General features: G+C 62.7%; 49 protein-coding genes and 1 tRNA gene (2 of these 50 running past the window's edge). 13 read left to right on the top strand and 37 right to left on the bottom strand.

All coding sequences use genetic code 11. The features are described from left to right. Window positions 1-260: the 3' portion of an adenylosuccinate lyase gene (gene purB / locus GKIL_RS11525; RefSeq protein ID WP_023173789.1), read on the top strand. The gene continues 1,036 nt to the left of window position 1, outside the view; only the last 260 of its 1,296 coding nucleotides appear in the window; its start codon lies beyond the left edge, outside the window; its stop codon occupies window positions 258-260. A 71-nt stretch (window positions 261-331) separates the two neighbouring features. Continuing rightward, the gene (locus GKIL_RS11530) at window positions 332-1,120 is read left to right on the top strand and encodes an ABC transporter permease (RefSeq protein WP_051382797.1); all 789 of its coding nucleotides are present in this window, start codon (window positions 332-334) and stop codon (window positions 1,118-1,120) included. A 55-nt stretch (window positions 1,121-1,175) separates the two neighbouring features. On the opposite strand, the gene GKIL_RS11535 is transcribed toward GKIL_RS11530, so the two are convergent. The 5 genes from GKIL_RS11535 to GKIL_RS11555 all read right to left on the bottom strand — a co-directional run bounded on the left by GKIL_RS11535 (window position 1,176) and on the right by GKIL_RS11555 (window position 4,396). Beyond that, window positions 1,176-1,376, bottom strand: a complete 201-nt coding sequence (locus tag GKIL_RS11535) for a hypothetical protein (RefSeq protein ID WP_023173791.1) — start codon at window positions 1,374-1,376, stop codon at window positions 1,176-1,178. 133 nt (window positions 1,377-1,509) lie between these two features. After that, window positions 1,510-1,962: a single-stranded DNA-binding protein gene (locus tag GKIL_RS11540; protein ID WP_023173792.1), complete on the bottom strand. Its 453-nt coding sequence runs from the start codon at window positions 1,960-1,962 to the stop codon at window positions 1,510-1,512. 17 nt (window positions 1,963-1,979) lie between these two features. Beyond that, on the bottom strand, window positions 1,980-2,339 hold the full coding sequence (locus GKIL_RS11545; protein WP_023173793.1) for a single-stranded DNA-binding protein: 360 nt from the start codon (window positions 2,337-2,339) through the stop codon (window positions 1,980-1,982). Between the two features lie 122 nt (window positions 2,340-2,461). After that, window positions 2,462-3,526 (bottom strand): sulfate ABC transporter substrate-binding protein, encoded by a 1,065-nt coding sequence (locus GKIL_RS11550; RefSeq protein ID WP_023173794.1) that lies wholly within the window; start codon window positions 3,524-3,526, stop codon window positions 2,462-2,464. A 180-nt stretch (window positions 3,527-3,706) separates the two neighbouring features. Next, window positions 3,707-4,396, bottom strand: a complete 690-nt coding sequence (locus GKIL_RS11555) for an MBL fold metallo-hydrolase (RefSeq protein ID WP_041243910.1) — start codon at window positions 4,394-4,396, stop codon at window positions 3,707-3,709. A 576-nt stretch (window positions 4,397-4,972) separates the two neighbouring features. Between GKIL_RS11555 and GKIL_RS11560 the strand changes: the two genes are divergently transcribed. Continuing rightward, complete coding sequence (locus GKIL_RS11560) at window positions 4,973-7,297, top strand: phosphoketolase family protein (protein WP_051382947.1); 2,325 nt, start codon at window positions 4,973-4,975, stop codon at window positions 7,295-7,297. 51 nt (window positions 7,298-7,348) lie between these two features. After that, entirely contained in the window at window positions 7,349-8,224 is an 876-nt protein-coding gene (menA, locus tag GKIL_RS11565) for a 2-carboxy-1,4-naphthoquinone phytyltransferase (RefSeq protein WP_023173797.1), read from the top strand. On the opposite strand, the gene GKIL_RS11570 is transcribed toward menA, so the two are convergent. Then, complete coding sequence (locus GKIL_RS11570) at window positions 8,221-9,051, bottom strand: DUF3598 family protein (RefSeq protein WP_023173798.1); 831 nt, start codon at window positions 9,049-9,051, stop codon at window positions 8,221-8,223. The two genes, menA and GKIL_RS11570, sit on opposite strands and share 4 nt — an antisense overlap. A gap of 114 nt (window positions 9,052-9,165) precedes the next feature. Between GKIL_RS11570 and GKIL_RS11575 the strand changes: the two genes are divergently transcribed. Further along, entirely contained in the window at window positions 9,166-9,966 is an 801-nt protein-coding gene (locus GKIL_RS11575) for a Uma2 family endonuclease (protein ID WP_023173799.1), read from the top strand. A gap of 240 nt (window positions 9,967-10,206) precedes the next feature. Here the strand turns inward: GKIL_RS11575 and GKIL_RS11580 are convergent, their stop codons facing one another. The 25 genes from GKIL_RS11580 to GKIL_RS11700 form a co-directional block, all read right to left on the bottom strand. After that, entirely contained in the window at window positions 10,207-11,235 is a 1,029-nt protein-coding gene (locus tag GKIL_RS11580) for an IS110 family RNA-guided transposase (protein WP_023171280.1), read from the bottom strand. Window positions 11,236-11,564: 329 nt separating this feature from the next. Further along, window positions 11,565-12,818, bottom strand: coding sequence for a tetratricopeptide repeat protein (locus GKIL_RS11585; RefSeq protein WP_187293804.1), 1,254 nt, complete (start codon window positions 12,816-12,818; stop codon window positions 11,565-11,567). A gap of 81 nt (window positions 12,819-12,899) precedes the next feature. Next, window positions 12,900-14,111, bottom strand: a complete 1,212-nt coding sequence (locus GKIL_RS11590) for a glycosyltransferase family 4 protein (protein WP_023173803.1) — start codon at window positions 14,109-14,111, stop codon at window positions 12,900-12,902. Window positions 14,112-14,146: 35 nt separating this feature from the next. After that, entirely contained in the window at window positions 14,147-15,361 is a 1,215-nt protein-coding gene (locus GKIL_RS11595; RefSeq protein ID WP_023173804.1) for a glycosyltransferase, read from the bottom strand. Window positions 15,362-15,795: 434 nt separating this feature from the next. Continuing rightward, a complete protein-coding gene (locus tag GKIL_RS22665) occupies window positions 15,796-17,244 on the bottom strand; it encodes a glycosyltransferase family 39 protein (RefSeq protein ID WP_023173805.1) in 1,449 nt (482 codons plus the stop codon). A gap of 47 nt (window positions 17,245-17,291) precedes the next feature. Further along, entirely contained in the window at window positions 17,292-18,488 is a 1,197-nt protein-coding gene (locus GKIL_RS11605) for a glycosyltransferase (RefSeq protein WP_023173806.1), read from the bottom strand. Between the two features lie 15 nt (window positions 18,489-18,503). Next, a complete protein-coding gene (locus tag GKIL_RS24770; protein ID WP_023173807.1) occupies window positions 18,504-19,805 on the bottom strand; it encodes a hypothetical protein in 1,302 nt (433 codons plus the stop codon). After that, window positions 19,802-20,743 carry a nucleotidyltransferase family protein gene (locus GKIL_RS11615; protein WP_023173808.1) on the bottom strand — a complete coding sequence of 314 codons (942 nt, stop codon included), beginning with the start codon at window positions 20,741-20,743 and terminating at the stop codon, window positions 19,802-19,804. The genes GKIL_RS24770 and GKIL_RS11615 overlap by 4 nt, the downstream gene beginning before the upstream one ends. A gap of 26 nt (window positions 20,744-20,769) precedes the next feature. After that, complete coding sequence (locus GKIL_RS25735; protein ID WP_023173809.1) at window positions 20,770-22,308, bottom strand: GMC oxidoreductase; 1,539 nt, start codon at window positions 22,306-22,308, stop codon at window positions 20,770-20,772. Window positions 22,309-22,332: 24 nt separating this feature from the next. Further along, entirely contained in the window at window positions 22,333-23,337 is a 1,005-nt protein-coding gene (locus tag GKIL_RS11625; protein ID WP_023173810.1) for a glycosyltransferase family 2 protein, read from the bottom strand. Between the two features lie 7 nt (window positions 23,338-23,344). After that, window positions 23,345-24,310 (bottom strand): glycosyltransferase, encoded by a 966-nt coding sequence (locus GKIL_RS11630; protein WP_023173811.1) that lies wholly within the window; start codon window positions 24,308-24,310, stop codon window positions 23,345-23,347. Beyond that, entirely contained in the window at window positions 24,307-25,944 is a 1,638-nt protein-coding gene (locus GKIL_RS11635; protein WP_023173812.1) for an alkaline phosphatase family protein, read from the bottom strand. The genes GKIL_RS11630 and GKIL_RS11635 overlap by 4 nt, the downstream gene beginning before the upstream one ends. A gap of 26 nt (window positions 25,945-25,970) precedes the next feature. Next, entirely contained in the window at window positions 25,971-27,812 is a 1,842-nt protein-coding gene (locus GKIL_RS11640) for an ABC transporter ATP-binding protein (protein WP_023173813.1), read from the bottom strand. Then, a complete protein-coding gene (locus GKIL_RS11645) occupies window positions 27,809-28,753 on the bottom strand; it encodes a glycosyltransferase family 2 protein (protein ID WP_023173814.1) in 945 nt (314 codons plus the stop codon). The genes GKIL_RS11640 and GKIL_RS11645 overlap by 4 nt, the downstream gene beginning before the upstream one ends. Further along, window positions 28,738-29,697: a glycosyltransferase family 2 protein gene (locus GKIL_RS22670; RefSeq protein ID WP_023173815.1), complete on the bottom strand. Its 960-nt coding sequence runs from the start codon at window positions 29,695-29,697 to the stop codon at window positions 28,738-28,740. The genes GKIL_RS11645 and GKIL_RS22670 overlap by 16 nt, the downstream gene beginning before the upstream one ends. Before the next feature lie 12 nt (window positions 29,698-29,709). Then, window positions 29,710-30,651: a glycosyltransferase family 2 protein gene (locus GKIL_RS11655; protein ID WP_023173816.1), complete on the bottom strand. Its 942-nt coding sequence runs from the start codon at window positions 30,649-30,651 to the stop codon at window positions 29,710-29,712. Between the two features lie 19 nt (window positions 30,652-30,670). Beyond that, complete coding sequence (locus GKIL_RS11660; RefSeq protein WP_023173817.1) at window positions 30,671-31,549, bottom strand: glycosyltransferase family 2 protein; 879 nt, start codon at window positions 31,547-31,549, stop codon at window positions 30,671-30,673. Next, the gene (locus tag GKIL_RS25740) at window positions 31,546-32,094 is read right to left on the bottom strand and encodes an acyltransferase (RefSeq protein WP_023173818.1); all 549 of its coding nucleotides are present in this window, start codon (window positions 32,092-32,094) and stop codon (window positions 31,546-31,548) included. Before GKIL_RS25740 ends, GKIL_RS11660 begins: the two co-directional genes overlap by 4 nt. A 7-nt stretch (window positions 32,095-32,101) precedes the next feature. Beyond that, on the bottom strand, window positions 32,102-32,959 hold the full coding sequence (locus GKIL_RS11670) for a glycosyltransferase family 2 protein (protein WP_023173819.1): 858 nt from the start codon (window positions 32,957-32,959) through the stop codon (window positions 32,102-32,104). 4 nt (window positions 32,960-32,963) lie between these two features. Further along, on the bottom strand, window positions 32,964-34,379 hold the full coding sequence (locus GKIL_RS11675; protein ID WP_023173821.1) for an O-antigen ligase family protein: 1,416 nt from the start codon (window positions 34,377-34,379) through the stop codon (window positions 32,964-32,966). 6 nt (window positions 34,380-34,385) lie between these two features. Further along, window positions 34,386-35,465 (bottom strand): exostosin domain-containing protein, encoded by a 1,080-nt coding sequence (locus GKIL_RS11680; protein ID WP_023173822.1) that lies wholly within the window; start codon window positions 35,463-35,465, stop codon window positions 34,386-34,388. A 5-nt stretch (window positions 35,466-35,470) separates the two neighbouring features. Then, window positions 35,471-36,484: a nucleotidyltransferase family protein gene (locus GKIL_RS11685; RefSeq protein ID WP_023173823.1), complete on the bottom strand. Its 1,014-nt coding sequence runs from the start codon at window positions 36,482-36,484 to the stop codon at window positions 35,471-35,473. A gap of 29 nt (window positions 36,485-36,513) precedes the next feature. Further along, a complete protein-coding gene (locus GKIL_RS11690) occupies window positions 36,514-37,590 on the bottom strand; it encodes an SLBB domain-containing protein (protein WP_023173824.1) in 1,077 nt (358 codons plus the stop codon). 16 nt (window positions 37,591-37,606) lie between these two features. Beyond that, window positions 37,607-39,739, bottom strand: coding sequence for a GumC family protein (locus GKIL_RS11695; protein WP_023173826.1), 2,133 nt, complete (start codon window positions 39,737-39,739; stop codon window positions 37,607-37,609). 33 nt (window positions 39,740-39,772) lie between these two features. Then, window positions 39,773-40,183: a hypothetical protein gene (locus tag GKIL_RS11700; RefSeq protein WP_023173828.1), complete on the bottom strand. Its 411-nt coding sequence runs from the start codon at window positions 40,181-40,183 to the stop codon at window positions 39,773-39,775. Window positions 40,184-41,030: 847 nt separating this feature from the next. Between GKIL_RS11700 and GKIL_RS11705 the strand changes: the two genes are divergently transcribed. After that, on the top strand, window positions 41,031-43,547 hold the full coding sequence (locus tag GKIL_RS11705; protein WP_023173829.1) for an efflux RND transporter permease subunit: 2,517 nt from the start codon (window positions 41,031-41,033) through the stop codon (window positions 43,545-43,547). A gap of 265 nt (window positions 43,548-43,812) precedes the next feature. Continuing rightward, the gene (locus GKIL_RS11710) at window positions 43,813-44,034 is read left to right on the top strand and encodes a hypothetical protein (protein ID WP_187293805.1); all 222 of its coding nucleotides are present in this window, start codon (window positions 43,813-43,815) and stop codon (window positions 44,032-44,034) included. On the opposite strand, the gene GKIL_RS11715 is transcribed toward GKIL_RS11710, so the two are convergent. Together GKIL_RS11715 and GKIL_RS11720 are read right to left on the bottom strand one after the other, a co-directional pair. Beyond that, the gene (locus tag GKIL_RS11715; protein WP_023173831.1) at window positions 44,031-45,779 is read right to left on the bottom strand and encodes an ATP-binding cassette domain-containing protein; all 1,749 of its coding nucleotides are present in this window, start codon (window positions 45,777-45,779) and stop codon (window positions 44,031-44,033) included. The genes GKIL_RS11710 and GKIL_RS11715 overlap by 4 nt on opposite strands. Continuing rightward, window positions 45,776-47,524, bottom strand: coding sequence for an ABC transporter ATP-binding protein (locus tag GKIL_RS11720; RefSeq protein ID WP_023173832.1), 1,749 nt, complete (start codon window positions 47,522-47,524; stop codon window positions 45,776-45,778). The genes GKIL_RS11715 and GKIL_RS11720 overlap by 4 nt, the downstream gene beginning before the upstream one ends. A 336-nt stretch (window positions 47,525-47,860) precedes the next feature. On the opposite strand from GKIL_RS11720, the gene GKIL_RS11725 reads away from it, so the two are divergent. After that, window positions 47,861-48,430: a DUF2808 domain-containing protein gene (locus tag GKIL_RS11725; protein ID WP_023173833.1), complete on the top strand. Its 570-nt coding sequence runs from the start codon at window positions 47,861-47,863 to the stop codon at window positions 48,428-48,430. Between the two features lie 10 nt (window positions 48,431-48,440). Here the strand turns inward: GKIL_RS11725 and GKIL_RS22675 are convergent, their stop codons facing one another. Then, window positions 48,441-50,111, bottom strand: a complete 1,671-nt coding sequence (locus GKIL_RS22675) for a serine/threonine-protein kinase (protein ID WP_023173834.1) — start codon at window positions 50,109-50,111, stop codon at window positions 48,441-48,443. A gap of 195 nt (window positions 50,112-50,306) precedes the next feature. Between GKIL_RS22675 and GKIL_RS11740 the strand changes: the two genes are divergently transcribed. Beyond that, on the top strand, window positions 50,307-50,993 hold the full coding sequence (locus tag GKIL_RS11740) for a tetratricopeptide repeat protein (protein WP_023173835.1): 687 nt from the start codon (window positions 50,307-50,309) through the stop codon (window positions 50,991-50,993). Here the strand turns inward: GKIL_RS11740 and GKIL_RS11745 are convergent. Then, window positions 50,990-52,072: a phytoene/squalene synthase family protein gene (locus tag GKIL_RS11745; RefSeq protein ID WP_023173836.1), complete on the bottom strand. Its 1,083-nt coding sequence runs from the start codon at window positions 52,070-52,072 to the stop codon at window positions 50,990-50,992. The two genes, GKIL_RS11740 and GKIL_RS11745, sit on opposite strands and share 4 nt — an antisense overlap. Window positions 52,073-52,474: 402 nt before the next feature. After that, window positions 52,475-54,388, bottom strand: coding sequence for a squalene--hopene cyclase (gene shc / locus GKIL_RS11750; protein WP_023173837.1), 1,914 nt, complete (start codon window positions 54,386-54,388; stop codon window positions 52,475-52,477). 97 nt (window positions 54,389-54,485) lie between these two features. Between shc and GKIL_RS11755 the strand changes: the two genes are divergently transcribed. From GKIL_RS11755 to GKIL_RS11770, 4 genes are all read left to right on the top strand, one after another. After that, window positions 54,486-55,661 carry a glycosyltransferase gene (locus tag GKIL_RS11755; RefSeq protein WP_023173839.1) on the top strand — a complete coding sequence of 392 codons (1,176 nt, stop codon included), beginning with the start codon at window positions 54,486-54,488 and terminating at the stop codon, window positions 55,659-55,661. A 50-nt stretch (window positions 55,662-55,711) separates the two neighbouring features. Next, a tRNA-Leu gene (locus GKIL_RS11760) sits at window positions 55,712-55,794 on the top strand. A gap of 20 nt (window positions 55,795-55,814) precedes the next feature. Beyond that, a complete protein-coding gene (locus tag GKIL_RS11765) occupies window positions 55,815-56,180 on the top strand; it encodes a DUF1823 family protein (protein ID WP_023173840.1) in 366 nt (121 codons plus the stop codon). Window positions 56,181-56,254: 74 nt separating this feature from the next. After that, window positions 56,255-56,845: a YceI family protein gene (locus GKIL_RS11770; RefSeq protein WP_023173841.1), complete on the top strand. Its 591-nt coding sequence runs from the start codon at window positions 56,255-56,257 to the stop codon at window positions 56,843-56,845. A gap of 7 nt (window positions 56,846-56,852) precedes the next feature. On the opposite strand, the gene purU is transcribed toward GKIL_RS11770, so the two are convergent. Next, window positions 56,853-57,080, bottom strand: partial view of a formyltetrahydrofolate deformylase gene (purU, locus tag GKIL_RS11775; RefSeq protein ID WP_023173842.1) — the 3' portion only. The gene runs 636 nt beyond the window's last position; 228 of the gene's 864 nt are visible here — the last part of the coding sequence; its start codon lies beyond the right edge, outside the window; it ends in the stop codon at window positions 56,853-56,855.

Here is a 57,080-nt window from a genome sequence, read left to right on the forward strand (position 1 = left end):
ACCGCTACGGCGGCGTCGTCTTCAGCCAGCGGGTACTGCTCGCTCTGGTGGGCAAGGGCCTCAGCCGCGAGCACGCCTATCGGATTGTGCAGTCGAACGCCCATCGCGCCTGGAACCAGATGGACGGCGACTTCCGAGCGCTGATCGCAGCCGATTCCGAAGTGGGCCAGTACCTGAGCGAAGCCGAGCTGGCCCAATGTTTCGAGCCTGCCCATCACCTCAAGCACCTGCCCGTTGTCTTCGAGCGGCTGTCGGTGTAGGGGTCGCCCTCCATACACCAGTCTCGATCGGTTAGCGTAGACAGGTGTTTGCGTAAAACAGCGGGGTCGCCGTGGCCAAGTTCGCAGCAGGGGCGATCTCGCCCTGGGGCGTATATTCTGTCTGGCGGCGTCATGCCGGGGTGTACCGGGTGACCTGGCTATCGAATTTGCTGCCGCCCATGACCGAGCCGATGCTATATCTTTTTGCCTTCGGAGCCGGTCTGGGGCCGATGATCGGCAGCTTCGTGTACCTCGAAAAAACGGTCACCTATCCCCAGTTTCTAGGACCGGGGATGATCGCCGTCGCTGTGCTTTTTCAGTCATTTTTTGAAGGAGCCTACAGCAGCTTTGTGCGCCTGAGCTTTCAAAAAACCTGGCAGGCGCTGCTTACAGCTCCTTTGAGCTTCACCGATGTCTTTTTAGGGGACTGGCTGTGGGCGGCGACCAAGGGCGTGATTGGCGGCCTGGTGACTGGCCTGGTGGTGATTGCCTTTGGCCTCTATCCGCCGTCTGCTCTGCTTTTCTCGCTGCCGATCCTGGTCCTCGCTGCGCTTTTATTTGGTGCCTGTGGTCTGGTGACGGCGGGCATCGTCAGGACCATCGATCAGGTCAATTTGCCCACCTTTTTGTTCATCCTGCCGATGTTTACCCTCTGCGGCACCTACTTTCCACGCACCAATCTGCCGCAGGCGGCCCGCTGGCTGGCGGAGGCGCTGCCCCTCTCGGCGATCGTCGATTTTTTGCGCTGGCCCATCGGCCTGCAGAACTACTGGCCCTGGCAGCTTGGCTGGCTTCTGGTACTGGGGGCGCTGGCCGTCAGCTGGGCCTGGCGGGCGATTTATCGCCGGATCTATCTGTGAACACAAAATACCCCCGGTAGCTTATCTGGCTACCGGGGGTGAGGGCGCTAAGGCTTTAGCGCCGGTGGGTTGGCCGGACGATTACCTCCGGCAGATCAAAGACGGGCGTTTGATCGACGCTGTAACGACTGGTGTTGAGCGGCAGCGACTGGACCTGCCGGGCAGCGAGAAGCCCGGTCAGCAGAAGGCCACCGGTAATCAGCAGGTGCAAAAGAAATTCGAGCCGAAAAGGACTCACACTCGGATAGCTGTTCATAAGACCCACGTCCCAAAGCGGTCCTCTATTACTAGGGATAAACTCTATCAAATTTATAAAGGTTGGCTCAATTTATCTAAAAAAGCGGGCTAAGTTTTTAGCCCGCCTCCGGCGCAAAAATTTTAGATCGCGCTCAAAACGGGATATCGTCGTCGGCCACAGCGACGGCGGGCCGGGCCGGAGCGTTGCCCGGACGGCGGGCAGCGGTGGGCCGAGAAGCAGAAGGGGCAGCGGTCTTTTGCGCGGGAGCAGGGACAGGGGCAGCAGTGGCAGGACGGGTGCTGGCGGGAGTGAGAGCGTGACAGCGCCGGGCAATCAGTTCGATTACCCGCTCCTTGGTGCCGTCGGGCCTGGGGCGCGCCTCAGACTGCAGCCGGCCCTCGACGATGAGAGCGTCGCCCTGGTGAAAGTTTGCACAGAATTCTTCGGCGGCGTTGCCGAAGAGAACGAGGCGCAGGGTGTAGTCGGCTTCGTCGGTTTTGAGCGCTGCGAAGCTCAACAAAGCGGAAGCCTGGGCGAGGCCGTCCTGGGTGTGGCGCAACTCTGGGGCGGAGTGCAGTTTGCCCTGTAGAGCAATGGTGTTCATCGCCTCTCCTGTTTAGGTTATGAAAAAGATTCGGAATCGCCGCTGCGGCGCTCGCGGCTGCCGAGCAGTTCGAGCTGATCGACTTTGATCACCGGACGCTCGCGGCGCTCCTGGGTGGTCTTGTCGGTCCAGCGGCTGAAGGTCAGAGCACCTGTGATCCCCAGAAGCGAACCCTTGCGGACGTACTCGCCCGCAATCTCGGCGGTCTTGCCCCAGATTTCGAGATCGAACCAGTCGGGTTGCTCGTCCGTTCCTTTGCGCCGCAGGCGATCGACCGCCAGGGTGAGCGTGCAGAGCACCGTGCCGGTCTCGAAGTAGCGGATCTCGGGGTCGCGGCCCGCCCGACCGACCAGATTGACCTGATTGAGTAGCGCCATGATCGTGTCTCTCGCTGGGACAAAAAGGAGCGTGAGCGCAAATGCTCACAACCCCTCTTTATCCTACACAATTCATGGCCGTCTGTCCATGTTTGCCGGGCCTGCCGTGGTCCGGAGGCGGACTACTTTGCCGTCGGCGTGTAGATCTGATCGAAGATGCCGCCGTCGTTGAAGTGGGTCTTCTGGGCCTTCTGCCAGCCGCCAAAGACTTTATCGACGGAGACGAGGCTGACTTTGCCGAACTGGTTTGCGTACTTTTTGGCCGCCGCCGCCGAACGGGGACGGTAGTAGTGCTTGCCGACCAGATCCTGGCCGACGGGGCTGTAGAGATATTCGAGGTAGGCTTTGGCGATCGCCGTGGTCTTGTGCTTTTCGGTGTTCTTGTCTACCCAGCTCACCGGTGGCTCGGCCAGCATACTGAGGGAGGGGGTGATGATCTCGAACTTGTCTTTGCCCAGTTCGTTGATCGACAGGTACGCCTCGTTCTCCCAGGCGAGCAGAACATCGCCCAGATTGCGCTGTACAAAGGTATTGGTCGCCCCCCGCGCCCCAGAATCGAGCACCGGAACGTTTTTGTAGAGGCGGGTCATGTAGTCTTTGACCTTGGCCTCGTCGCCGTTGTATTTTTTGAGCGCCCAGGCCCAGGCCGCCAGGTAATTCCAGCGCGCTCCGCCGGAGGTTTTGGGACTCGGGGTGATCACCGATACGTCGGGGCGGATCAGATCGTTCCAGTCGTAGATTTTTTTGGGGTTGCCCTTGCGCACCAGAAAGACGATCGTCGAGGTGTAGGGCGTGCTGTTGTCGGGCAGGCGCTTCTGCCAGGTGGTGGGCAACAACTTTGCCTTTTCGCTGATCGCGTCGATGTCGTAGGCGAGGGCGAGGGTGACCACGTCCGCTTCCAATCCATCGATGACCGAGCGGGCCTGCTTGCCCGAGCCGCCGTTGGACGTGTTGATCTTGATGGTCTGGCCCGTTTTTTTCTTCCAGTAATCGGCGAAGACCTTGTTGTAATCTTCGTACAGTTCGCGTGTCGGGTCGTAGGAGACGTTGAGCAAGCTTATCTCCTGGGCGCGAAGCGGTGCCCCCAGACCCAGGCCCGAGGCCAGGACGACAGCAGCGGCAACAGCGAAGCGGCGGCCAACGCGGCTACCGAGGAGGGAATGCAGCGATAGATTGGACTCGGACATGGATCGTTTCTCCAGGTTTCAAGGTCAAGGTTGACAGGTTTTGCAAAAAGCGGGACTGTAGAGACTTTGTGGACTTCTACGGTTCACCGTAGAATAAACCGTAGAAAGCGTACCACGCTACGGTCAAGATTTCAGCTATCGGCCTCGCATTCTGGCAGGACTGTATAGGCCATGCACAATTCAGGCGGCAGCCCCGCAGCGCTCGTTGGCGGGCACCGCTTCGAGAATCTTTTTGGGCCTGGGGAGGCTGAGGCTGTCCATCAGGGCGATAAATTCGGCGCGCTCGCGACCGTGGAAGCGGGGATTGCAGCTTTTTTCTTCGCCGATCGTCGAGACGGTCTGTCCCCGGTAGTCGTGGCCGGGGTAGACGAGCGTCGCATCGGGTAGAGCAAAAAGTCGCGAGGTCACCGAATCGAAGAGGGCACCGGCATCGCCCCCTTGAAAATCGGTGCGTCCACAACCGCGAATAAAAAGTGCATCGCCGGTCAAGACCCGATCGCCGTTGACCACAAAAGCAATGTGGCTGTCGGTGTGACCAGGAGTAGCAATCGCCCGGATCCTGACAGTACCTAACTGCAATACTTCGCCGTCGGCAACGAAGTGATCCGCGCACTGAGCGGGAGCGCGCTGGGGCACCCAGACGGCGCAACCGGTGGCAGCGCGCAGGCGGGCCGCTCCGGTAATGTGATCGGCGTGAATATGGGTCTCAAGGCAGGCGCGCAGCCGAAGCTCCAGTTCGGCGATAAGCCGCAGGTCGCGCTCGACCTGTTCGAGGACTGAATCGATGAGCACCGCCTCGCGGCTGGCCTCGTCGGCAATCAAGTAGGTGTAGGTGCTCGATTCGCTATCAAAAAGCTGTCTGAATAACATGGTTGATACTGACATAACTGCAGGGCTCTCGGGGCATTTTTATCACCCCTGATGTCAATAAATAGTATCCGTTCTAGCGATTGAAGACACGTTTTATGTCGTTTCCGCAGCCACTTTGTCAGGGTTTTCTGGAATTAAAATCTACAGTTAATCTCTCGGAATTATGCCTAAAAGCTGGCAGGAAATCGAGCAAATATTAGCGGGCAAGCACACAATAACATTCCCCGGTCAAAGCCGCAAATTCTCTGCTTTTGTGAAGCAGTTTATAAAACCGCGCAGAAAGCAGGATGCGCTACTCTTTCTGAGAGGATTTGCATGACCTATCTCGGAGTGCGGTCCGGATCGCCTCCGCCGATCGGACCTTGACAATCCAGATTTGCAGGGCTATCACGTCCGGTAAGTCTTGTTGCCAAATGGGCAGCACATTTAGCCGTCCTATCAGGTCAAACCGTCGCCTGCCTCGTGTTGGTAAGTTGGTAGGCGGTGGCACCAATTTAAGGGGAGAGATTCATCGTGACTCAAACCATCCGTCCTGCCGTGCAGCAGGGGCCCCTCAGCCCGGACGAGCTGCACAAGATGAACGCTTACTGGCGTGCGGCCAACTATCTATCGGTGGGCCAGATCTATTTGCTGGACAATCCGCTGTTAAAAGAACCGCTCAAGCTGGAGCACATCAAGCCTCGCCTGCTCGGCCACTGGGGGACGACGCCGGGGCTCAACTTTATTTATGTACATCTCAACCGCATCATCAAAGCCCACGATCTCAACATGATCTATATTGCCGGGCCGGGCCACGGTGGGCCGGGCCTGGTCGCCAACACCTATCTTGAAGGCACCTACAGCGAGTACTACCACAATATTTCTCAGGACACTGAGGGGATGAAGCGGCTTTTTAAGCAGTTTTCGTTCCCCGGCGGTATCCCGAGCCACGTTGCGCCGGAGACGCCCGGTTCGATCCACGAGGGGGGCGAGTTGGGCTATTCGATCGCCCACGCCTACGGGGCGGCCTTCGACAATCCGGATTTGATCGTCGCCTGCGTGGTGGGCGACGGTGAAGCAGAAAGTGGTCCCCTCGCTGCTGCCTGGCATTCCAACAAGTTTCTCAACCCCGTCCACGACGGGGCGGTACTGCCGATTTTGCACCTCAACGGCTACAAGATCGCCAATCCGACCCTCTTTGCCCGCATTCCCAAACCAGAGCTGGAGGCGCTGCTGGTGGGCTACGGCTACGAGCCTTACTTTGTCGAAGGTTCCGACCCGGAGCAGATGCACCAGTTGATGGCCCAGACCCTCGATGCGGTGCTCGCCCAGATCAAGGCGATCCAGCACCGAGCGCGCACGGGCGGCGACACCCAGAGGCCGCGCTGGCCCGTGATCGTCTTGAATTCGCCGAAGGGCTGGACTGGACCCAAAGAAGTGGATGGCCAGAAGACCGAGGGCTACTGGCGCTCCCATCAGGTGCCCTTTGGGGAACTGGCGAGCAAGCCCGAACACATCCAGTTACTTGAAGCCTGGATGAAAAGCTACAGGCCCGAGGAGCTATTCGACGAGAATGGCACGCTGCTGCCGGATCTGGCAGCCCTCGCTCCGGTGGGCGAGCGCCGCATGGGCGACAACCCCCACGCCAACGGCGGCGTATTGCTCAAGGATCTGCGGCTGCCGGATTTTACCGACTACGCGATCGAGGTCGATAAGCCCGGCACCGGAACCGCAGAGGCCACCAAGATCCTGGGCAAGTTCCTGCGCGATGTGATCAAGGCCAACCGGCGCGAGCGCAACTTTCGGATCGTCGGGCCGGACGAGACCAAGTCCAACCGCCTCGACGCGGTCTTTGAGGCGAGCGACCGGGTCTGGGAGGCGGAGATCGTCTCCTACGACGATCACCTGGCCACCGATGGCCGGGTCATGGAAATCCTCAGCGAGCACACCTGCCAGGGCTGGCTGGAGGGCTACTTGCTCACGGGCCGCCACGGTTTTTTCTCGTGCTACGAGGCGTTCATCCACATCGTCGATTCGATGTTCAACCAGCACGCCAAGTGGCTCAAGACCACCCGCCACATTCCCTGGCGGGCCCGGATCGCTTCGCTCAACTATCTGCTCACCTCCCACGTCTGGCGGCAGGACCACAACGGCTTTTCCCATCAAGACCCCGGCTTCATCGACCACGTTCTCAACAAAAAAGCCGACATCATCCGCGTCTACCTGCCGCCGGATGCCAACACCCTGCTCTCGGTGGCCGACCATTGCCTGAGAAGCCGCCACTACGTCAACGTGATCGTCGCGGGCAAGCAACCGGCCCTGCAGTACCTCGACATGGATAGCGCCATCAAGCACTGCACAAAGGGCGTCGGCATCTGGGACTGGGCGAGCAACGACCAGGGCCACGAGCCGGATGTCGTGATCGCCTGCGCCGGGGATGTACCGACCCTTGAGGCGCTGGCGGCGGTCGATATCCTGCGCCAGAACTTCAGCACTCTCAAGATCCGCTTCGTCAACGTCGTCGATCTGATGACCCTGCAGCCCACGAGCGAACATCCCCACGGCCTCTCCGACTGGGACTTCGATGCGATCTTTACCACCGACAAACCGGTGATCTTTGCCTTCCACGGCTATCCCTGGCTCATCCACCGCCTCACCTACCGCCGCACCAACCATCCCAACATCCACGTGCGCGGCTACAAGGAGGAGGGCACGACGACGACGCCCTTTGACATGGTGGTGCTCAACGAACTCGACCGCTTCAACCTGGCGGACGACGCCATCGACCGCATCCCTGGCCTGAGAAACACCGCCGCCCACGTCAAGCAGATGCTCAAAGACAAGCTCATCGAGCACAGGCTCTACGTGCGCAAGTACGGCGAGGACATGCCCGAGGTGCGCGACTGGCAGTGGCCCTACTGAGTCGAGGCGGGCTTGATGTCACAATGACAGCGAACCTCAAGAAGATTGCCCGTGGCCTCCAGCCCGCTTAAACCGTGGCTTAACAGTTTCAACCCGCTCATCTACACCGCCTCGGTCGTGCCGGTGCTGGTGGGCACTGCCTTTGCCTGGTGGCACAGTGGCGAGTTCAATCCGGGCCGCTTTGCCCTCTGCCTGGCGGGACTGGTGTGCGTCCACGGCTGGATTAACCTGAGCAACGATGTCTTCGACTGGGACACCGGCGTCGATCGCAACAAGCTCAACTCGCTGGTCCGAACCACCGGCAGCCGCTCCCAGGTGCTCTGGGTGGGCAACGCCCTTTTAAGCCTTGGCTACCTGTGCTTCTGGCTGCTGCAGGACTGGTGGCTGTTGCTGTTTGGCAGCTTTGGCATCTTTTTGGGCTACGCCTACCAGGGGCCGCCCTTCCGGCTCGCCTATAAAGGCTGGGGCGAATGGATCAGCTCCAGCTGCTTTGGGCCAATCGCCGTGCTCACCGCCTGCCGCGCCCAGACTGGCAGTTGGGAGGTGGGGGCGCTGCTGGCCGGGGTTGCTGTCGGCTCCTGGACGGCGACGATTCTCTATGCCCATCACTTTCCCCAGTGCGCCGACGACCGCGAATTTGACAAGCGCACCCCGATCGTGCGCTGGGGGCCGCAGTTGGCTGCCCGCCGCTTCTGGTGGGTGATCGCTCCTGCTTACGCCGTTCTTGGGCTGGGGGTTGTTACCCGCTATCTGCCCTGGACGGTGCTCGCCTGCCTTCTCACCCTGCCTCTGGCTCTCTCGCTCCTGCGCTTCGTGCGCGCCAACGCCACGGACCCGCCGGTTGTCGGGGCCGCCCTACCGATGGCTGCCCGCTTTCATCTGGTGAACGGTCTGCTGCTCGCCCTCGCCCTCGCCCTCGCTCCCTAGCCGACGCGCCGCTCGCTTACCAGGGTCAGCGCCGTCCATTCACCTTTGGCGTTGAAGCTGCGGATCATCCGCTGGCGCAGGTTGGGTTCGATGAGCCAGCCCGCTTCTAAAAACACCGGCTTTGCCCACTCGTGGACGAGCGGGCCGGTGCAGGAAGCGCCCCCCGGCAACAGCAGCACCTGTACCGGCTGTGTGCCCGTATCGAAGCGCAGGCGGTTGCCTTCGATCTGACCACTGGAGCGCAGGTCCACCCCTTCCGACTGCAGGTGCTGAACGATCTGCTCGCCGTGGCGCTCGACCGTGAGTCGGGTAGAAACGGTGCGCTCGCTAAAATCCGGGTAGATCGTCGTCGCCTCCCCCTGCCAGACGCCCGTGAGTGACTCTAAATCTAGAGGCGGCGATTCGGCGGCTGGTTGGTCCTCGAGGGCTTCGCGAATCAGGGTCACCTGATCGAGGTGGTGGTCGCTGTTGTACATTTGCACCAGCCGCAGGCGGCGGTTGGCGGCGATAAAGCCGAACTCAGAAGCAAAATCGGCGAACGGCGAGAGCTGCAGCGAACCCCAGCAAAAAGCACCGCCATCAAAAAAAAGAACCGAGCGGCTCAAGGAGCTGTAGACTAACTCGCGCTCGCGCTGGAGGCTGCCATCGGTAGATGAGAAAAAACGCAGCACCTGGCGAACAGTCTGATTGTTATCTATCCCCTCAAGGCTCACGATGCTGGGCGTATCTTCGATGAATGCTCCGGAGGGAGAAAAGCGCGTAAAAGAACCCTTCCAGGTTCCCAGATTTTTGATGAGGCGGTCCCACTGCGAAACGAACTCGGTCACAACCCACCTATTTATCTACCGCCTCGATTGTCCCACTGTGCGGCACCGTCCGGCGCTGCAACATCCGTCCACAAGGGGTCTTTATACTGACAGTAGCGTTTGGGGTACCCGACGATGACTATACTGCCATCCGCACTTTTCTTGCCCGACCACCTGCAGCTACCAGAGTCGGACGGAACCTTCGTGAAAAATTTTCAAGAACACCCCCAGAGTCTGCTGCTCACCGACTCGATTGCGCCGCACCTGCAGCGACTTCATCCGGACGGACAGTACTGCATTGGCCAGGATAGCGGCATCTACTGGCGTCTTCCCACCCCGCCGGAGCCGCTGTACCGGGGAGCCGAATCGCCTGACTGGTTCTTTGTGCCGGGGGTGCCGCCCAACTTAAAAGGCCAGTTCCGCCGCTCCTACGTCCTCTGGCAGGAGATCGTCTCGCCGCTTATCGTGCTCGAATTTGTCTCGGGCAGTGGCGAGGAGGAGCGGGACCGCACCCCCTTTCGGGGCAAGTTCTGGGTCTACGAGCAGGCGATCCGGGTACCTTTTTACAGCATCTACGAGGTCGAAAAAGCGAGCGTCGAAGTCTATCACCTGGTCGAGGGGCAGTATGCGCTGCTGGCACCGAACGAGCGCAGCCACTTCCCGATCGGTCCTATGGCAGTCGAGCTGGGCCTCTGGCAAGGAACCTATCAAAATGTCGAGCTGCCTTGGCTGCGCTGGTGGGATCTGGAGGGCAACCTGCTGCTCACAGGCGACGAGCGCGCCGCCCAAAAAGAAGCCTTACTCGTCCAGGAGCGGGAACGAGCCGAGCGAGAACAAGCACGGGCAGAGCAGGAGCGGGAGCGCGCAGAGCGGGAGCGGGAGCGTGCAGAGCAATTGGCCGCCCGGCTTCGGGAACTGGGCATCGACCCCTCCTGAGGAGACGAAGCTAGAAAAGCATCCGCTTTTGGGCTGGATGGGGGAAGCGGGCTCTCTGGGAGTTGGTTGTTCTTTTGCGCTTTTGAGTATTTCTAAAACCGTCCCCCACCCCTCCACACCCCCCCTGCCCCCCCTCTCCTCCTCCTGCCCCCCGAATGGGGGGCTGCCCCCGCTGGGCAGAGGAGAAGAGATACGGTATTGAGAGTCAAGCAGCCTCCTCCTTTCTTCTCTTCCTCCGCCCTACTGCAAGCAAACCAACCTGCCGTGCTCTGCATCGAAAGGCGTGTCTGTTTTCACAACCGCCCAGGCAATGTGTAAGAGTTTGCGAGCCGCAGCGCAAAGCGCTACCTTTGCCGGTTTACCGGCTGCTCGTAGCCGCTGGTAAAAGCTTTTAATCTGCTGATTGCAGCGGATCGCACTCAAGCTCGCCATATACAGCGCCGTGCGTAAGCGGGCATTGCCTGCATGGCCGATGCGCTCTGGTCTATGAAGGCTGGTGCCGCTACGGTGGGAGCGGGGAGCGAGACCCGCGTAGGCCACCGCCGCTTCCACCGTTGCACAGCAGCCGAAGTTGAGGGTACTCACCAACACCCACCCAGCGGTGACAGACCCAATGCCTTTGATAGTGCGCAGCTTGGTTGCAGCTTGATGCCAAAGCGAGTCTTGGGCGAGCAGCGCTTCTAGCTGAGCTTCCATCTGCGCAATCTGCTCATCGAAGGTGTGGCTCAACTGCTCCAGACTCGCTTGTACCGCCGCCACCACCAACGGAAATTGCCGCAGAGCGTGCAACTGGTTGTGCAGTTGTTGGCGTTGCTGCAGCAAGGCATCGCGATGCTGCAGGCGCTGTTGGAGTTGGTAATAAATCTCAGGCGGCGGCTGCCAAAGACCAGGTTGCAGGGCGGCAGCGAGTTGGGCAAGCGTCTGGGCATCAAGCGCATCGCTTTTGGAACGCTTGAGCAGTGCCCTGGCAAAGTAATGAGACTGAGCGGGGTTGACCACACTGACGGCAAAACCTTTGAGCGCCAGAAATGTGGCCAGTCGCATCCAGTAGGAGCCTGTGGCTTCGATGACCACTAACACCTCAGCGGCGGTGGGACAGACGGCGAGTAAGCGTTCGGCCAATTGGCAGTGTCCTTCGGGGGTTTGGGGCAGTGTGATGGCAGCGGTAGGCTTTGCGTGGGTGAGCAGCCAGGCGGCAGTGACAGTGAGTGCCGCCACATCAATACCGACAAATAGCTGATAGTCGTTTTGTGAACCGTCTCGCTGCATGAGTGTCTCCAGTTGAAGCTTCAGAGGAGGTAGGCAAGTTCCGCAGGACGGCAAAAGTCTAGCCTCGTGATACGTGGTCAGTGCCACTCGATACGGTTCAGCTTTGCCGGTCCTTGATAGCGGGGGACAATCTCTTCCACGCGGTCAAAGCCGCAAGGGGGGGCACAGTCCTCACCGCTACCTTGGAACCAATAGCAATATACGAGGGGGGGTTCACTGTAACTGGGCTGCAGGCGGGATGGGTGAGGGCAAGCAGGGCATGTGCCCAAGCAAGAAGGGTTACTTTGTACAGAAAAATATAGATTTGTATCAAACAAAAACCGGGCTGTTCACTTAGAGAGTAGCTGCAAGTATTTGTTGATTGAACGCAGCAAGGGGATATCCTGCTTAGAATCTGCCTCTGCTTTTGCAAGCAAAAGGGTCTGGCGAGCCGTTTCTCTCTCGCCTAAGGTGGCGTAGGCGAGTGCGAGGCGCAGGCGAGGTCTACCTTTGTTCTCGTCACCGTAACGGGCAAGGTCTGCTTTGTAGAGTGCGAGGGCGTACAGATAGTCTTGGCGAGCTTTCGTCTCGTCTCCGAGCAACTGCCAGGTCAATCCACGACCGATGTAGTGGTCGCCTTCAGCGTGTTGCAGATCGCTATCCCAGCGGATCGCCAGATCGAAGTCGCGCAACGCCTCCTGCAGGCGATTGAGCTTCACATAACACAAGCCCCGGTCGTAGAAAGCTATTTCAGGTTGAGACTGGCTCATCGCACTGAAATCTTCGCTCGCCTGTTGATATTTGCCCAGTGCATAGTAAGCACACCCACGGCTAAATCGGACAGTATAGGCTGGCCCTTCCTGTGCTCCAGGAAAGTTCAAAGCAGCAGTGTAGTCGATAATGGCTTGCTCTTCCTGGCCTAGAGCGTGTTGGGCTTCTCCCCGAGCGGCCAGCACAAGTGGCAGAAGCATTGCATCGGACGGGTCGGTAGGTGGATGTTCCAGTACCCAGCCACAGTCAGTGGTTGCCCCTGCCGGGTCACCGCTTTGTAAACGGCCAAGAATGCGCATCGCCCGGAGTGTGAAGTTGTCCCCTGGAGAATCGAGAACGATGTCGCAATCTATGAGGGCTTCGTCGATTTGTTGCAATTGCCAGTAGACAAGCGCACGCTCAGTTCGTGCCTGGATAGCAGTTGGGTCGAGTTGCAGCCCAGTAGTGTATTCGTCGAGAGCTGCTCGAAGAATACGGTCAGTCTCCTTCTTCTCCTCTTGCCAGGAGGTTTTCTTCACGGCTGACCTTTTGCTGGACTGGCTACCCAGTAAGGTCAGTCGGTTGGCGGCGCGCCGAAAAGAGCGATCGGCATCAGGTGTCTGCGAAAAGAGGATCTTGCCCTGGTCAAGCTGCCGGGAGAGCAGTTTGCTCCAGGCGGTCATTGGGGCTATTCCCAGTGCTTCCGAGTTCAACAAAAACGTGGGGACAAGCACAGCCTCTGCAAATCTGGCACCGGTCTTGCCTTTGGCCTCGGTTGCAACCAGCCCCCAGGCAGATACAGAGGTAAAAAGAACTGAGGTGGCACCAGAACGCAGGAAAGCTCGGCGAAACATCCTGCTCACCATTTCTCGACTCGTGAAGTACACCTCTATACTGTACAGCTGTCGATTGTCGCCAGGTCCGGTGCCCAGTGCTTATTCGACTGGCTGCTGCAGTGAACTGGTATTGTCGAGCGGTTCGGCAAACGCCCCCGATAGTACGGCCCCGGCTGGAAAACGGCGGGAAGCTGCCGGTTGCGCGTAGGCTTCCAGCGTCTGCTGGGTGATCCGCTCCCAGTCGTGATGGATGCGCACGTAGCGCTGGGCACTGCGGGCCATCGCTGAGAGTTCGCGCGAGTGCTGAATCGCCCAATCCAGTTCTGTGCGGCACGAATCGAGATTATCGACCTCGAAGAGTCGGCCCCGCCCACCGGCGGTGAGCTGGCGATGGGCCGGGATGTCGCTTGCCAGAATCGGCACACACTCCCGCATCGCTTCGAGCATGGCGAGGGGCAGCCCTTCGACTTTGGAGGGCAGGACAAAAAGCCCGGCACCGCGCAGGACTTCTGCCAGGCGAGTACCGACAAGCTCGCCCGTAAAGACGATGTTGCCGTCGCCTTCGGCCAGGTGGAGCAGCGTTTGGGTGTACTGGTCGGTATCGCTGGAGCTGCCCACCAGCACCAGTTTCCAGCCCGAGGGCCGCAGTTGCTGAAAGGCGCGGACGAGCAGATCCGGACACTTTTCGGGCACCAGGCGGCCCAGGAAGACCACGTAGCGCCCCTCCTCCAGGGCGAGAGAATCGGTGAAGGCGCTGCCGGGGGCGGTCTCGTCGAGGGCTCCTGGCCCGTTGGAGATATAGATCGTCTCGCGCCCGTAAAATTCTCGAAAATAAATATGCAGTTCTTCGGAGACGACGATCAGGCTGTCGGCGTGACGGACGGCCACCTGCTCGCCCAGGCGCAACAGGCGGCTGGAGAGCCGGCCCCACTTGGCGCGCTGCCAGTCCAGCCCGTGGCAGGTGACGACGATGCGGGCGCGGTTGAACCAGGCAGGAATCCAGCTAAAAAGTGCCGGACCCAGGGCGTGAAAGTGAATGACATCGTAGGCGACGCCGCTGGCGGCCACGGCGGCCAGAGCGCTGCAGAAGAGTGCCCCCAGACCTTTTCCGGTCGGGCAGGGCAGCGGAACGACCCGCACGCCGCGCACGCGATAGGAACCGCGATCGCAGCACTGGGCGTAGCTGGCGCGGGCATAGAGATCGACGCTGTGGCCAGCTTGAACCATGCGCGGGTAGATTTCTTCGCAGTGGCGCTCGATGCCGCCCTGTCTGGCGGGCAAGCCTTTGGCTCCAATTACGGCAATTTTCATCGGGGAATTCTCCAGGGGGGAAACAGCAGCAAGGACTAACAGGACGCGGGCCGGACGGTCGCCCTGCCGGAGCTTCGCCTCTGCCAGCGATCAAACATCCGGCCATAGACCTCGCCAACGACGCTCCGGGCGCTGTAGGGAGCGGCAGCGCGCAGACAGTCGCCCGCAGCAAAAGCCTGCGGACAGCGCAGCAGGTGGCCCAGGGCCGCCGCCAGTGCCTCCGGCGTGCGCTCCCGGCAGACGCTGCCACTACCAGGCACCAGCAGGCGGGGCGTCTCGCCGCAGTCGGTCGTAATCACCGGCGTACCGCTCGCGAGCGCTTCGAGGGCGACCATCGGCAGACCCTCGTAAGCGCTCGCGAGCACGAAGGCGCTGCTCAGCCGATGCAGGACCGCCAGCCGCTCCTGGCTCACCGGCCCGAGCAGAGAGACCTGCTTTTGCAGGCCAAGACGGCCCACCTCCTCCCGAACCGCCGTCAGCAGATCGCCGGTTCCGGCAACAAGTAGATGCACATCCGTCTGCTCCAGCCGGGCAAAGGCGCGCACGAGCAGGAGGGGATCTTTTTGGGCCTGCAGGCGACCGGCAAAGAGCAAAAAGCGCGTCTCCTCCCCAAGGCCCATCTGTGCTGCCAGGGCCCGGCGCTGCCGCAGGCGCTCCTCCCCTCCCAGCGGATAGAACACTTCCTCGTCCACCGTGTTGCGCAGGTCATGCACCCGCTTCGCCAGATGGGCATACTGCCGCCGATAAAACGCTGTCGAAGCGCTGTTGCAGGAGAGCACCTCGCTGAACTGCGGCAGCACCCACCTTTCGATCGCCCCATACACACCTGCCAGCTGCCGCCAGGGCTGCGCCTGCCGCTGCTGCTCCAGATCGTTATGCACGAAAAGCGTCTTATCCCCTGGCCAGCGGCGCGTCACCAGTGTCGGCTCCAGGCGGTGAAAGTGAAAAAAGTCTCCCTCGAACCGCCACCTGGCCAGCGCCGCCGTATAGCTCGCCGTCACCGGCACCCGGCTTTTGAAATTGTCATTTGGCAGGCGAAACAGCGGCAAAAAGTCAACCTCTCTACCGGCCAACTGTTCCTGCTGCCAGGCTCCGACCACGTGGTGAGAACTATCGCTCGTGCCGACCATCCGCACCCGAAACGCCTCGGGCGCGTACTTGATGTACGAGCGAATCGTCGTCTGGATACCGCCCAGACTGCTGTTCCAGGGATCGAACTGATAGAAAATCGTTACGACAGGCTTCGCCATAGCACAGGTCCGCATTCAAAAGTTAAATCTGCCCCTCACCCCCCGGCCCCCTCTCCCACAGGGATCTGTTCCCCTCACCCCCCGGCCCCCTCTCCCACAGGGGGCGAGGGGGAGAAGTAGTTGTCTTGAGGAAAGCCCGCGTCCCTGCGGACAAAATCCTCGCCGCCCCACCGAGCCGCCACAGACTCGGCGTCGGGGGGGAGGGTGAGGGGGCCACGGGTGTCCCCCTCACGCGGGGCGGGGGGTTTGGGGGGAGGGCGCGAAGGGCCCCTCCCCCCGATGGTTTTGTTTCCTCAAAGCAGCCCAACCAAAAGAACCCCCCAATGGTTTTGTTTCCTCAAAACAGCTCAACCCAAAGAGCCCCTCCCCCGAGGACTTCTATCTCCTCAAGCCAACTCACCCCCAGAGAACCCCTCCCCCGATGGCTCTGGTTTCTAATCAAAAGAAAATTCGTAGACGACCGCACCGATAAACTGCTTTTGCGACCGCTGCCGGGCATGGGCCTGCAAAAACTCGCGGCCATCGGCGACCAGTTCCCGGCCAGCAGACGCGAGAATCAAAAGTCGTCCGTGCTCCGCCTCAAGCTGGCGGTAGAGTTGCTTGAGGCTGCCGATATTGTTCTGAACAGATTGGGGAGGCAATCGGCCAAAGCGGGCGAAGTAGTAGTTAAAAAACTCCGGTTCGTTGAGTACTCGAACAGCGGTACGGCTATCGGTGTTCTCGACAGCGTAGTGGACCGCCTCGCGCCACTGCTCCTTCTGGGGCCGGTAATAGCCCGGTGCCATGACCAGAAAACCAGCGACGCAGAGCCCGAGCATCAGAGCATTCTGCCTGTAGCCTTTGAGCCAGTGAAAGCGCTCCAGCCACAGTGCCACGAGCAGGTAAACCGCCGGTGCCAGAACAATCAAGTTGCGGTGAATGAGAATCGGCACGCGCTGCGAGACCAGAAATACCACTAGATAAATGCCGACAACCAGTGCCGCCAGCGCCAGATGCGGCGTGTCAAGCCGTTCAGGCCAACTCCAACGGCTCCCCTGAACGAGCAGGGGCACAACCACCAGCAACACAACTACCAGAGCGCTCAGAAACAAATTCTTAAAAAACAGAAAATCCAGGAAAGTAAATATTCCCAATAGACTCGGCGGATGCACCCACTGAATGCGACCGAGCCCACTTGCAGCGCGGGTTCCACCATGAAGCCAGACAGCAACGATCCAGGGCGCGTAAGCGACTGCAAACGCCAGCGAAATCGCCCCCAGCTTCCACCAGCTTCCCCAGTTTTCACCCCGGCGGGCACGGTACCAGACGAGCCAGAACAGATAAAGAATCTGAAAAAGGACGAGGATGAACCCGAAGTAGTGCAGGTAGGCGGTAAAGATCGCGCAAAGTGTATAGAGCACGTACGCGCCATTTCGCTTCCCGTCGCCGCAGATAAGCCCGAGCCAGGCCAGCGTCGCAAGGGTTGCTCCCAAAAAGAGCAGACTGTAGGAGCGGGCTTCCTGGGCATAAAAGAGCGTCGGGTAGGCGCAGGCGGTGAGGATTGCCGCCGAAGTTGCCACGAAGGGACCAAACAGGGGCCGGGCAAATCGGTAGATGGCAAAAATGGCGAGCACCCCGGCGATTGCGCTCAGCGAACGGGCAGACACCTCCGAATCGCCAAAAAGCTTGAACCAGAAGTACAGCAGCACCTGATAGCCGGGCGGATGGGTGTCCGGAAACAACCAGCGCTCGAAGACTTCGCCCAGACTGGCAGAGGAAGAAGCGACGACAGAATAAAGTTCGTCCAGCCACAGACTCTGCAGGTCCAGACCCAAAAACCGGCTGGCCGCGCCGATCAAGATGGCCACGAGCAAGTAGGGCCAGTGCGTTCGCAGCGCTTGCATGGGCGTTCTAGTTGATGAGCGGTAAATGAGGGGAGGAAGCGGAGAAGTTACTGCCGACCGCTGGAGAAGGCGGCGCGAATTGCACTCCAGGCCCGGCGGGTGAGCGAACGGGTGCGGGCCGGTGGCTCGCTCTGCCAGTTGAGAACGGCGTTGAGCGTGTAGTTCCAGAGCGTACTCAGGCCCACCGCCACCAGCTGCGACAGCAGATAGTACAGGCCGAGCAGGTTGGTGAGCAGGAGCAGGCAGGCAATGTTGAGGACGGCCCCGACGCCGCAGATGGCATTGAAGCGCAGCAGACGGACGAACCAGGCCACCAGGCCCGGCTCGCGCTCCGCTTCGGCCCGGAAGGTCCAGTTGTCGTTGAGTAAAAAGTTACTGAAAATCGCGATCTCGACTGCGGCGGCCCCTGCTTCCCAGAGGGGCCAGCCCAGGATGCCCTTGAACCACCAGAGGGCCGCCAGGTTGACTACCACCCCCGACGCGCCCACCAGGCCAAATTTTAAGAAGCGGTACAGCTCGCCCGTCTGCTGGCCGAGGCGAATGAGGTGCAGCAGGTACTGCCAGTAGAGCCGGGCGCTGACTTTGCTGTCGCCCGCCTCCCGCTCCAGAAAGACGTAACCCACTTCTTTGAGCGTCCGGTAGTCTCCCCGGCCCAGCACCTCCAGCAAGATCTTGTAACCCACCGGATCGAGGACAGCCCCAGCAATTACCGAGCGGCGCAGGGCAAAAAAGCCTGACATCGGATCGCTCACCTGGCGGGCAATCGAGGGCACCAGCACCAGGGCGAGCAGTTGGGCACCCCGCGAGAGAAAGCGCCGCACAGCACTCCAGTCGCTCACCCCACCCCCGCTGACGTGCCGGGAACCGACGGCGACATCCGCTCCGGCATCGATGGCGTCGAGCAATTCCAGCAGCGTCAGGTGCGGATGCTGGCCATCGGCGTCCATCACCGCCAGAATCTCACCTCTGGCTGCCTCCCAGCCGCGCAGGACAGCGGTCGCCAGTCCCCGCTCCTCGGTGCGGTGGATCACCCGCAGCTGGGGGAAGCGCTCGCTCGCGAGCCGTTCAGCGAGTGCCCAGGTGCGGTCGGGACTGTCGTCATCGACGACGATTATTTCGTAGGAGCGGCCACTGCCTGTGAGCAAACCATCGATGCGGCTGAGCACCGCCTCAAGGTTGGCCGCTTCGTTATAAGTCGGCAGGACCAGCGAGACCTGGACGGGCGAAGGTACACGGTTGAGCATGAAAATCCTCGGGTGTCAGGAAGGAGATTTTTTGACCAGCGGCGGCACGACGTAGACTTTTTGAACCCGCAGCACCCTTAGAATTTCGGCATCGACCGCGCTGACGCCGCCGTAGGGTGCAAACTCGGCGGCGCTGAAGTTGCCTTTGATATTAAAGTCGCGAGGACCAGTGTCATCCATGTACCAGCCATAGGTTTGAATCGCTTCAAGAATTCTACGGGCAGGTAGCGAAAGAGACAACCGCGAGAGGTCCAACCGGGGATCGAGCTGGAGCAAAAAGCCGTAGCCTAACAGGCCCCGGTTGTTGCGGTCGATCGTGTTGTCGGTGTTGCTTGCTGGATAGACGATGGCTTTCCAGGCTTTTTCGGTCGGCCCGGAGAGGGCGTGGGCGATCGGGCGGCTGGGATCGATCGCTTCGCCCGGACGGATGAGTGTCACCAGATCCGACTTGTTGGCGGCGTTGATGCCGCCGCTGTCGCCGAGGCTGGGCAACTGCTCGCGCTTCTGGATGTACATCGCCGACCAGTCACCGGCGCGGGTCGCCTCCCAGCGCCTGCCGTCCGCCTCGACGCGCGCGGGCCTGTCGCAGTCCTCGATCGTGCCCCAGGTGCTCACGCTCGTGTGGTTCGCCCCATCGATCCAGACCACGGTGCGGTCGGAGCGGTTGACCGGGACTCCTGCCCCTGTGCCGCCCAGCTTGACGTTGGCGGCGTCCTGGATGTGCAGGGTCTGGTTACTCGCTTTCCAGGGATTGTGATCCGGGCAGCTACCGATCTTGGCGTACTGGTCGGCCCGCTCAAGGTGGATCGTGCGCAGCGGATCGGCGGGGCCGGAGACGACCACGCCGATGCCGAAGCCGTCGGAGCCGTCCCCGGCGGGGCCTATGGTCGAGATGTGGCCGCTGGTGAGATACCCTGGCGGTAATTCGACGCGGGGAGTACCGGCAGGAATCTTCTGGTAAAAGGGCGCGTCGATCGAGTAGGGCAGCGGGTAGGTGCCGCCCAGGGGCCGGGGCGTGCGCGGTGACCAGTGCTTTGGCTTGAGCGCCAGCAGGGAGTTTTGATCGAGGGAGATGTCGAAACCTGCCTGCTGGTACATACGGATGATCGCCCGGCGTTTGGCGGCAATCTCGGGGCTGAGCACTGTGCCGGGTGTGGCGGTGCGCTCGTAGATCTCGTCCACCGAACGGCTGCGGGCGCTCGGGTGATCCGGGTAGAGGTCCAATTCGGGACTAAAAGCGAGACTCGGACTCTTGCCGCTCGCTCCAGTCGCCAGCACCAGCAGGGCGGGCAGGACAAACCATCTGGCCGCTGTCATACGGGTACCTCCGCTTGGGGCTGGCCCAGGCTACCGGTGAGGCAGGCTCCCGGCGGCAGATAGGCAAGCTCCGGCACGACCGCCCCGGCGCTTATCTGGGCCGCCCGAGCGATCACCGCCTCGCGCGCGACGACGCAATCGCTCAGCTGCGCCTGGACGCCCACTTTTGCCCCTTCCCAGAGTACGGCGTCGTGCAGGTAGGCGTCGGCGCTCACGACGCAGCCCGCCGCCAGACAGCTCGCCCCGGCGATCACCGCCCCCGGTCCGATCCGGCAGCCAGGGCCAATTCTGGCCAGAGGCGAGAGGCTGGCGCTGGGGGCGATCAAGCAGCCCTTGCCCACAGGGGCATGGGCCACCGCCCGCTCCCGGTGCGCCTGCAGGTACGCTTCGACTGTGGGGATCTCGGTGAAACTGCCCGCCAGGTGCTGGGTGCGGGCGATCGTCCTGGCTTGCAACAGCTCTGAGAGCAGTTGGTGGGGACGGGCAAAGGCGGTGGCGGCAAAGGGACGCAGGATACCGGCGCTCGCTGCCCAGACTCCTATCTGGCTCGATTCGCCTTCGGCCACCGACACCGGCAAACCCCAGGCCCAGTGCTCGGCGAGCAATGTTTCCAGCGGGTAATCGGTGAGGGCGTCGCTTGCCAGCACGAGAATCGGCGTCTCGGCGGCCAGGTCCGAGAGCAGCGCCGCCAGATCCGCTATGTTCTGCAGGCAGTGCAGCGGCAGGGGGCTACTTGCCTGGGCGGACTGACGGACCCAGGGTTGCCGGTAGTTTCCCAGGCAGAGATACACTTCCGCCAGCCCATTGCGCTGGATCAGATCGAGGTTATGTTCCAGCAGCGAACGGTTCTGGATGGGCAGGAACATGCGGGGCAGGCCGGTGCCCAGTTCCGCCGGAGCGGCTTCGGGCGCGAGCAGGAGGACTCTAGCAGCGTTCATGGCAGGGGTGGTAGTGAGAAAGGGGGTTAGAGATTGCCCTTGCGGCAGTGATCGAGGATGTAGTCGCAGGCGCGGACAGTCATCGCCATGATCGTGAGGGTCGGATTCTGGCAGCCCTGGGAGACGAAGCAGGCTCCGTCGGTGACAAACAGGTTCTTTACATCCCAGCTCTGGTTGAACTTGTTGAGCACCGAGGTGCGGGGACTGTTGCCCATGCGGGCGGTGCCGACTTCGTGGACGGCGGTGCCGGGCGGGGCGAGATCGGGCTGCTCGCTCTCGATTTCAAAGCCTGCCGCCTCGGCCATCTCCTTGAGGGCTTCGAGCTGGTCTGTGGCCATGCGGCGCTCGTTGTCGGAGTACGCACATTCGATGCGGGCAACCGGGATCCCCCAGGCGTCGCGCCGCTCGGAATCGACCCGTACCCGGTTCTCAAAGCGCGGCAGCATCTCGCCGAACGCTTTCATCTGAAAGAAGTGCGCCTGCGGCTGACGCTCGGCAAATGCCTGGATGCCGTAGCCGCGCAGAAAGTCGGGGTGCTGGCTCTGGAGGTTGCGAAACTGGGGGATATAGACGCCGCCGGGCGGGAGAGCGCCCTCGGCCTTTGCCTCTGGGATATGGCCTGTCACCGTCACCGCATTGAAGTGATCGTGCAGGTAGTGGCCGAGCAGACCCGAGGAATTGCCGAGGCCCGTGGGGTGCTGGTCGCTGGCTGAATTTAAAAGGAGCCGCGTCGTCTCGATCGTCGAAGCGCACAGCACGATCACCCGGCCCAGAGCCTCGTAACTTTTGTGGCTGAAGCGGTCGATGTAGGCGATCCCCCGCGCTTTGCCCGAACCCGGATCGACTGTGACGTGGCTGGCAATGGCGTTGGTGCGCAGCGTGAGCCGCCCGGTGGCCTGGGCCGAGCGCAGGGTGCGGGGCGGCAGGCCGGTGCGTCCGCTCACCACCCGCCGCTCGCTCCAGCGTCCCTCGATCGTCGCTTTAAGATGCGCCTCGGCGGCACTCATCGGGAGGGCCGGTAAAAAGAGCGAGTCGGGCAGTTGGGGCAGGTGCTCGGTGGAGCCATGAATGCCGATCCAGCGCTCGACTCGTTGATAGTACGGGTCGAGGTCGGCATGGCCGATGGGCCAGTCGTCGCCGAAGCCGTCGCGGCTGGCGGCCTTGAAGTCGAGGTCCGACATCCGGTAGAGCTGGCGACCGTGGCCGGGGACGACCATCCGCCCGCCCTCCTGGCGGCTTCGAATCCAGGTGAAGGGCTTGTCCTCCGGCACCAGATAGGGATTGTCCAGATCGTCGATGTAGTAGGCAAAGTGCCAGTCCCAGGCGTGGCACTTTGACTGGATGGGCTGGCGGGCGAGCGAGAGAGTGCGCTGATCGACTCTGCCCCGGTACTTGAGCTTGCGGGTGAGATCCTGCCAGCGGCAGAACCATTCTTTCTGGCGCAGCGATTCGCCCGCCTCCAACAGGAGCACGCGCATTCCGCCCTCGGTCAGTTCTTTGGCAGCCCAGCCGCCGCTTGCCCCGGAGCCGACGACAATCGCGTCGTAGATCGGTAGTTTGCTCATGATTCGGTGGATAAAGGGGGAGGTTTACCAGCCCAGCAGGCCCAATAGCCGGTCAAAGGTGCGAATTGGAAACTTTGATTTGTCCGCCTGGGTTTTCGCCAGCCAGCGGTGGATGAGCTTTTCGATCCGACTGCGCGGATCGCCCAGGGCCACGGGCGGCTCCTGCTCGTGCAGTTCGCGGTAGACGGCCTGCCAGTCCACCTGCCAGATGTTCTGGCGGCGAAAGTGAGCGGTGCCAAATTTTTCAAACAGATCGAGCACTTCTTTGTCCCACCAGGGATGGCGGTCGCGCAGGACGCTCGTCATGTCGATGCCCCGCTCGCGGTAGCCCGTGAGCCAGTCGCCGGGAATTGGTTGAATCCGCTCGGGGGCGACGGCGTACATGTGGTGGTACTGCCGGTAGACTTCCACTGCCCGGCGCTCGGGCTGGTTGATTCGCTCCCAGCACTGGTACCAGCGCGTCTTGCTTTCGAGGCGCTCCCAGTCGGTGAATTGGTAGTGCATCACCTTTACCTCGCGCAGGGTGAGCCGGGGGGCGCGGGGCGGCAGGGGAATGCGGGGACTGTGAATGGTGCTGCCGCCGTGATCGCTCCCGTCGTCCATAAAGCCCCAGTAGTAGTCGTAGGGCGAAGTCCAGTAGCGCTGCAGGTCCGGTAAAATGTTGACCCACTGAAAACCGATAATGCTGCCGGGCGGAGCGGCCAGCACCGAGCGCCACTCCGGAGAAGTCATAAAGTTGGCGGTGAGCATCTCGTCGGCGTCGAGGGTGATGAGCAACCGGCGGCCAGGAATACAGCGGGCCGCCTCGATGAGCCGTCTCTGGCGCTCCGCCTCGTCGTAGGTCGTCGAAGGATTGGTAAGGAGCGTCACCTTGGAGTGGCGGCGGGCAATCTGGGCGGTCTCGTCGCTGGAGAGCTGATCGAGCAGGAGGATATAGTCGGCCCAGAGGCTGGCACAGGTTAAAAAGCGCTCGAGGATCCAGCCCTCGTTGCGCACCGGCGTCAGGCAGATGACAGTAGGTCTTTCCATAAGACGATCAGTGGGCAGCAAAATTTTCAGCCGGGGCCGAAGTGGGCAGTAGCCGCTCCTGGGCGGCCCGCATCGTCTCGATTTGTTTTTTGGCCAGGGTCTGGGCACTTTTAGTCGCTTTTAGGAAGCGTCGCTCGCGCGCCGGCATCAAAAGTGAACCCAGAAAGTAGCGCAGCCGCGTGCGCCAGGGCAGTTGCTCCGGCTCCCGACCGCGCAGGTAATCTAACAGCGCGGTGGAATAGACGATCCCTTTGACCAGCCGCAGGAGATAGGCTTCGCCCAGCCGTTCAGCAGGGATCAGGTGGGTGAGCTGCAGCCGGGTGAAAAGCCCTGCCCCAAGGCCCAGGTCGAGGGCGGTGAGGGCCATGTCGAAATCCTCGCAACTCATCAGCAGATCGCCCTGGCGGCCCAACTGCAACCGCCTCGGATCCGCTTCGATCAGTTGAAGGTATTTTCTGGCAACCGTCCGCCTCAGACACATGCCCGCTCCCACCGGCATCGTCTCCGACTGGTCGAGGTTCGACCAGCGGTCTCGATCGAACTGGCGAATCGCCAGCAAGGGCCAGAGCGGCCTGGTCCACAGGGGCGGCTCGCTCTCAAAGCGGGGCAATACCTGTCCGCCCCAGATGCCCAGGCGGGGGTAGTCCTGGCCAATCTGCACCGCCATTTCCAGATAGCTGCTCTCCAACACGTTGTCGTCATCGACGAAGACGACAATCTCGCCACAGCTTTCTCCCAGGCCGCGCGAGCGGGCATGGACGACGCCCAACTGCTCCTCGCGGATGTGGCGGGCCTGGGGATGCCAGCTTAGATCTACCGCGTCCGCGAGCGGTTCGCAGCTGGCATTATCGACCAGCAACAGCTCCCAGCAACGGGGAGCAAGGCTCTGGCCTTTTAGCGATTCGAGCACTTCTTCCAGGTAAGCCGCTCGGGGATTGTGGGCGGCGATCACGACGCTCAGGGCAATGCTCATGGCCACTCCTTGGGGTGACAGAGGGCAGCGGCTGAACCGGTAAGCAACGGTCGGCCCTCCAGGTGCTCCGGGATCGGGGCTCCCATTAGATCGAGCAGGGTCGGGGCCAGATCCACGACATGGCCGCCCATCAGGTAGCTGCCCGGTGCAATTCGCGGGCCGCGCGCGAACAGGACGCCCTGGGGGCGATGGCCGCCGGGACGGCGGTAAGGCACAGGGCCGATGCGGCCACAGTCGGGGCTGTCGAGCAGGTCGGTGGGCCGGTCCTGCCAGATCACGATCAAGTCGGCCTCGAAGAGCTTCGCGCCGCGCTGGTCGGGCCGGTGGCGAGTACGAATCACCCGCTGGACGTGGGGTTTGCCGTCGCGGTCTTTGAGGCGATAGAGTTTTTCGCTCAGCTCCTCGCAGGTCGCCTCGTAGTCTGCCATCGAGACGATCCCGGCAGGTTCACGGCCTTCGAGGTTGATCCGGATATAGCCTTCTGAGAGGCTGGGCAGGGCGAAGGCGCGCATCGTCGGCCAGAAAGACCGGTACCAGTCCGCACCCGGTTGCCAGTCCGTTGGTCCACTGCCAGGCAAGGTGCCCAGCATCCGGTCGAGATGATGGTGAAAGCGGCCCGGCACCGCCCGCCTGAGCTGCCTGCGGATCGCATCCGGCTCGTGGCGCAGCTTGCGCACCTGCAAGCTCCAGCTGCCGTGCGCGACATTTGGGATCATCGGCTCGGTTCGCGCACCGGCTGGGGCGGAGGTGAGCAGCCACTGGCCGGGGAAGCTGAAGCGGTAGCAGAATTCCGCCAGCAAGATCATGCTCGGCAGATCTTCGTAGTTAGAACAGGTGCCGTTGACCGAGAAGACGACCAGATGGGCGTCTGTCGGTACCTGCTCCGCCAGTTCACCCACCGCCCGATCGACCGTTTTGTAAAACTGCAACAGCGGGTCACTGCCGGCGGTAGCCGTGAGACCATAGAGCGGGTGATCCGGCTGGCTCAGGTGAAACAGATCGTGGCCGGGGGCGTGCAGTTCGCTGAAGGCCGTCAAAAACAGATCCCAGGGACCGCGTTGCAGTAGATCGCTGCAGATGGCGGTGCGGCGGCGGATGCCCTCCTCCAGGGTGCGCTGCAGGCGCTCCTGGTAAAAAGGATCAAACCAGTCGCCGTAGTCGCGCCTGTAGGCCGGGTGATCGCCGTAGCGGCGCACCAATTCGGCAAATAGCCCCTCCGGATCGGAGCGGCTGGGGGTCTGGGCGGAGTGGGCTCCCCAGCCCAGCATCTGCAGTCCCTTCAGATCAGAGACGACCACCGACTGGGGCACGTCGAAGACAGCCACCCGGTAGTCCTCGCCCAGGGCGTAGAAGGGCGGATACTCCCGAAAGTCGTAGGCGCTGGTGTCGTCTACTTCGTAGCTGCCCTCGTAGAACTTGATGGGCGAGTAGTGACCGGTGGTCTCGGGCAGGCAACCGGTGAGAAACGTTGTCCAGGGCGTCTCGTTCTTGAAGCAGTCCAGATTCTGCAGGCGACCGGCGATACCCTGGGCGCGCAGGCGAGCGAGGGCCGGTAGATGGCCCTGGGCCATCCAGCGATCGATCAAGACCGGATCGGCGGCGTCGAGGCCGATCGCTACGACGGGTTGATGCATGGTGTCCCCCCGGACTGAGCGTGGATTCAGGCAATCGGCAGCGATTGTAGGTTGAGGTAAGCCCAGTAGGCTCCGCGATTTTTAAGGAGTTGCTGGTGCTCGCCAACTTCGACGATCCGGCCTTTGTCGAGCACGACGATCCGATCGGCGTTGCGCACCGTCGAAAGACGATGGGCAATCACGATCACGGTGCGGTTGCGGCGCAGCCGCTCCAGCGCCTCCTGCACCAGTTGTTCTGACTGCGAGTCGAGGGCGCTGGTCGCCTCGTCGAGAATGAGAATTTCCGGATCCCGCAGGATCGCTCGGGCAATCGAGATGCGCTGGCGCTGGCCGCCCGAAAGCTGTACGCCCCGGTCGCCCACCAGGGTGTCGTAGCCGTTGGGCAACTGGCAGATAAATTCGTGGGCATTGGCGAGGCGGGCGGCTTCAACGATCCGTGCCTCGCTCACCGCCTCCAGGCCGTAGGCGATGTTGGCGCGGATCGCGGTGTTGAAGATGTAGGTGTCCTGGTTGACGATGCCGATGTGACGGCGCAGGGAGGTGATGTCGTAGGCGCGGAGGTCGAGGCCGTCGATCTCGATGCTGCCACTGGCAACGTCGTAGAGTCGGGGTACCAGGGCTGCCACCGTCGATTTGCCTGCCCCCGAGGCACCGACCAGGGCCACGGTCTGGCCGCGCGGCACCTCCAGATCAAAGCCCGTCAGCACCTTGCTGCGTCCGGTGTAAGAAAAATCGACATCGCGAAAGACGATGCTCTCGCGCAGGCCCGTAAAGACGATCTGCCCCGGTTGATCGCGCTGTTCTTCTGGCAGCTCCAGACCGGCTGCTACCTGGGCGAAGGCGGAAAGGTTTTCCTGGATGTAGCCACGGGCGGTGTTGATTTTTTTGGTGACCGGGATGATCCGCACCAGGACGAGCATGAACAGCAACAGCTCGGAGGTGGCGAGCAGCCCCCGTGCGATGAGGAGGTTGTAGCTGCTGACGAGGATGATCATCGCCACCCCGAGGGTCGCCCATTCGGTGAGCGGGTCGATCACGTTCTGCTTTCTGGCAAGCACGTTGCTGGTCTCCACCAGGCGGCGGGAGATGGCCTGAAACTTGCCCATCTCGAAGTCCTCGCTGCCGTAGGACTTGATGATCCGGATGCCGCCCAGCGCGTCGAGGGCGCGCACGTAGAGGTCGCTTCTCGCTTCGACTACAGCGCTGCCGGACTGGCGAATCTTGTTTAACAAAAAAGTCAGCCCCAGCCCGACCGCGCCGATGAGCATCACCACCAGCACCGTGAGCCGCCAGGAGACGACAAGCAGTGTGCCCAGGTAAGCGAGGAGGGTCAGCGAACTGGTGACGGCGGCAAAAAAGAACGAGAGCATGATGCTGACGTTGGTCGTCTCGCTGAGGAGGGTGCTCGTCACCCGCCCCATCTGAATATTGTCGAAGAAGGCGACCGGCGCTCTTAGATAGTTGCAGTAGAGTTGCTCGCGCAAAAGGGCAACGACCTCCTCCCGATAAAAGCAGGTGAGAACTTGAGATAGGTAATATAAATATCCTTTGAGGGTGAGGGCCGCCATCAGCACGAGCGTAAAAGCAAAGATGAGCGTGCCTTTTTGCTGGTGCTCGATCCAGCTGTTCACCCCGGCCACCAGCGCGCCACCCGGCAGGTGCAGCGCCGCCGGTCCGCCCTCGTTGAGCAGGACTTTAAGAAAGGGCACCATCAGCCCGATGCCGACACCGTCGAGCAGCGATGCTAAGAGCATCGTGAACAGGCCAAAGTAGAGCGTCCGGCGCGGCACCGTACAGCAGAGGGAGACAAGCCGGCCAAGCTTGCCGGGGGTCCGGCTCCAGAGGGATTTGCGCAGCTGAGCGATCACGGAGAACTCCGATTGAGGGTGTCAGACCAGACTTGCGAAAAATAGCCCCAGCGCCAGGAGAAAACCATCCGCTCGCGGATGCGCACTTTTGGATCCGGCCAGAACTGGGCTATCAGTTTTTGAACGTCGAAGAGTACTCTAAGCAGGCTCCAGGTGCTCCCGAGGTAGAGCCGCAGCGCCGGGCGACCGAGCAGGCTCTCGATGAGCGCCACCGACCGCCCCTGCCAGTAGCTGCGACCAATCAACCACTGGGCGTTGACCCGCTCCTTGGGAATCCAGTGCTGCACCGAGGCTTGCGGGTCGTAGTAGAATCCGCCGCCCAGCCGCTGGAGGGTGGCGTTGAGTAGGTACTCTTCGCCGGAGAGCAACTTCACCCCGACCCGCCCCAGCCGTTCACAAAAACCGCCCGCCGCCACGAGCGCCTCCCGCCGGTAGGCGACGTTCGCCCCCCAGGGAAATTCGTTGGGGGCGAACCAGCGCGGCTCCTCGCCGCCGTCGAGGGTAGTGAAGATCACCTCCATCATCGGGATCACCCAGTCGGGCCGGGGCACCTCCCAGAGCGGCGCGATCGGCCCGCCGACGCTCACCGGTTCGGGCAGCACCGTCTGAAAGGAGGCAAGCAGGGCAGCGAGCCAGCCTGGGGAGGGGATGGCATCGTCGTCCAAAAAAGCGACATAAGGACTACCGGCGGCCTGCCAGCCGGTGTTGCGCGCCCTTGAAAGACCCTGGACGGGCTCGAAGAGGTAGCGCAACTGGGGCAGCCGCTCGCGCTGAAACGCCTCGCACAGCGAACGGGTCCGGTCGGTGGAGGCGTTATCGACTACCAGAATCTCGAAGGCGGTGGCCGGTAAGCTCTGGGTGCAAAGCGCTTCCAGGGCCAGTTCCAGCCGCTCGGCGCGGTTGTAGGTGCAGATGATGGCCGAAATCAGGGGAGAGCCCATGGGCGTCTGAAGCTCCATTTGAGCGATTCGAGGGAGAGCGGACCCACCAGGCGGGCGAGCGAGCGGGTGAGCGGGTGGGAGCGGGGCGGCTGAAAATCCGGCACCAGGGCGCGCAGGTCGGCGAACGCCTGACGGGCACTCGCCGGGCGTCCGGCCTGCAGTTCGCCCTGCACGACCCGCCAGAGGCGTCCGGCGAGTGCCCCGGCGCGCTCTGGGGTGAGCAGCCCAGCAGCGAGCAGGCTGTGCCCGTACTCCACCAGCACCCGGCGCATCGCCTCGTTACCTTTTGGGTTGGCCGAGAAGCGCTCGCCGCCGTGGTCGCGGGCAATCGAGCGCACGCCCGGCGCGTAGCGGATCCGGGCTCCTTTGAAGGCCCGCCGCAGGTGCAACTCGTAGTCGTCCACGCACAGACAGTCGAGCCGCCAGCCGCCCTGGGCGATGAGCGTCTCGCGGCGGTGCAGGGGGACGGCGGTCTGGGTGTTTTCGGCCAGAAAAAACGTGATCCAGTCCGCCCCGGCGTCGCGGCCTGCAAAGGTGCGGGTAAAGTGGCCCGGCTCCTCTTTAAAAAAGGCGTAGTCGCCAAAGACCATGTCGCTGCCCGTCTGCTGGAGGATGGGCACCTCGACTTCGAGCTTGGTCGGCAGCAGCAGATCGTCGGAGTCGAGAAACTGAACCCATTCGCCTCGGGCCAGGTGCAGGCCGACGTTGCGGGCGTTGGCGGCTCCGCCGTTGGTGAGGCGCTGGTAGCGCACCCGTTCGCCGAAGGAGCGGACGATTGTCTCGGTGTGATCGGTGGAGCCGTCGTCTACCACGATCACCTCCAGGCGCTGCCAGCGCACCGCCAGAGCCGAACGCAGGCACTCGCCCAGCAAGTCGGCGCGGTTGTAGGTGGGAACGACGATCGAGACCAGCGGCAGGCGGCCATTGGCGGGTTCGGTGGGCATGGGGCAGTCTCTCTAGCGCAGGGCGCGGGGCGGTTGCCACCCCGCGTGGGCGAGCTGGGCGCTCAGGGTACCAACAAAGTGATTCCAGAGCACCGCCAGGCGCATCAGATCCTGGGGCACCGCCCAGGCCGGGGTGCGCCGGATCGGAGCGAGGCAGGCCCGGCTCAGGGTCGTCCAGGGATAAATGGCAAGGCCAATCAATACTTTGAGAAAGTACTTGATCGCCCCCGGCAGCGGGGCCATCTGGGGATGGGCGAGGGCCAGATAAAACCAGCCGTAGGCGTCGCGGCGAAGCACGTAGGCAAAATCGGTGAAGCGGGTGCGGTAGCGGTGGTAGACGATCGCCTGGCTGGGATCCAGAATCTTGAGGGTGTAGCGGCCCGAACTCAAAATGCGCCAGCTCATCTCGACGTCGGGACCAGAAAAATTCTCCTCGTCGAAGAGGCCCAGATCGTCGAAGACCGAGCGCCGGTACATGACGTTGGCGGTGATGAGGTAAGGCTGGATGCGCCGGGAGCCGGGGCTGTGGTTGGGGCTTTTGAAGACGCAGCCTTCAAAGTAATCGACGTAGTTGCTCACGGTGGCAGGCACCAGCGATCCGCCCACCGCACCAAGGCGCGGATCGTCGAACCCCTGCCACAGCTCGGTGAGCCAGCCGGGACTCACCTGGCAGTCGGCGTCGGTAAAGGCGATAAATTCGCCCCGCGCCTGTCGGATCGCCCGGTTGCGGGCGGCGTAGGGTCCGGCCTTCGCTTCTTCGAGCACCGTCACTGCTTCTGCGGCGAGGAGCAGGGCGAGGCTGTTGTCGCTGGAGCGGTTATCGACGCAGAGAATCTCCAGCCGCTCCGCCGGCCAATCGAGGGCGCTGAGCGAGGCGAGCAGGTGGGGCAGTTCTGCTTCTTCGTTGAAGACCGGCACGATTATCGAGATAAAAGGCAGCAATTCTGGGGGCATCGTGGTTTTAGAGATGGGTCTATGTTTTTTCGATGAGCTTGCGCCGCACCCGCTCAAGGGCAAAGTGAGGGAGAGCCGGATAGCCCTGGCGCAGCGCCTGCCAGCTCGTGCGCACCCCCGACTTCCAGCTCGACCAGGCCACATCCAGCCAGCCCCGCTGCACCGCCAGCCGCACCAGATCGCTGTCGGCGGCCTCAGATTGGGCGGCCTGGGCCTGCACCACCTGCAGGTGATCGAGGGCGAGGCGCAGATCATCGACCGTCAGGCTGTCGGCCCGCTTGCGGTAGGTGGTGAGCGCTTCGCCGACAAAGCCCGCCTGCCAGCCTTTGCGGACGATCGCAAGCCAGAGGTCGTAATCTTCGCCGGTGCGCAACTGTTCGTTGAAGTGCAACCCCTCCGCCAGGGCGGCGGCGCGCAGAACGACGCAGCTGCTGGTGCCGGTCCAGTTGCGCACCAGAAAGTCGCGCCAGCCCAGCACCGGTTTGGCGGGCGGTGTGAACCAGGGCGGACTGAGCAAAGGTTGCCCTGCGCCCTCGTAGAGGACGTGGAACCAGTTAAAGCTCAGCCCGAGCTGGGGTTCGCGCACCAGGAGCTGCCGATGCCGCTCCAGCTTGCGCGGATGCCACAGATCGTCCGCGTCCAAAAAGGCGATAAATTCGCCCTTGGCCAGCTGCAGGCCAGTGTTGCGGGAGGCGGCCACTCCCTGGTTGCGCTGGTAGAAGTAGCGCAGGCGCGGATCGCTGAAGGCGCGCACCCGCTCGCCCGTGCCGTCGGTCGAACCGTCGTCGATCACGACCAGTTCAAGATCCGTCTCGCTCTGGTTCAAGACCGAATCGATCGCCGCCTCGATGTAGCCCGCCGTGTTGTAGGCGGGCATGAGCACGCTAAAAGTAGTCATGACAAAATAGCAGGGTGGGGGCCAATTTTGCGGATCGGTCGGGCCGGTACGCCCCCCACGAGCGTGTAGGCTTCGACATCGCGGGTGACGACGCTGCCGGCGGCGACGACCGCTCCTCGGGCGATGGTGACGCCCTTGAGGACGGTCGCTTTGGTGGCGATCCAGACGTCGTCCTCGATGCAGATCGCTTCGGCAGGCGCAGGGGTGTCGCGGTCGATCAGGCCGTGAAAGTCGCTATCCAGGATCGAAACCCAGTTGGCGATCTGGACGTTGTTGCCGATGGCGACGATCGCCTGGGCGGAGATCGTCGTGGCGCTGTTGATAAAGACGTTGTCGCCGATGGTGAGCAGGCCGCCTGCACCCACCGCAAGCTGGCTGCGCCCGAGGTGCGACCAGAGCGAAAAATGATCGCCAATCTTGAGGGTGCCCCGATTTTCGATGAGGGGCAGGGCGCGGCAGCGGGGGGCATCGCCGACAGAGGTGCAGTGGCGCAGGCTCCAGCGGGCAAACACTTCGGCTTTGTAGTCTCGCAGTCGTTGCAGCATGGCGCGTTCAGGTGGCCAGAAAATCGAAGCGAAAAAAATCGCGGCTGCCCAGGCGCTCCTTGAAAATCTGGGCGCGCTCGCGCAGCGTGTAGCGAAAGTGGCCGTCGCCCCGGTAGTAGTGCAGCTGCCGGCTGGGTACGATCGATTGCATCCAGTTCACCCCAGCGTCCAGCGAGCGGTAGTGGACGAAGTTGGCGTCGTTGGCGGCCCGCGCCGCCTGGCGGGTCAGCAGCCGGAGCTGAATTTGCTCTGGATCGCGGTACTGGTAGTGGCGGTTGGGGATCTTGGAGGAGCACTTCTTGCGCCCCGCCGGCCAGAGCGGAAAGATATAGCCGCTCGGGTGCTCTGCGTCGGTGGTCTCAGGCCAGACGAGATCGTCGCTGATTCTAAACAGGCGCTGCTCGACATTGACGAAGCGGTAGTAGCGCCGCCGCTGGGCGATGGGTCTTGATCGCGAGTCGCCGCCTTTGAGGTGCTCCTGCCAGTCCGTGTCGGTGTAATAAAAGTTGTACTGCAGCGTATTGATCTGCTGGGCACCCTCGCGCTCCGCCCGCTGGATCGCCCCCGTCGGATCCTCGGCCAGAAATTCGTCGGCGTCGAGAATATAGAACCAGTCGCCGATCGCACAGCCGCTGCGCACGGCGTTGTAGACCTGGGCGCGCAGGCCATCGCTGAAGGGTACCGCCTCGCGCCGGTAGGGAACGATCACCTCGCCTGCCAGCGCCTGCACCTGATCCCAGCTGTCGTCGCTGCTACCGGTATCGAAGACGTAGATCCGGTGGCAAAAGCGGCTGGCGTACCTGAGGGTCTGGGCGACGACATCGCCTTCGTTTTTGAGCAGACAGACGGCGTGAATGCGGCTCATGGCGTTATCCTTCGAGGAGCGGAGCAGTCTGGACCGAGATTGGGGCAGCGGGGGCGGGCCAGGGCCAACCGGCCACCGCCAGGGCCGCCCACCAGTAAAAGAAAAACGTCGTCGTCTGCCAGTAGTGCTCGGCGAGCATCCCGACAGTGGTGGCGCAGTAGATACTCAAGAGCACCCAGCACAGCTCCCGCTGGGGCGAATCGGGGAGAGCACCTCGCCAGAGGCTCAGTACCCGCACCGATAGAGTCCCCCACATCAGGACGAACAGGCAGAAACCCACCGCTCCTGTCTCCGCGAGGGCGCGCACGAAGTCGTTGTGGGAGTCGTTGCGATACGGCGTCAGGATCGCTGTCGTGCCAAGGCCGTGGCCGAGCACCGGAGCCTGCTCCCAGGCCCGGACAAGATAGCTCCACTGGGCAATGCGCCAGGCGAAGCTGTTGTCGTCGAGGTGGGCCAGCCGGGCCGCCTTGCCGAGGTTAAAGTCGCCGTTGAGGATCGGGGTCTGCCGCAGCGCGTTCAGCCGCTCGCGGCCCATATCGGTGTTGGCAAAGATGCCCAGCACCAGGGTGAGGGCAATCGCCGCCCCGACCAGGCCCTTGAGGTTGAGGCGCGGCAGGGCAACCATACCCACCAGCACCGGCAGCATCGCGATCCCCGAAAGGGAGTTGGTGTTGATGAACAAAAAGCCGAGCAGGGCAAGCAGCGCCAGCCAGCGCTTCCGGTGGCTGGTGGCGTACTTCCACCAGACCAGGCCCGCCATCAGCACCAGGTAGACCGCGAGGGTGTTGGGATGGCCGAGGGTGCCATAGATCCGGTTGTGCATGTACACCCGCAGCTCGTAAGGCAGGGCGGCGATGGGCAGCGCAAGCTGGGCAAAGGCGACGCTCGTCGGAGCCACCAGCGAGAGCAGCAGCCAGTCGAGGACGCGCTGGGGGCTGATCGTATCGCGCAGCTGCATGACGAGCCAGTAGACCCCGGCGTAGGAGACAAAGCGGATCCACTCGCGCAAGCAGAGGCCGAACGCCTCGGGCGGTTCTTCTCCCAGCCAGCCCAGATAAGAGGCGACAGGCCAGAAGCTCATCGCCGCTACCCAGAGCAACAAAAAAATACCCCACCAGTCTCCCTTGATGGGCCTATGCAACAGCAGGCAGCCCAGCACATAGAAGGCAAGGATGGCATCGATGCCGAGGGCGAGAAGCGAAGCGAGCTGCCAGCGACCGAAGGGGTCGAGGCTGGAGCGGATCGTGAGGAGCACGAGCACCGCGATCGTAAAGTGGCGGGCTAAAAAGCTCACCCCGATCGCGGCGACGAAGAAGGCGGCGAGTAAGAGCGGCGAGCGGGCGGCGGCGACGCCGATGCCGATACTCACGACGACGAGCAGGTTCCAACTCGATTTCCAGAGCGGCGCTTCGAGGGTCATGGGTTTTTAGGGGCAGTGGCGGTGGAAGTTGGCAAAAAAACCGGTGGGCGAGAGCCATTCGACCCAGAGGCGGCGGCAGGCGAGCTGCAACTGGCTAAATTCGCGGGGGCTGAGGCGGGCGTGGAAAGCTTCGATCCGCTCGGCGATGTGGGGCAGATCGTCCTCTTTGACCCAGACGCAGTAGCGCTGCCAGTCGATCCAGCGCCCAAAGGGCAGTTCACAGTCGGTGTCGATCAAGACCGGGATACGACCGCAACTGAGCGTCTCGTAGAAGCGGTAGGAGAAGTTGCCGCCGCCGCGCGCGCAGAGAATGTAGTCGCTGTTGAGCATGTTGGCGACGAACTGCCGCCGCGCCTCAAGGGCCAGACTTTCGCTGTGGTGCAACCGGTCGCGCAACAGAAAGTTGCAGGCGATGCGGGGGCTTTCAGCGAGGATGTAGAGCGCCTGGGAGCGCACCCGCGAACCATAGAGCCAGGGCAGGGGATGGCGGGTGAGTTCGATCCCGACGCTGTGGGCGAGCTTTGGTAGTACCGGTGTCGCCCCGAGCCTGAGCCGGAGGCGCGCCTTCCAGCCGCCGTTGGTCCTGCAGAGTGCGTCGTAGCCGCAGTAGCCCACCACCGGTCGGGTCCGCTTGCGGCGCAACTGCACCTCGCCTCCGCTGTAGCGCTCGACAAAATCCTCGCTCCAGCCCGGCAGGACGAATTCGTTTTTTGCCCGCCGAGATCGCAAGAGCGAAGTGCGAAAGACCAGGGCGTTGTCGAGGGGCACCGGGGCGGTGGCATCGTCCGGATAAAAGACGACGAGCCGTTTACCGGCAGCGCGGGCTCGCGCTGCCAACTGGTGGGCGAGGTGGGCCGCCTCCGGCGAATGGGCCGCCTCCGTCCAGTCGAAGGGCAACACCGCCAGGTCTGCCTCTTCCAGAGCGCCGAGGGCAAAGTGCTCGCTGCCCGTCCGGGCGTAGTGATCGTAGCGCCCGCTATTCGGGTTGGCCGGATCCTCGGCGTTCTTGCCCCAGAAGGGATAGAGCAGCACGCAGTGGGGGGAGCTTGCCGGTAGATAGTGGCGGTCGGCGTAGAGGGCGATCATGACCTTCAGGCGCGCTGGGCTGCGGGATGGGTGTGGTTCCAGTCGGCCACCTCGACCTCGACGCAGCGATTGAGGCCGACGATCGCACAGGCGAGGGAGCCGCTTACCCGGTGGGGGGTCTGGGTGGGCGACCAGATCACGCTGTCGCGGACGTGGGCACCGGCTTCGAGGACCGTGTGATCCCCGATGCACGAAAAGCCCGTTACGATCGCCCCGGCCCGCACGTGGCAGTGATCGCCGATGAACGCTTCCGCTGCGATCGAGGCTCCCGGTTCGACGATCGTGTGCCGCCCGATTCGCCGTCCGGCGTGGTGGCGGCGCAGCAACTCCCAGTGGGTGATGAGGTACTGCGGCAGGGTGCCGACATCCGACCAGTAGGCGTCGGTCTGCATCGCAAAAAGCGGCGCACCGGCGGCGAGCAGGGCCGGAAAAAGATCGCTGCCAAAGTCGTAGGCGTGCTCCGCTGGAATCCAGTCGAGGACTTCTGGTTCCAGGATGTAGATTCCCATGTTCGCAAAGCGCGAGCGCTCGCTGCCGGGGGCGGGCTTTTCTTGAAACGAGGTGATCCGGCCTGTGGGGTCTGTGACCACTACCCCAAAGCGCGAGGGGTCGGCCACTTCTTTGATCGCCATCGTCACGAGGGCTCCCCGCTCGCGGTGAAAGGCGAGCAACTCACTCAAGTCGAGGTCGCTCACCACGTCGCCTGAGACGACCGCAAAGGTGCCGTCCGCCAGGTAGTCGCCCTGGCGGCGCACCCCGCCCGCTGTGCCCAGGAGTTTTTCTTCGTGGGAGTAGCGCAGGCTGACGCCGTGGCGGCTGCCGTCGCCGAACGCCTCGATGATCCGCTCGGCCTTGTAGTGGACGTTCGCCACGAGTTCTGAGAAGCCGTGCCGATGACACAGACTCATCACCCGCGCCATCACCGGCTCGTTGAGCACCGGTACCAGGGGTTTCGGCAATTCGTCGGTAAAGGGCCGCAGGCGCGTGCCTTTGCCGGCGGCGAGCACGAAAGCTTTCATCGTGGGACTCCTCACGAATAGAAAAAATTTCAGCGGCCAAACAGGTAGCCAAAGGGAAAGACCAGGTTGAGCAGGCCGCCGATCGGTCCTAAAAAGGCTCTGATATCGTCGGCGAACTGGCGGCTGCCCTGGCGGCCAATAAAGACGATGTCGCCGTTGCGCACCTGAAAGGCGACTTTGCCCTCGGCGATGGCGCTGACATCGACGTGCAGGCGCTGGAGTTTGCCGCTGGGCATCATCCGGGCGACGTTGACGCTGCTCAGATCCGCCTCGGTGGTCGGCCCACCCGCCTCGTAGATCGTGTTGAGCAGCGAGGAGCGGGGATCGGCGTTGACCAGACCTGGCTTTTTTACCTCCCCCGCCACCTGCACCTTCACCGTCTCCGGGGCAAAGGTGGTGGTGGCGAGGGTGGCGGCCATCTGCTCGCCGGCGGCGTCCCCTTCTTCCAGCCGGGCGACCTTTACCGTGTCACCGTCGGTGAGGGACAGATCCTGGCTGAAGTCGCCCGACTGCAGCGCCTGCCAGAGGTCGATCGTCTTTTCGGTGGGTCCATCCGGTCCCTGGCGAATCAAACTCACCCGGCGCATGTCGGCGAGCGGCGTCACCCCGCCGGCCAGACTGAGGGCACCGCTGATCGTCTCCTGGCTCTGGACGCCGTTGCCGCCGGTGTTGGGCTGGATGGCGGCGTTGAGCTGGTTCTGGACTCTAAAGGACTGGGGGCCGGGATTGAGCACCTCGCCAATCACGTTCACCTTCAAAGGCCGGGTGCCGATCACCGAGACCGAGATCACCGGCTGGCGCAGGATGCCCTGAAAGCGTCCGCTCAGCTCGCTGCTCAATTGCTCCGGGGTGCGGCCCGCCGCCTGCACCGCCCCCAGGTACAGCACGTTGATCGTGCCGTCCGGAAGGATCAGTTGATCTTTGGAGAGGTCCGGAAAATCGACGACATCGACGTGGATGCGGTCGCCGCTGCGCAACCGGTAGCCCTGGTTGACCAGCCCGGTGCTGAGGGTAGGTACCGGCTCACCGGCAGCGAGCCCCCGCTCCGGCAGCGGCCCAAAAAGAGCGAGCGCCAGGAGCAGACCCAGGCGTGCAGGATGTTTCATCGCGATCACCCAAAAATTAGTGGCGGGCGGAGGGCAGTTGCAAGATATCGGTGCCTTCGGGCACCGCCTTGCGCTGGTAGTAGTTGTAGGCCAGCTCCTGACGACCGTTGACGCCGTTGAGCACCAGACCCAGTAGCTTGATCCGGTTGCGCTCGATCACCTGTTTGACCCGCACCAGCGGTTCGTGCTCCGAGTGCTCGGGCCGGACGACGAGCAAAATCCCCCGCGCCCTGGCTCCAAAAAGATAGCCGTGGGCGTAGCCTCCCAGAGGGGGCGTATCGACGACAATCTGGTCGTAGCGGTTCGCAAGTTGAGCCAGGAGCGCTTCGAGGGCCGGTGGGCTCAAAAAGCTCGCCGAATCTTCCAGCTGCAGTTGTCCGGCGGTGAGCACGTCGAGGTTTTCGCTCGCCGAAGGTTGGATGAGGCTCTCGATCGGGGGCGGGTTGCCACTACCCACCTGCTCGTAGAGCCACTCCGCAAGGCCCGGCCCTGCTTCGAGCTTGAGCAGGCTCGCCACCGACGGGCGGACCAAATCGGCGTCGATGAGCAGCACGCGCTGGCGCGAGTGGGCCATCGAGCGCGCCAGCCGAATCGAGACGTTCGTCTTGCCTTCGTTGGGCAGGGCGCTGCTCACGACGATGAGGGGCTCGGCCTGATTGCCCAGCTGGCCCAAAAAGCGCAGGTTCATGCACAGCATCCGGTAGGCTTCCCGGTTCCAGGCTTCGAGCGCTTCGCTGGGGCGCGCCTCGATGAGGGGCAGCGAGGCGAGCACCGGGATCTGCAACAACTGCTGCACCTCCGGTCCTGAGAGCACCTTGCGGCTGAAGGCTTCTTTGAGGGCGACCGATCCTACCCCGGCGGCGATCCCGGCGGCGGTACCGGCGGCAGCGAGCACGAAGAAGTTGGGCCAGACCGGTGCACCCGGTTCGCTGGGCGGTTCTACCAGCTGCACGTTGGCAAGCCCCTGGGCTTCGGCGATCTTCGCTTCTTCGAGGCGGTTGGCGAGCAGGTTGAAGGCGTTGGTATTCACCTGCACCTTGCGGGTGAGCTGGGCGTAGCGCACCTGCCGCCCCGGCAGCACCTGCAATTTCTGGCGGTATCCACCGATCGCGGCGGTGACATTGTTCAGTTCGCGGCCCGTGCCGCTGTGCTTGACCTCCAGTTGGGCCAGGGTGGTGGTCAACTCCTGACTTACCGAATCGACCTTCACCGACTGCTCGCCACTGCTGCCGCCCAGACGGCGGATCCGGCCATCGATCAAACTCTCAAGCGCCTCGCGCTGGCGCTGCAGCGACTGCATGATCGGGTGCTGGGGGCCGAGCCGACCGCTCTGGCGGGCGATATCGGCGTCGAGGGTGGCAAGCTGGGCGCGCATCGCCTGGATGTCGGGATCTTCGCTCACCGCCAGCCGGGTGATCGCCTGGGCGCTGGTGCGCCCGCCCAACCGCTGCCTGAGCCCATCTAGCTGCGACTGCTCCGAGTCGAACATCGCCCTCAGTTCGCGCTGGCGCGTCTCAAGGGTCGAGAGGTTGTTGACCGCCGTCTGGGTCTCGACGGCAATCTCGACGGAGCCAGAAGCGTTCTGAAAATTCTGCAGATCCCGCTCGGCCTGCTTGAGGTTGCGCTCGACGGTGGGCAGCTTCTGCTGGATGAACTGGCGAATCGCCGTCGCCCGCCTGCGGCTGCTCGCCACCATGTCGCGAATAAAAGCGTCAGCCACCGCCTGCACCACCTGACGGGCACTGTGGGGATCGCCGCTCTTAAACGAAAGCACGACGATATCAGTCCCCAGGATCTGCTTGGTCGCGAGTCCGGCGCGCAGTTGATCGACGCTGAAGACAGAGTGGGTCTTGGGGTTGACAGGCTTTGCCGCCTCGATCGCCGACTGGAGAACCGAGCCGGTCTTGATAAGTTCCAGGCGGTTCTCGATCGGATCGCTGGCGTGGGCGTAGGTGCCGTTGTCGGCCACACCGGCCAGACCTGAGACCTCCGGACCGGGATCTTGAAAGAGCAATTTGGCCTCCGACTGGTACTCGACCGGCGTCAGCAGGCCAGTTGCCAGGCAAGAACCGAGTACCAGCGTAAAAGCGAGCGCTGCCTGCAACCTGTGTCTTGCAAAGACGCGCAGCAGCGAAACTGTGGTAGCCATAGGGATCCCTTATCCAAGTTCGTAAAGCCGTATCTATTCAGCGATCCAGCGCGAGGTCAGGCAACGGGCCTGCTGCCGGCTAAATTCGCTCACCGACGGATTGTAAGGAGGCACCACCCCGAGCGCCCGCTGCCAGAGGCGATCGTCGGCCCGCATCGCAGTGTATCCGTCGCTGCGTTTTTGGATGTGGTACCAGCCGTTTTCGTCGCATTCCGGGCACCAGAACGCTTCGAGCCATTCGTCGCTCAGCGGAACAGCCTGCTGTTGAGCAAGCAGTTGCTGGATGCGCGGCGGGCGCATTCCGCGCTGCTTGAGCTGTTCGGCTGTGTGGGCAAACAAGTTCTGTTTGCGACTGCGACTGTCCATCAGACAGCCGTGGGTCGGGCACTTGATGCGGCGACCGCCGGAACGGGAACGGTTCCGGTTGCGTTCGGATCTTTTCATGCGTAACGCTCCTGGGGGAAGGGGCCGATATTTGCTGGAAGGTGTCGAAATCTGCGCGTTCAAGCAGATCAAGGCCAGACCACTCCAGGACACACGACTCCCCTGGAAGTGGTTGCAGAGAAGGTCGAGATCCAACGGACCATCAAGACTCTGTCTGCCTTGCGCTGAGGACTATGTCAGGATAAGCAACTCGGCGCGCTCGAATTTGAAGCAACCTGCTACTGCCTCTTAACCTCTAGCGGCACCGGGACCAACTTATGCAGTCAGATTCTGAAAAGCACGGTTCTAAGACAACTCTAGGAATGCATTCGCTCAAGATGACCCGCTATCTCATAGCCCCGAAGGTGTCTGTTTCTAGAAAATTTAGATACCACATAACCGCTGAAACACTGACCCCTCTGGTGCCGGGAGAATAGTTTTAACATGCAGACTGGCTTCAACAAATAACACGCCCCTGGGCAGTATTTCGTAGTTTTTGCTACAAACAATTGAGTGCCTGAAGGTTGCGATCCGGGCAGTTCGTGCCTCGTTTCTCCCGTATAAAGTTGCACTCATCATTCAATTTTTCACTCTTGCCTGTCTAGTTTTTGGGGAAAAATTGGTAGCAAAGCACTAGCTCTTGAACATTCTGCGCAGAGGCGGAGCGATGCACTGCAGGGGGTCTGTCCGTTCTTGAGTCGATAGAAATATGCCTACATTCTCTCTCATCTGTCCAGGAGCCTGAACAACATGGCACCCAAAGAATAGTCAGCTTGAGCGCCGGCCCCTGGCAACAGGGGATCGCCCGATCCAGGTACGATTGAGCAGAAGCAGGCGGCAGGCAACCCGCCTGCCTGGGGGATTTTTCTTGGCAGAAACGCCGCTTCGAGAACGCTTTAATATCTCACGACTGGCTCTCAAGTACCCCTGGTTGACCGTCGGCTTCTGGCTGGCGGTGTCGATCGGTGGGGCGGTGAGCTTCACCTCGCTCAAGTACGCGCTGTTTCCCGATATCACCTTTCCGGTCGTGGTGGTGAATAGCACCCTTGCCGCCTCCGATGTCGAGCGGACCGAGGCGCAGCTCACCCGGCCCATCGAGCAGCGGTTGCGCCGGATGACGGGCGTAGACAAGGTGCGCTCCTCCAGCTATCCCGGCCATTCGGTGGTGAGCCTGTCGCTGGCGGTCGGCACCGATCCCGCCGCCGCCAGCCGCGAGGTGCGGGCGGTGGTTGGGGCGCTGAGCTTGCCTGTGGGCACCCGCTTTGAGGTGGTGCAAGTTAACCTCAACGAGTCGGCGGTGGTGAGCTACGCCCTCGAAAGCGATACAGCCAATCTCACTGCCCTGGCGGGGATTGCTCGAAGCGAGATCGTCCCTGCTCTCGAAAAGGTGCCGGGGGTGCTCAAGGTCACCCTTTTAGGCAGCGGCGAAAGTGCAGTGCGCCTGGGTGGCCGCGACGCGCTCGCCGTGCAGGTGATCAAGCGCGAGAACGCCAACGCGCTGGTAGTCGCCCGCCAGGTCCAGCAGCAGATCGACAGGTTGCACGGGCGCTTCCGGCTGGTACTGGCCGCCACCCAGGCCGACTACATCCGCGAGGCGAGCCTCGCCACCGTCGAGGCTCTGGCCCTGGCGATTGCCCTCTCGGTGCTCGTGATCTTTCCGTTTTTGGGGAACTGGCGGGCGACGCTCATCTCCGCCCTGGCGATCCCCACGTCGCTGTTGGGTACGTTCATCGTCATGGCCCTGTTTGGCTTTAACCTTGAGACGATTACCCTGCTCGCCCTGGCGCTGGTGATCGGGATCATCATCGACGATGCGATCGTCGATGTCGAAAACATCGCCCGCCACCTCGAAGACGGCGAGCCGCCGGCGCAGGCAGCGATTGCCGCCACCGACGAGATTGGCCTGACGGTGACGGCGGCAACCCTCACGGTCGTGGCGGTGTTTCTGCCGGTGGGCCTGATGGGGGGCGTGCTCGGGCAGTTCTTTCGGCCCTTTGGCCTCACCGTCTCGGCGGCGGTGATCACCTCGTTGCTGGTGGCGCGCACCCTCTCGCCCCTGCTCGCTTCCCGCTGGCTGAAGTCTGGTACCCAGCAGCCAAAATTTTCTGGCTTTCCTTTCTGGCCGCAGGTGATCGAGCGCTACCGCCGCCTGCTCGCCTGGTCGCTCGATCACCGCCTTGGGGTGCTGGGGATCGCCCTGGCGAGTTTTTTAGGCGGAGTGGCGCTCATCCCCCTCATTCCCAAGGGCTTTATTCCCCACCTCGACCGGGGCGAATTTAACGTCAATTACACTGGCGAACTGGGTAGCTCGATCTTTGAATCGCGCCGGGTCGCTGTCGAGATCGAAGCGGCGATCCGCCGTTTTCCCGAAGTCCAATCGGTCTTCACGACGATCGGAGCAAGCGGCGGCCAGACCCACCGAGGCACGCTCTACGTGCGCCTGCGGGCCGATCGCAAAGTCAAGACCTTCGATTTTCAAGACACCCTGCGCGCCCGGCTGCCGCGCCTCGCCGAAGTCGATATCAGCGTCGATGACATTCCCTTTATCGAAAACGGCAGTCAGAAACCTGTCGAAGTCGCAATTCTGGGCGAGGATCTATCGCTGCTCAATCGCGGTGCTCTGGCCCTCAAGGACCGCCTCACATCAAAGAGCGGCTTCGTCGATGTTGCCCTGAGCGGAGCCGGTCAATACCTGGGCGAGCAGGTCGAAATTAGCCATCTAAACGGCAGACGGGCCATCTACCTCACCAGCAACCTCAACCACGGCCTGACGATCAACGAGGCGACCGCCCAGATCGAGGCTGCGGCCAGGGCCGTCCTGCCGGCGGGCCTGCGCCTGAGTTTTGGCGGCGACACCGAAAATGTCTCCAACGTCTTTGGCGGCTTTGCCCTCACCCTGGCTCTGTCGGTTGGCTGCATCCTGGCGGTGCTGATTGCTCTATTTCGCAGTTGGGTCGAGCCGCTCGTCATCGTGCTGGCCCTGCCCCTGGCCATCGTTGGAGCGATGGTCGCCCAGTTTGTGACCCATAGCGAATTTGGGATGATCTCGGTCATCGGGATCATCTTTTTGCTGGGGCTGGTCAACAAGAACGCGATTATTCTTGTCGATTACATCAACCAGTTGCGCTCCCGTGGTCTTTCGACCCGCGAGGCGATCCTCCAGGCCGGTCCGATTCGTCTGCGGCCCATCTTGATGACGACGGCGGCGGCCATCCTCGGCATGGTGCCCATCGCCCTCGGCCTCGGGGCAGGGGCTGAGCTGCGATCCCCGATGGCGATTGCGATCATCGGCGGACTGCTCACCTCGACCCTGTTGAGCCTGATCGTCGTGCCCGTCGCCGACAGCCTGATCGCCGATCTAAGAGCCGGGAAGTATTTTTTTTGATGTCGCTGTGTCCGCTTTTGCCGGTTCCTGTATGAGTCGCAACCCGTCGGCTCACCCTGCAGCGGGGCTTGCCGCCCCCTGGGATTGGGGAGTGCCAATCCTACTGCAGGCATATCCCTTTTTGCCGTTGAAACTGGCTGCAGAAGGGCCACTATTGGAAGTAGATGCCGGCGCTGCTCAAAGGGCAGGCGGGCAGTGGCCGCAACCAGACCTGTACGGTCCGCGCTGTTCTCAGGAGGGAAATAGGATGCTCTCAGCAGATACGATGCCCAGGTTGTACCTCACCGAGTGTGGCGTGGTGTTGTTCCTGCACCTCGGGCTGGCCGAATTCAAAAATTCTCTCTGCGATGCCTGGCAGGCAGCGGTCGAGTTGCTGGACGGCAGGATGATCACAGGAACCCTTGCCCGCCCGATCGGCGAAGCTCCCGACCTGTTGTGCGCCAACCAGCTCGCAGCCCAGCTCTGGGATCAGAGCCGGGCCGCTTAGCTTTCGGACTCCCAGAGCTGCCGCATCTGGGGGCAGGTGCGCAGGAGTTCGTCGAGCTGGCCCTGGGCAATCAGGCGGCCTGCTTCGAGCACCAGGATCTGATCGGCGCGTTCCAGGGCGACCCGGCGGTGGGAGACGACCAGACAGGTAAGGTCGGGTTGGGTAAAAAGCCGCTTCCAGAGCTGGCTTTCGGTCTCGACATCGAGGGCACTGGAAAGATCGTCGAAGACGAGGAGCTGGGCGTCGCGCACGAACATCCGGGCGGCAGCGGAGCGCTGCAGCTGGCCACCGGAGAGCTTGATGCCGCGCGGGCCCACCACCGTGTCGAGTTTGTGCTCCAGCCGCTGGACATCCTGTTCGAGGACGGCAGTGTAGAGCGATCGCTCCAGCCGCTCCTCCTCACCGAGCAGTCCCTGCCGCACGTTGTCTTCTAAAGTTTCACTAAAAAGGCGCGGCACCTGGGGGGTATAGGCGCAGCGAGGCGGAATAAAAAACGAAGCCGGATCGCTTACGCTCTTCCCGTTCCAGCGGATTTCTCCTGCCCGGTGGGGCAGCAATCCCAACAGGACCCGCAACAGCGTCGTCTTGCCCGAACCGATGCGGCCAGTGATTACCGTAAACGATCCCCGCCGCAGGACAAAGTCGATCTGATCGATGCCCCGCCGGCTCTCGGGGTGGTGGTAGGTGAGTCCCCGCACCTCAAGGCGCTGAAAGGGAACATCGGCAGCCGGGGCGGGCAGCAGGGGCGGACTGGTGGTGAGGTATACGGGAGCCGCTGCAACCAGGCGGCGGGGGTCGCTGCCGGGGAGCAGTTGGGCGAGGCGGGCAAAGGAGACGCTGATTTTTTTGTGCAGGGCGATCAGGTGGCCAAAGGAGTACATCTTGTCGGTGAGGCGGGTGAGATAGCTGACGAACAAAGCAAAGTCCCCGACGCTGAAAGTGCCGTTGCGCAGAGAACTGGCGACGAGCAGCAGGATGCAGCCCACGCCCAGGTTAAAGACGCTCTCGCCCAGCGAATCGACCAGTTGGGTGGCGACATTGTCCCGCAGGCTCAGCTTGCGGCGGTGCTCGTTGATCTGCTCGAAGCGATCGATGAGGCGTTCTTCGCCGGCAGCGAGCTTGACTGCCAGCACCGAGGCGAACAATTCACCCAAAAAGCCTGTGACCTGGCCGCCGGCCTCGCGGCTGGCCTCGCGGCAGCGGCGCAGGTATTCCCCCAGAACGTTGGCGGCGACAAAAAAACCGATGAGCGGCAGAGACAGGCAGGCCGTCACCAGCGCATCGATGCGCAGGAGAATGGCGAGGCTCACACCGACAAAGAGCAACTCTCCCCAGAAGTCCACCCAGCTTTCGAGGTACTCCACCGCCTCGTCGATGTCGTCGCGCAGGCGGCTTATCGCCTCGCCGGAGGAACCGGGCAGTACCCGCGCCCCCGGTCCCTGCACCAGCCATTCGAGAATATTGCCCCTCAGCCAGGCGGCGATCGTGTAAAGAAGGGCGGACCAGGTAAGACAGCCGGTCCAGAAGGCGGCCATGCGGGCGACGGCGACGGCAACCAGCAGCGCTATCGGCAGCCAGACGCTCCCGGCACCGCTGTGGCCCGTAGCCAGGGCGTCGAAGAAGGCTTTGATCGCAAGCCCCGCCACTAGGGGCAGGCTGTGGAAGCAAAGCCAGCAGAGGGTCGTGAGCAGATACAGGCCCAGGCGGTAGCGCAGAAGGCGGCCCAGGTAATACCAGGTATTCATGTGAGGATTTCCGAAAGATCGTTTGCCAGAAGCCGGGCAAAGCGCGAGCGGCGGTCGGCGGCGAGGGCGGCGCGCTCGCCCTGCTCGACGATGCGGCCTCCGTCGAGGATCAAGATCCGATCCACCCGGCGAACGGTGCTCAGGCGGTGGGCGATGATGATGCCGGTGCGCCCCGCCATCAACTGGCGGATCGCCCGCTCGACGCGCTGCTCGGTGGCCGGGTCGAGGCGGGAGGACGGTTCATCGAGGATCACAAGCCCCGGATCTTTGAGGAGTACCCGCGCAAAGGCCAGAAGCTGAGCTTCCCCGGCTGAAAGTCCCTTTCCGGCGGCCATCAGTTCGGTGTCGAGGCCGCACTCAAGGCTACCCAGCCAGTTTGCCAGATCGACTTGTTCGAGCGCTGCTATCAGGCGATCGTCGGGAATCTGGCGATCGAAGAAGGTGAGGTTGTCGCGCACGCTGGCTCGAAACAGCTGCACATCCTGGGTGACGACGCCGACGCGCTCGCGCAACTGGGATCGATGCACGGCCCATAGATCCGTGCCTCCCAGGCAAATCGTCCCGGACTGCGGCTGCCAGAGGCGCAGCAGCAGGCGCGTCAGGCTGGTCTTGCCGCTGCCGGTGCGGCCCAATAGCCCCAGCACCTGACCGGCAGGCAGCTCGAAGCTCAGATCAAAAAGCACCGGTTTGCCCTGGGCGTAGGCAAAGTTCACCCGCTCGAAGCGCACCGCGAGCGCCCCGGCCTCAAGGCACAGAGCCTCGTGCTCCGGCTCCGGCTGGGACCGGATCGCCAACAGCTCGACGATCCGGCCCAGGCTGGCGGTCGCCTTCTGCAGGTTCGACAGTTCCGTGGTCAACTGCTCCAGCGGACTCTGCACCAGCTCGGTGTACTGATAAAACAGGTAAGCCGTGCCGAGGCTGATCGCCCCGACCGCGTAGAGCCAGGCTCCGACCGCGCAGGCGAGCACCCCGCCCAGGGCGAAGATGGCGATCGTGACAAGCCAGAGCAAAGCGCGGCCTGTCCAGGCCCGGCGGCCTTCCTTGTACAGCGTCGCCATCACCTGCCAGTAGCGGCGCAGGACGTGGGGACCGGCCCCGTTGGCCCGGATGTCGTCCAGGCCCACCAGCCGTTCTTCTAAAAAGCCGAATAACCCGGCGCTCGCCTGGCGCTCGGCGCGGATCGCCGCTACGGCCACGTGGCGCACGCGGCTGAGGGCATAGACGCCCAGGGCAGCAAAGAGCACCAGGGCCAGCCCCGCCTGCCAGTTTTCTATCCAGACGGTGGCGATCGTACCTGCCAGCAACAGCGCCGCACCCATTACCCGCAACAGAAACTGCGAAAAAAAGTTCGACAGGGCGGTAGTATCGCCGTCGATGCGCTCGATGAGTTCCCCCGGCGTGCGCTCGTGGTGAAAGGCCATCTCCAGCTGCAGACAGTGGCGGGCCAGATCGGCGCGCAACTGGTTGGTGGCCGTCCAGCCGACGTTTTCGCCCACCCAGACCACCGCCAGGGCACACAGTTGCTGTACCAGACCAACGGCAAGAAACACCCCCCCAGATCCAAGGAGCACCGGCACCGGCGACCGGGCGAGGGCAGCGTCGATAAAAAAGCGCACCACCTGCGGATTGGCCAGTTGCAGGCCGACGGTGGCAAAGAGCAAAAGGGCAAGTAACACCACCCTGGGCCACTGCGGCCAGAGATAAAGCGACAGGAAACGTCTGTACTGCTGAAAGGTCAGGAGCATAAAAAAATTCCCAAAAAGCGGCAAAAAACCAGCCACCGATCGAGCCTGCCCAGAAACAGTGCAGGCAGGCAGCGATGAAAGATAGACGCAAAAGACGGAGGACCGCGCCCTAAAGGCTGTCCAGCACGATCAAGATGAGCAAAAACCTAACGGTGGCGATCAGCCTGGGCGTTGCGGAGCGTGTAAATTGCGTACTTGAGCATCGTAAGCTCCTCCCCTGGGGGCCAGGGCTGTGCGAAAACCGCGACTTCGAGGCTAACAGAGCCGAGGATGAGGTGTCAATGCAGGTACATCCTGAGAAAATGAGGATCGAGACAAAAGATGCGAGAAAAAGCGATGAAAGCTCCAGCCTCTCTCCTCGCTGCCCTGCTCACCCTCGCCGCCCCGGCCATGGCCCAGAGCCAGCCTGCCGTCCCGCCTGCAGGGCCGACGGCCTTCGGCACCGCCCTGCAGCTCACCCGCGCCGCCGCTACCTTCGATTCGACGTACTTCTATCCGGCCACCTACCAGTTCACGATCAAAATTCCGCCGGAGGCGCAGCAGGCGCTCGCCCGCGTCACGATCGCCCTGCCCGACAACTACGGCCCTGCCGGGGGCCAGCTACCGGACCCGCGCGCGGTGACGGCGTTTTTGCCCACCGAACCGGAGGCGCAGCGGCCCCAGAGCCCGGAGCGGCTTTTGCCCGCCCGCGTGCGCCTCGAAAACCAGGCGGTGGTGATCGACTTTAACGAGCCCGTACCGGCAGGACAGATCCTCACCGTCCAGTTCGACCAGATGCGCAATCCCCGGTTGGGGGGCACCTATCTTTTTGATGTCAACGCTCTGCCCGCCGGTCCCCGGCCCGTCTCACAATTTGTTGGCTTTGGACGGCTGGTCTTCCGCGAGGGCGGCTTCCGCTTTCCTTAAAAAGCGCGATTTACTGGTTGCCGGTGTAGCGGCCCAACTGCACCGTGCCCTGCTGGGCCGGGTAGTCCTGGTACGGATCGATTGCGTAGCTGCCGACAAAGCGCTCGCGCGTACAGCGGGCCGTTACGCGCATGGTGAAGCCCTGGTCGAGCACGCCCGATAGTTCACAGATATTGCCCTGCCGGGTGCCCGTCAGGATGCCGCTGCCCACCAGGGGCGGGGCAACTTTTAATTGGGCTGTGATCTGATCGCCGTCAATTTTCAAGGCGACGGCGGTCACCGCCTTCTGGCCGACGGTGGCGTTGAAGGCGGTCCCGGCGTAGATGATCTGCGTCGGCAGCCTGGCTGCTACTGTTGGCGGGGGTGCCTCCGGCTCCTCGACCGGAGCCGGCTGCGGTTTGGGGCGGGCAGCGATGCTCGGGGTCTGGCGGGGCGGCGCTTTTGGTGCTGTCGGTGCCGGTTTGCTCCTGGCGGCGGCCACCGGTTGCGCGACTTTTGGTGGGGGACTGGGGCTGGCCGGAGGTTTTTCGGCAGTCTTGATGGCCGGGGCCGGTTTTGGGGCGGCGGCAGTCTTTTTGGGCGCGCTCGTCACTTTTGGCTGTTGCGGCAGTTTTGGTTCCACCGGAGCCGGGGCGGGCGCTTTTGGCCAGAGGACCACCGCGATGAGAACGGCAGCCCCACCGAGGCCCGCAGCGATGAGGGGCGAAAAGCCCCGGCGCGCTGGCGTGGCAGGAGGCCGCACCGGTGGGGGCTCGACTGCCGCCATTACCGTCGGCGGTACCACCTCGGTCGCCGCCCGGCCCTGGCTCTGCTGCCAGGCCAGCTCCAGTTGCTGGTAAAGAACAACAGCGTTCGCCGGGCGCGCCCTCGGATCTTTTGCCAGGCACTGCTGGACGACCGCCTCGATCGCCGGTGGGATCATCGCCATCGTCCGGGGCGGGTCCATGTTGTGGGCCTGGTACCAGGCGGCGTAAGAATTTTCTTCGACAACAAAAGGAAAGTCCCCGCACAGCATCTCGTAGAGGATGAGGCCGAGGCTGTAGATGTCTGAGCTGGCCTCGACGCGCCGCCCCTGCAACTGCTCCGGCGAAGAGTAGCGGGGCGTGCCCATGTAGCCCTGGGTGAGCGAGGTCTGGCTGGCGGTCGAGGCATCGTACAGCAACTTAGCGATACCAAAGTCGAGAATCTTGACCCGCTCGCCCGTCTGGGCGTCCGGCAGCAAAAAGATATTCGCAGGCTTGAGGTCGCGGTGGATCACCTGCTGCTGGTGGGCGAGAGCCAGGCCGTCGCACAGTTGCCGGGCCAGAGCGATTGCCGCCGCCAGGGGCATTGCCCCCTCCCGCAGGCGCACCTCCAGACTGGTGCCCCGCAAGAATTCCATCATGTAGTAGGGCTGATCGCGGTCTTCGAGCACCCCGTAGTCGCGGATCTGGACGATATAGGGGCTCTGCTCGCCCAACCGGGCGCAGATCGCCGCCTCGTCGCGAAAGCGCCGCCGGAGAATGTCGTTGTCGAGGCAGTTGGGAGCCAGCAGCTTCACCGCCGAGAGCAACGTCGGAATTTCGAGGTGCTCGGCCCGGTAGACCGCTCCCATCCCGCCGGAGCCGATGCGCTCGCTCAGCCGGTAACGGCCAATGACCCGGCCCAGCAGGGGGTCGCGCTGATTGGCAGGACTGTACATGGCAGCAGAACAGGACGCTCCGCTGCTATCTTACCTGCCGCGCCGCCGCCCTCTGGGCACCGGTCAGCCCTTGCTCACAAAGAACCGTTACATATACTACATAAATTCTGGACGCTGGCTGGGCCGGGGCGTAGCCTTGAGGGCAACTGTGTATCGCACACGACATTGCCCCCCACGCCTGGGATAGGAACGCCGATGAAGATGATGGTTGTTGTCCAGAAAATGGCTCTCACTGCGGCGGCTCTGGTGCCGCTGTCTGGTTTTTCTTTACCGGCGGCTGCCGAGCCGCCGACCGTAACCCTCTATCTGCTGCAGTCCACGGCGTTTCGCTACTTTGAAGCAAAAGATTACTGGACGGAGGACTTTTTTGCCCGTGGCGTCGCTCAATACCAGTCAGGCAACCTCACCGGAGCGATCCAGGCGTTCGATAGGATCATTGCTGAGCAGGCCGACGACCCGCTCGCCTACAACAACCGGGCAAACGCGCGCGCCGCGATGGGCGACCGACAGGGAGCGCTGGCAGATTACGACCGGGCGCTGGCGCTGGCACCGGATTATGGCTTTATCTACTACAACCGGGGCATCAACCGCTCCGCCCTGGGGGACCGGCAGGGAGCGCTGGCGGATTTTAGCGAGGCTCTGCGCCTGGAGCCGGACAACCTGGCGGCTTACAACAATCGCGGCATCGTGCGCTACCGCCTGGGGGACCGGCAGGGGGCGCTGGCGGATTTTGACCGGGCGCTGCAGATTGACCCACGCTACTTTCGCGGCTATCACAACCGGGGGATTGTCCGTGCCGGCCTGGGCGATTGGCAGGGAGCGGCAGAGGATGCCCGCAGCGCGAGCAGCATCCAGAAACCGGCGGGACGCGGTACAGACTAAGCCTGGACGGGCCGGGAGCTGTCGAAGTGGACCCAGCGCAGGAGGTAGGGCTGGGAGCGCACCTGATCTACCAGTTGCTGGATACCGCGATTGCTCAGCACTGTAGCGCTCCCGGCGACGATCAGCGATTTGACTTCGGCGCGGGAGATCTTGACGGTGCCGCCACTGGTGAGCATCGCCGTCGAGCGGGTGATCTCGCGCAGGGTGGCGTAGGCAAACAGCATCGGCAAAATGCAAAATAACCGGATCGGCACCGCCTGGCGGGGAATCGCGAGCAAGTAGGTGAGGGCAGCGTCGAGGTCTGCCCAGGCCAGCTCCACCAGTTCAGCCAGGGCCGCCCGGTTTTTTTCGAGGTGGCTGTCACTCAGCAGCGTTTGCTGGCTGCTGCCGTGCTCGCGCAACGAGTGCTCGGGGATATAGATCGAATTTTCGTGCTCGGCGTCCCAGGCGATGTCCTTGAGAATGTTGACGGTCTGGAGCGCCTCGCCGAAGGCTTCGCAGTCGGCGAGCAGCGTCCTGTACCGGTCGTGGTCGATGCTGCCGGAGTGTTCGTGCCAGAGATCGGTGAGCAGGTGACCGACGGTGCCGGCCACGTAGTAGCAGTAGTCGTTGTACTCTTCGAGGGTCTGGATGCGGATGCCGTGCGGGTAGAGGGTGACGAACTTTTTCATGCCCACGACCATCTCATCGACCCAGCGCTGGATGATCCGGCGGGTAGGTTCCGGCAGGGTGCGGTAGACCTGAAAGACCAGATCGGCGTGCTGGACGAGCTGGACGTGGGCACTCTCGCCGTTGACGCCTCCTGTCTCGCCTGGAAACTTATCAGCCGCTTCGGCTGCTTCGAAGCAGGCCATAAACCGGGCAAGCAGGCTGACTTTTTGGGATGCAGAGGCGATCGGGTCGTCTTCGAGGGTGTCGGCAATCCGCATCAGCAAATAGGAACAAAGCACCGCCCGGCCCAACCGGCCCGGCAGAAAGCGAACGCTGATCGCAAAAGTTCTCGAAACTTCGGGAAGAATTTCTTGACAGAACCGTAGAGCGGACTTTTGGTCCCTGTTCGCCTCACGGGCGCTCTGCATTGTCTCTCACCCCTGGACACACCATATTGGAAATTTAGCCTACTTCAGCCTGGGATGTTCCTGAACAATGAGCCGATTGTCCGGGTTCGTACTCGCAAACTGATCTCAGATAGATTTGCCCACCCAAACCGGCAGCAATAGCGCCGGGCGGAACCGAAAAATCCTGTGCCGCCGCACGCGCAGGTGCCCAGACGGCAACCGTGTCAAACACAAGTGAGCTTCTGAGCGCCCGGCTACCGGGCTTAACTGCAAGGCCACTAAGAGCATACAGGATTTGGTGATGATAAGTGTTCATGCCCATAGCTGGCAAAAATGAGACGACATTCAAGCAGATTCCGCAATTAAATGAAGCGATTTTGGGGAAGCAACCGGCGCAATTAGCGCAAGAAAATGGGCGGGCCGTTATCCAAAGCTGCGGCGATAGCGGCCAAGGGCAGTAAGGGGAAAGTGCTGCTGGTACAGGTGATACTTCAGGTAAAAGTGGCCAGGAAAACCGGTACCGGTAAAGTGGGCTTCGTCCCAACTGCCATCGCTTTTTTGGGTCGAAAGCAAGTAGGCGATGCCGCGATCGATGGCGGAGCGGGCGGGCATGCGGGTGACATGGGCCGCCTCGATAAGACCGATGAGCGCCCAGGCGGTCTGGGAAGCCGTGCTCGGTCCCTGGCCCATCAGCGAACGATCGTCGTAACTGCGGCAGGTTTCTCCCCAGCCACCGTCCGGGTTCTGACACTGCACCAGCCAGGCGGCGGCCCGTTCGATCGCCGCTCGCTCCTCGGGAGCGAAGGGAACGAGGGCGGCGATAACGCCGCTCGTGCCGTAGATATAGTTGACCCCCCAGCGGCCAAACCAGCAGCCCTCCGGCTCCTGGACGCGCCGCAGATAATCGAGGGCGCGACGGCGGCTTTGCGGGTCGATGGTGAGGGCAGTGCGACCGTACATTTCGAGCACCCTGGCGGTGACATCGGCGGTGTTCGGGTCGATCATCGCCTTGAGGTCGGCGTAGGGAAGGCTGTTGAGCCAGTGGGCGTCGTTGTCGATGTCAAAGGCAGCCCAGCCCCCCTCGCGGCACTGCATCGAGGCGACCCAGCGCTCGGCGCGGACCATTGCCTGGCGCTTGGCCACCTCGTCCGGGAGCCGCACCGCCTCCAGGGCCATCACCACCACCGCCGTGTCGTCCACGTCCGGATAGTAGCGGTTGACAAATTCAAAGGCCCAGCCCCCCGGCGGCCCGGCGGTGTTCTTGATCGACCAGTCGCCGTAATCGAGGATCTGCTGGGTGAGAATCCACTCGCCCGCCCGCACCAGGGCCGGGTGATCCGGGGCGCAACCCGCATCGACCAGCGCCCGCATCGTGAGGGCGGTATCCCAGACGGGCGAGACGCAGGGCTGGACGCGGTAGGTGCTCTCCGTCTCGATGACGAAGCGGTCCACCGCCACCATCCCCCGCCGCACCACCGGGTCGCAGGCGTCGTAGCCCAGACAGCGCAGCGCCAGCAGCGAGTTGAGCATCGCCGGGATGATCCCGCCCCAGTCGCCGCTCGCTTCCTGCCGCTCGATCACCCAGCGCTCCGCCGCCCGCACCCCCTCTTCGCGCCAGGGGACAGCTCCCAGGCTCTCGCTCAGTTTGAAGACCCGGTCGAGATCGACGAAGAGGTTAGCGAACCAGTCGTCCGGGTGGCGGGGCAATTCAAAGCGGGCTTCGGCGCGGCCCTCGGCGTAGAGTTCATCGAGGGTGATCGCCGGGTCGGTGGCAAAGACCGGCTTGCGATCGAAGACGACAAGAAGCGGCACCGTGCTGCCCCGCGCCCAGCTCGACAACTCGTAGATGCTGACCGGCAGACCGGCAGGCAACAGCATCGCCCAGGGGGGCAGCGAAGGGATGCCCCGCCAGTCGTAGCAGCCGATGAGGGCGAGGTGGATCTTGGTGAAGATGCGCGAGCGGCTGATGCCGCCCCGGCTCACGATAAATTCCCGCGCCCGCACCAGCGCCGGATGGGCAGCCGACAGCCCGAGCAGCTTCAAGCCCATGTAGGCTTCGATCGATGTGCTCAGATCGCCGCCGTCGCCATAAAAAAGTTCCCAGCCACCGTGGGCGCGCTGCTCGCCCAGCAGGTAGGCCGCCGCTTTTGTGAGCGCCCGCTCGCCGTCGGTCCCCCAGATCTTGTGCAGGAGAACGACCTCGGCGGTCATCGTCACATTCGATTCGAGTTCTGCCCACCAGTAACCGGCAGCGGATTGCCGGGCCAGTAGATGTCCCTGGCTCGCCTCGATCGCCCGCTCGAGCCGAACCTTCTCAACGCGCGGTTGAACCTGCATAGCTTCTGTGTTCCGTTCACTCCTTCTGGCCATTGTACCGGAGGAGTCCGCTCGCCTTGACCCCCACCGCTGGCGGCGAGACCGTAAGATAAGACCCATGGACATTTTTGCCGCTGGTGTTGCATCGGGCGGGCTGGTTGCCTGGCTGGCGCTGCTCGCCCTGCGCGGGCAGTTCTGGCGCTCCGATTGCGTGCTCGATCCAGACGGGAGCGAACTGGAGGCGAGCGGAGCCTGGCCCGATGTCTGTGCGGTCGTCCCGGCCCGCGACGAGGCGAGCGTGCTCTCTGAGACGCTGCCGACGCTGTTGGGCCAGCACTATCCAGGCCGGTTCTGGATCGTGCTGGTGGATGATCGCAGCAGCGACGGCACCGGCGATCTGGCGCTCGACCTCGCCCGGGAGTACGGCCAGAGCGAGCGGCTCACCCTCGTGCGCTCCGAAGCGCTTTTGCCGGGCTGGAGCGGCAAGCTCTGGGCGATGGCCCAGGGGGTGCGCCGGGGCGAAGCGTTCGCCCCCGAGTACTGGCTTTTTACCGACGCCGATATTGCCCACCACCCGGACAATCTGGCGGCACTCGTGCGCCAGGCCCAGGCCGACCGGCGCGACCTGGTCTCCCAGATGGTGCGCCTGCGCTGCCGCAGCGTCTGGGAGGTACTGCTCATCCCAGCTTTTGTCTTTTTCTTTCAAAAGCTCTATCCGTTTAGCTGGGTGAACGATCCCGCCCAACCCACCGCCGCTGCCGCCGGGGGCTGCATCCTGGTGCGGCGGGAGGCGCTGGAGCGAGCCGGTGGCCTGGCTGAGGTGCGGGGCAGCCTCATCGACGACTGTGCCCTGGCAGCGGCCATTCAACGCAGTGGCGGCAGGCTCTGGCTCGCCCTCAGCCGCAGAACCCGCAGCCTCCGGCCCTACCCTGGCCTCGATTCGATCTGGAAGATGGTGGCGCGCACGGCCTTTACCCAGCTCGATTATTCGTTTGCCACCCTGGCGCTCACGGTTGGGGCGATGGGGTTTCTCTATCTGGCTCCACCGGTGCTTGCCCTGGTAGGACTGGTGACTGCCCAGCCGCCGGTGGCCTTACCGGCGCTACTCGCCTGGCTTTTGATGGCCGTCGCCTACCTGCCCACGCTGCGCTTTTACGAGCAGCCGCCCTGGCTGGCGCTGGCGCTGCCCCTCATCGCCGTGCTCTATGTGGCGATGACGATCGATTCGGCCTACCGCCACTGGCGGGGGGAAGGCGGTGCCTGGAAGGGCCGGGTGTACGGGGGCGACCAGTAAAGTTGACACCGCTGCCTCCCATTTCTGATAATGGGAAAGTTCAAAAATTCGCGGTCGTGGCGGAACGGTATACGCGCTAGCTTGAGGTGCTAGTGGAAGCAATTCCTTGAGAGTTCAAATCTCTCCGACCGCATTCAAATCACCTTATCTTCGATGTCTGCCCTGCCGCCCCTGAGCGAAGCCACTTTTTGGGAGATTCTTGGGGAGCAGATCCCCGATGAGACGGTGAATGCGCTTGTCTGGCACTACCTGGGCTACCGGCAAAATAGTGACGGCTCCTGGGACAATTCCGGGGTCGATAGCACCTGGCAGCAGGAATACCCGGAACCGCCCGATTTTATCGCGAGCCGCCCGGCCACGATCAAGCTCACCCGCTCGATCGATCCGGCGGACAAGCAGCTTCTTAAAGAGCACTTAGGCTTCGGCGGCTACCAGGTGTCAGAACTGACGCCCCGCCGCACCCGCCGCGCCACTGCCGTCAACTGGCTGCTCGCCTACCTGCGCCACCACCCGCAATAGGGGGCACCTTGCAGGGCCTGGACAGTTCTCTATAGTGGAGGTGCTTCCGCCCCCGCCTCCAGGAGACGCTCTGCATGATTGCCCGTCGGTTTGCCTGGGTTCTGTTATTTACTGTTCTTGCCAGCTCTCCCGCTGCCCAGGCGGCGACCAAGACTTTTACGATCGTGCAGGGGGTAGCTTCTTACACCGACCGCGACATCTTCGATGCCTGGACGGGCAAGACCAGCGACATCAAGGGCACGCTCAGCTACGACGATCAAAGCGGCGAGTTACTCAAAGGCGAAGTGCAGGTGGGCCTGGCCACGATCGACTCCGGCAACGGCGTGCGCGATGCGCGGATGCGCGCCGAATTTTTGCAGACCGACAAATTTCCAACCGCCAGCTTCAGCGTCGAGCGGCTCGAAGGCTTTCCAAAATTTTCCGAGTGGCGGCTCTGGGGACTCAAGCAGACCGGTCGGATCGTGGGACAGTTGACGATTCGCGGCATCACCCGGCCCGTCAGTTTCGACGCGGTTGCCGTTTTTTTGGGCAACGAACTGCAGATCACCGCCAAAAGCCAGATCAAGATGAGCGACTACGGCATCTCGCCGCCGAGCATCGTCTTTGTCACCGTCGAAGATGGGATTGGCCTGCAGGTGCAGGCAGTGGCCAAGCCTTCTCCCTGACGCCCTTTCACGTAAAGACGACGGTGCGGTTGCCGTAGATGAGCACCCGGTCCTCGATGTGCCACTTGACCGCCCTGGCGAGGACAATCCGCTCGAGGTCGCGGCCCTTGAGCTTGAGGTCGGCCACCTGATCGCGGTGGTTGACCCGCGTCACGTCCTGCTCGATGATCGGTCCCTCGTCCAGCGCTGCCGTGACGTAGTGGGCGGTGGCACCGATGACTTTGACGCCGCGCTC

Origin of the sequence: Gloeobacter kilaueensis JS1 (assembly GCF_000484535.1) — a bacterium.
GTDB classification, from domain to species: domain Bacteria; phylum Cyanobacteriota; class Cyanobacteriia; order Gloeobacterales; family Gloeobacteraceae; genus Gloeobacter; species Gloeobacter kilaueensis.

Coding starts and splice junctions, on each gene's coding strand:
- GKIL_RS11535 (WP_023173791.1), bottom strand. CDS start 1,376: ATGAACAGCTATCCGAGTGTGAGTCCTTTTCGGCTCGAATTTCTTTTG.
- GKIL_RS11540 (WP_023173792.1), bottom strand. CDS start 1,962: ATGAACACCATTGCTCTACAGGGCAAACTGCACTCCGCCCCAGAGTTG.
- GKIL_RS11545 (WP_023173793.1), bottom strand. CDS start 2,339: ATGGCGCTACTCAATCAGGTCAATCTGGTCGGTCGGGCGGGCCGCGAC.
- GKIL_RS11550 (WP_023173794.1), bottom strand. CDS start 3,526: ATGTCCGAGTCCAATCTATCGCTGCATTCCCTCCTCGGTAGCCGCGTT.
- GKIL_RS11555 (WP_041243910.1), bottom strand. CDS start 4,396: ATGTTATTCAGACAGCTTTTTGATAGCGAATCGAGCACCTACACCTAC.
- GKIL_RS11560 (WP_051382947.1), top strand. CDS start 4,973: ATGAACGCTTACTGGCGTGCGGCCAACTATCTATCGGTGGGCCAGATC.
- GKIL_RS11575 (WP_023173799.1), top strand. CDS start 9,166: ATGACTATACTGCCATCCGCACTTTTCTTGCCCGACCACCTGCAGCTA.
- GKIL_RS11580 (WP_023171280.1), bottom strand. CDS start 11,235: ATGCAGCGAGACGGTTCACAAAACGACTATCAGCTATTTGTCGGTATT.
- GKIL_RS11585 (WP_187293804.1), bottom strand. CDS start 12,818: ATGTTTCGCCGAGCTTTCCTGCGTTCTGGTGCCACCTCAGTTCTTTTT.
- GKIL_RS11590 (WP_023173803.1), bottom strand. CDS start 14,111: ATGAAAATTGCCGTAATTGGAGCCAAAGGCTTGCCCGCCAGACAGGGC.
- GKIL_RS11595 (WP_023173804.1), bottom strand. CDS start 15,361: ATGGCGAAGCCTGTCGTAACGATTTTCTATCAGTTCGATCCCTGGAAC.
- GKIL_RS22665 (WP_023173805.1), bottom strand. CDS start 17,244: ATGCAAGCGCTGCGAACGCACTGGCCCTACTTGCTCGTGGCCATCTTG.
- GKIL_RS11605 (WP_023173806.1), bottom strand. CDS start 18,488: ATGCTCAACCGTGTACCTTCGCCCGTCCAGGTCTCGCTGGTCCTGCCG.
- GKIL_RS24770 (WP_023173807.1), bottom strand. CDS start 19,805: ATGACAGCGGCCAGATGGTTTGTCCTGCCCGCCCTGCTGGTGCTGGCG.
- GKIL_RS11615 (WP_023173808.1), bottom strand. CDS start 20,743: ATGAACGCTGCTAGAGTCCTCCTGCTCGCGCCCGAAGCCGCTCCGGCG.
- GKIL_RS25735 (WP_023173809.1), bottom strand. CDS start 22,308: ATGAGCAAACTACCGATCTACGACGCGATTGTCGTCGGCTCCGGGGCA.
- GKIL_RS11625 (WP_023173810.1), bottom strand. CDS start 23,337: ATGGAAAGACCTACTGTCATCTGCCTGACGCCGGTGCGCAACGAGGGC.
- GKIL_RS11630 (WP_023173811.1), bottom strand. CDS start 24,310: ATGAGCATTGCCCTGAGCGTCGTGATCGCCGCCCACAATCCCCGAGCG.
- GKIL_RS11635 (WP_023173812.1), bottom strand. CDS start 25,944: ATGCATCAACCCGTCGTAGCGATCGGCCTCGACGCCGCCGATCCGGTC.
- GKIL_RS11645 (WP_023173814.1), bottom strand. CDS start 28,753: ATGGGCTCTCCCCTGATTTCGGCCATCATCTGCACCTACAACCGCGCC.
- GKIL_RS22670 (WP_023173815.1), bottom strand. CDS start 29,697: ATGCCCACCGAACCCGCCAATGGCCGCCTGCCGCTGGTCTCGATCGTC.
- GKIL_RS11655 (WP_023173816.1), bottom strand. CDS start 30,651: ATGCCCCCAGAATTGCTGCCTTTTATCTCGATAATCGTGCCGGTCTTC.
- GKIL_RS11660 (WP_023173817.1), bottom strand. CDS start 31,549: ATGACTACTTTTAGCGTGCTCATGCCCGCCTACAACACGGCGGGCTAC.
- GKIL_RS25740 (WP_023173818.1), bottom strand. CDS start 32,094: ATGCTGCAACGACTGCGAGACTACAAAGCCGAAGTGTTTGCCCGCTGG.
- GKIL_RS11670 (WP_023173819.1), bottom strand. CDS start 32,959: ATGAGCCGCATTCACGCCGTCTGTCTGCTCAAAAACGAAGGCGATGTC.
- GKIL_RS11675 (WP_023173821.1), bottom strand. CDS start 34,379: ATGACCCTCGAAGCGCCGCTCTGGAAATCGAGTTGGAACCTGCTCGTC.
- GKIL_RS11680 (WP_023173822.1), bottom strand. CDS start 35,465: ATGATCGCCCTCTACGCCGACCGCCACTATCTACCGGCAAGCTCCCCC.
- GKIL_RS11685 (WP_023173823.1), bottom strand. CDS start 36,484: ATGAAAGCTTTCGTGCTCGCCGCCGGCAAAGGCACGCGCCTGCGGCCC.
- GKIL_RS11690 (WP_023173824.1), bottom strand. CDS start 37,590: ATGAAACATCCTGCACGCCTGGGTCTGCTCCTGGCGCTCGCTCTTTTT.
- GKIL_RS11695 (WP_023173826.1), bottom strand. CDS start 39,739: ATGGCTACCACAGTTTCGCTGCTGCGCGTCTTTGCAAGACACAGGTTG.
- GKIL_RS11700 (WP_023173828.1), bottom strand. CDS start 40,183: ATGAAAAGATCCGAACGCAACCGGAACCGTTCCCGTTCCGGCGGTCGC.
- GKIL_RS11710 (WP_187293805.1), top strand. CDS start 43,813: ATGCCCAGGTTGTACCTCACCGAGTGTGGCGTGGTGTTGTTCCTGCAC.
- GKIL_RS11715 (WP_023173831.1), bottom strand. CDS start 45,779: ATGAATACCTGGTATTACCTGGGCCGCCTTCTGCGCTACCGCCTGGGC.
- GKIL_RS11720 (WP_023173832.1), bottom strand. CDS start 47,524: ATGCTCCTGACCTTTCAGCAGTACAGACGTTTCCTGTCGCTTTATCTC.
- GKIL_RS11725 (WP_023173833.1), top strand. CDS start 47,861: ATGAAAGCTCCAGCCTCTCTCCTCGCTGCCCTGCTCACCCTCGCCGCC.
- GKIL_RS22675 (WP_023173834.1), bottom strand. CDS start 50,111: ATGTACAGTCCTGCCAATCAGCGCGACCCCCTGCTGGGCCGGGTCATT.
- GKIL_RS11740 (WP_023173835.1), top strand. CDS start 50,307: ATGAAGATGATGGTTGTTGTCCAGAAAATGGCTCTCACTGCGGCGGCT.
- GKIL_RS11745 (WP_023173836.1), bottom strand. CDS start 52,072: ATGCAGAGCGCCCGTGAGGCGAACAGGGACCAAAAGTCCGCTCTACGG.
- shc (WP_023173837.1), bottom strand. CDS start 54,388: ATGCAGGTTCAACCGCGCGTTGAGAAGGTTCGGCTCGAGCGGGCGATC.
- GKIL_RS11755 (WP_023173839.1), top strand. CDS start 54,486: ATGGACATTTTTGCCGCTGGTGTTGCATCGGGCGGGCTGGTTGCCTGG.
- GKIL_RS11765 (WP_023173840.1), top strand. CDS start 55,815: ATGTCTGCCCTGCCGCCCCTGAGCGAAGCCACTTTTTGGGAGATTCTT.
- GKIL_RS11770 (WP_023173841.1), top strand. CDS start 56,255: ATGATTGCCCGTCGGTTTGCCTGGGTTCTGTTATTTACTGTTCTTGCC.